We start from the raw sequence: 47,196 nt of genomic DNA, 5'->3' as shown, positions 1-47,196 counted from the left end.
ATGGCATGACCCCGAAAGAATTTCGGAATCATGCCATTCTAAAAACTGCATAGCTATTTTAATTATTTGAACTGTCTACTTGACTCGGAGCAGTCCCGATAATCAGCTTTTTCTGTAACATTATCGCCAAAATATCCCGTTTTATGGGTGGAAAAATTGCCAAGTTTACTTTGTATTTTCCAAAAATAGGTGGTATGATTTCATGTGTGTTTCGAATGCGAAGTAATACGTCACATTCACAACTGACATGAGTTCCTGAACTGTTGTTTAACATGATAACAGTGCGGAATAAACGTCACATCTGCTTGCGAAAAGAGGTGATTTTCTGTGGGTGATCCATCTTCAGTTCCAACCTTTGAATTTTTGGGATTAACGTTTAATGCGACAAACATCATTTCTGGTTTGGTCGCCTTTATTTTGGTCTTCTTATTGGTTTTCGCGCTATCGCGTAAAATCACGATGAAGCCGAGTAAGGGGCAAAACGTTTTGGAATGGATAATCGATTTCACTAACGGCATTTTAAAGGGACAAATTCCTGGTCATGAAGTTTCTGCATTTGGACTTTATGGATTCACGCTATTTTTATTCCTTTTCGTTTCTAATGAGTTAGGTCTGTTTATTCAGATTGCTGTTGGCGGAAAAGATTATGTTCGAAGCCCAACGTCAGACCCGATTGTTACGTTAACGTTCTCGCTTGCGACAGCGCTAATTGCACAATACATGGGGGTTCATAAGTTGGGTTACAAGCAACATTTTAAGAACTATTTATCACCATTTGTTTTTTGGTTGCCAATTAGTATCTTTGAAGAGTTTACGAACTTCCTAACTTTAGGTCTTCGTATCTTCGGTGTTATTTATTCCGGCGAAATGTTGCTGAAGATTATTGGTGAGATGGCATTTTCACATGGAATTGCAACAATCATTGTGTCGGCTCCGATTGCAATGGCTTGGCAAGGATTCTCGTTATTCCTTGGCGCAATTCAAGCTTATGTCTTCTTGACCTTGTCATCGGTTTATATCGCTAAGAAACTTGAAATTGAGTAATATATTTTAAAACTACGAATTTTTTAGGAGGAACATTTATTATGGGAGCTATTGCTGCAGGAATCGCTATGTTTGGTGCCGCTATTGGTGGTGGTATCGGTGATGCTATCGTTATCGCTAAGATGCTAGAAGGTATGACTCGTCAACCAGAACTTTCAGGTGAACTTCGCTCAAACATGTTTATTGGTGTGGGTCTTGTTGAAGCTATGCCTATCATTGCTTTCGTTGTTGCTTTGTTAGTTATGAGCAAGTAATTTCAATTAACTTATGAATCACAAATCGAAAGTAAAGGAGGTGTCAATAGATGCTCGCACATTTAACCATTGTACCCGGAGTGGGTCTAGCACTTGGTGACATGTTGTTCTTTGCAATCTGTTTCATTATCTTAATGTGGGCTATCAAGCTTGTTGCTTGGAAGCCAGTTACGAAAATGATGCAAGATCGAGCAGACAAAATTGCCAATGACATCGACTCCGCTGAACAATCTCGTGCAGAAGCCGCAAAGCTTGCTGAGCAACGTCAAGAAGCTTTAGCTAATTCTCATAAAGAAGCGACCAGCATCGTTAGTGACGCTAAAAAGCAAGGCCAAGAGCAACGTGCCAGTCTTGTTGCTGCTGCTCAATCCGACGTTCAAGTTTTGAAGTCCAATGCACAAAAGGATATCGAACAAGAGCGTCAAGACGCTTTAGCAAATGCGAAGAATGATGTAGCTGATCTATCTATTGAGATTGCTTCCAAGATCATTCAAAAAGAGTTAAAAGCAGATGATCAAAAAGCATTGATCGATTCTTATATCGAAGGGTTGGGGAAGCATAATGAGTCTTGATGAAATGACAGTAGCCAAACGTTATTCTAAAGCACTCTTTGAAGTGCTGACTGAAAACAATGAACTTGATTCTGGTTACGAGGAATTAAAACAAATTCGTCTTGTCTTTCAGGACAACCCACAACTCGGTGCTATCTTATCTGGTGCCGCTTTGTCAGAAACCGATAGAACAAGTTTAGTGACGCCCATCATTGACAACGTCGATTCGAAGTACGTTAAGAACTTCATGAAGATGGCGTTTGATTATGGTCGGATGAATTATCTTGTATCGATCATTGATCAATTTGAAGTACTTTATAACGAAAAAAATCAAACCATCCATGCGGAAGTCATCACAGCTGTTTCACTTGATGAAGCTCAAGAGAAGCGGTTAGCTGATGAATTTGGTAAACGGGTTGGTGCAAAACAAGTTATTCTAAAAAGTAAAGTTGACGAAAACATCTTAGGTGGCGTCGTAATGAAGTCTGCCGGCAAGATTTTTGATGGTAGCTTGCAAACCAAGTTAGCTCAAATTCGCCGTACATTGTTAGGATAAAGATATCTAATAAAGAGGTGAAACTTTTATGAGCATTAAAGCTGAGGAAATCAGTGCTCTAATTAAACAACAATTAGAAAACTACAAAGATGAGCTCTCAGTTGAAGAAACTGGTACGGTTACCTACGTTGGTGATGGTATTGCCAGAGCTCATGGTCTTGAGAACGCATTATCAGGTGAACTTCTTGAATTTAATGACGGAGTTTACGGAATGGCTCAAAACCTTGAAAGCAATGACGTTGGTATCGTTGTGCTGGGTGACTTCACTAAGATCACTGAAGGCGATACAGTTAAGAGAACCGGCCGAATCATGGAAGTTCCAGTTGGAGAAGCTATGATTGGCCGCGTTGTTAACTCTTTGGGACAACCAATCGATGGAAAGGGTGCAATCGCTACTGATCACACTCGTCCTATTGAAAAGAAGGCCCCAGGTGTCATGGAACGTAAATCCGTTTCAGAACCTCTTCAAACGGGTATGAAAGCCATTGATTCACTTGTCCCAATTGGTCGTGGACAACGTGAGTTGATCATTGGTGACCGTAAGACAGGTAAGACAACTGTTGCCATTGACACAATCATTAACCAAAAAGATCAAGACATGATTTGTATCTATGTTGCCATTGGTCAAAAGGATTCAACTGTACGTTCACAAGTTGAGACCCTTCGTAAGTTTGGTGCCATGGATTACACAATCGTTGTGAGTGCCGGGCCATCCGAACCAGCACCATTGCTTTACATCGCACCATATGCTGGTGCAGCGATGGGTGAAGAGTTCATGTACAATGGCAAGCACGTTTTGATCGTGTACGATGATCTTTCAAAGCAAGCTGATGCTTACCGTGAACTTTCATTGATTCTTCGTCGTCCTCCTGGTCGTGAAGCTTATCCTGGTGATATCTTCTACACCCACTCACGTTTACTTGAACGTGCAGCTAAGTTGAGTGACGCCCTCGGTGGTGGTTCAATGACTGCTTTACCAATCATTGAAACCAAGGCCGGAGATGTTTCTGCCTACATTCCAACTAACGTTATTTCGATTACTGATGGTCAAATCTTCTTGGATAGCGATTCATTCTATTCAGGTGTTCGTCCAGCTATTGATGCTGGTACATCTGTTTCTCGTGTTGGTGGGGATGCTCAAGTTAAAGCTATGAAGAAGGTTGCCGGTACATTACGTCTGGACCTTGCTTCATACCATGAACTTGAGTCATTTGCCCAATTCGGTTCAGACTTGGATGCTGCAACGCAAGCTAAGTTGAACCGTGGGGCCCGTACGGTTGAAGTATTGAAGCAACCACTTCATTCACCACTTGCTGTTGAAAAGCAAGTTCTGATCCTCTTCGCATTGACAAACGGTTTCTTGGACAGTATTGAATTAGATGACATTTTGGCATTCCAAGATGGCTTATTCGATTACTTCGATGGCTCTCACAAGGACTTGTTGGATGGCATCGCATCAACTGGTCAACTTCCTGATACTGACAAGTTGAAGGCTGCCGTTAAAGAATTTGCTGATACCTTCCAAGGCTCAGCAAGCGAAGACCAATTAGCTGAATCAAACAAATAAAGTAGTTGGGAAGGATGGTGAATAGTAATGGCTGAATCAATTAGCGATGTCCAACATCGCATTGCCTCAACTAAGAACACAAGACAAATTACGACTGCCATGCAAATGGTTCAGACGTCTAAATTGAATCAGATTCAGAAGTCAGCCATTGGCTACCAGGACTACGTGTCCCGGGTTAAAGCCGTAGTAATGCACCTCGCCAAGTCCCAACTATTGAATGATGCTTCTAGTAACTTACAATCGGATCGAACAGTTAAGAAGACTGCTTATTTAGTCGTTACTTCTGATCGAGGCATGGTGGGAAGCTACAACAGTAACGTTATTCGTGATACGAATACATTCATTAAGGATCGCCAAGCTGGTAATGATGACTATGTCATTTTAGCAGTGGGTGGTACCGGAGCTGATTTTTACAAGAAGCGTGGCGAAAATGTTGCTTATGAATACCGTGGTGTTAGCGATATTCCAACATTTAACGAAGTCCGTGAAATCGTAAAGACAGTTTCAAATATGTATGATAACGGCGAATTTGACGAATTGTTTGTTTGCTACAACCATTTTGTTAACCGATTGACTTCTGACTTCCGTGGTGAAAAGATGCTACCAGTAGACCAAGAAGCTCTTGACTCTGCTAAATCAGAAGAAGTTGAAGAAAAGCAGCTTTCTAAGTCGTACGATGTGGAACCTTCAATCGAGGATGTTCTTCAAGTGGTTTTACCACAGTACGCTGAAAGTTTGATTTTTGGGGCGATTTTAGACGCGAAAACTGCTGAACATGCTGCAAGCTCAACTGCTATGAAGTCTGCTTCAGACAATGCAACAGACTTAATCTCACAGCTTGAATTGAAGTATAACAGAGCGCGTCAAGCCGCTATTACGACTGAAATCACCGAAATTACCGGTGGTCAGGAAGCATTAAATCAATAATGAACGGGAGGAAAATTAAGAAATGAGTACTGGCAAAGTTGTACAAGTTATTGGACCAGTCGTCGACGTTGAATTCCCGTTGAACGAAAAATTACCCGACATTAATACTGCCTTAAACATCAAAAAAGATGATGGTAGCGTCCTTGTAACTGAAGTTATCCTTGAATTGGGTGACGGTGTTATGAGAACAATTGCCATGGATGGTACAGATGGTTTACGTCGTGGAATGGAAGTAGAAAACACAAACGCTTCTATTTCAGTTCCTGTTGGTGACGAAACTTTGGGTCGTGTGTTTAACGTTCTCGGAGATACGATCGATGGTGGCGAAAGCTTTGGACCCGACGCTGAACGTCGGGAAATTCACCGTGATGCACCTGCATACGATGAATTAAGTCCTACATCAGAAATTTTGGAAACTGGAATTAAGGTTATTGACCTGCTTGCCCCATATGTTCGTGGTGGTAAGATTGGATTGTTCGGTGGTGCCGGTGTTGGTAAGACCGTTTTAATTCAAGAATTAATTCATAACATTGCTCAAGGTCACAATGGTATCTCTGTCTTCACTGGTGTCGGCGAACGTACCCGTGAAGGTAACGATATGTACTTTGAAATGAAGGAATCAGGCGTTCTTGAAAAGACTGCCATGGTTTATGGTCAAATGAACGAACCTCCTGGTGCCCGTATGCGGGTTGCCTTGACTGGTTTGACCATCGCTGAATACTTCCGTGATGTCAAGGGACAAGATGTGCTCTTGTTCATCGATAACATTTTCCGGTTTACTCAAGCTGGTATGGAAGTTTCTGCCTTACTTGGTCGTATTCCTTCAGCCGTTGGTTACCAACCAACGTTGGCTACTGAAATGGGTCAATTACAAGAACGAATTACGTCAACGAAGAAGGGTTCAATCACTTCTATCCAAGCCGTTTACGTTCCTGCCGATGATTATACCGACCCTGCGCCAGCAACGACATTTGCTCACTTGGATGCTACCACTAACTTGGAACGTTCATTGACGCAACAAGGTATTTACCCAGCCGTTGATCCTTTGGCTTCTACTTCAACTGCACTTGACCCACAAGTTGTTGGTCAAGAACATTATGAAGTAGCTACTGAAGTTCAACGTGTGCTTCAACGTTACCGTGAATTGCAAGATATCATCTCTATCTTAGGTATGGATGAATTATCTGATGAAGAAAAGACGATTGTTAACCGTGCTCGTCGTATTCAATTCTTCTTATCACAATCATTTAGCGTTGCTGAACAATTTACTGGTTTACCTGGTAAGTATGTGCCTGTTGAAGATACTGTGCGTAGCTTCAAGGAAATCTTGGATGGTAAGCACGATGATCTTCCTGAAGATGCTTTCCGTAACTGTGGTCCAATTGAAGACGTTGTTGCTAACGCCAAGAAAATGACTGCTGACGCAACCAAATAGGGAGGGTTCTAATTGGCTGATAATCAATCAGTATTAACCGTTAGTATCGTAACTCCTGATGGTAAAGTGTATGATGGTCAAACTTCACTACTCGTTGTGAAAACAACGACTGGTGAGTTGGGTATCATGCCAAACCACGTTCCTGTCATTGCTTCATTAGCAGTTGACGAAGCGCGAGTTCTTCGGGACGATGGTAATAAAAACGAAATCGCCGTCAATGGTGGTTTTATCGAATTTTCCGACAATGTTGCAACCATTGTTGCCGATAGTGCTGAAAAGCAAGGCGACATTGATGTGACCCGTGCTGAAGGTGCGCGTAAACGTGCTGAAGAGCGGATCCGTAAAGCAAAAGAAGCCCAAGATTCAGATTCTATGCGCCGTGCAGAGGTTGCCCTCCGCCGTGCCATTAATCGAATCAATGTGGCAAATAAGTAATAATCCCAAAAGAGGTTATCTATCTGATAGCCTCTTTTTTATAGTGCAAATAACTTTTGTAATATTACAAATTGCGCTACTCTAGTGATAGGCAAGACAATCTTACAATTATATGTTATATTGAAATTTAGGTACTGAAAGGAATTATTTGTATGCAATCTATTGGTACACAATCTTTGATTAATTTGATTAGCCATTTGGCTTTTATCTTAATTGCATTTTGGTCTATTCAAGGCTTACATATTGAGCGACGCATGCAATTGTACCCCAGCCAGGCGAAAACCCTGATTGTTATGTTATCAGTGGCTATTGGCTATACGTGTAGCAGCTTCTTCTTAAACTTTATCAATAACGTACAGAATGTAATCTTTTTAGTGAAATAATTCATATGACGGAGGCACTCCCATGGAAAAAATCATTGTGCATGGCGGTAACCCACTTAAGGGTACTGTAAAAATTGAAGGTGCTAAGAATGCGGTTTTGCCAATTCTGGCAGCTTCAATCTTGGCTAGTGATGGCTTAGTGGAACTTACAAACGTTCCAGTTTTATCTGATGTATATACGATGAACAACGTCTTACGGTTTTTGAACGTCAACGTGGACTTCAATGAAGAAAAGCGCCAAATCGTTTTGAACGCCGCTAGAAAGCTTTCAACCGAAGCGCCATTTGAATATGTTTCAAAAATGAGGGCTTCAATCGTGGTCATGGGTCCATTATTGGCTCGTTATGGTCACGCTAAAGTTGCAATGCCAGGTGGCTGTGCTATTGGTAGCCGTCCAGTTGACCTTCATTTGAAGGGCTTTGAAGCTTTGGGCGCTAAGATTGAACAGCACGATGGTTATATTGAAGCTTTTGCAAATGAACTCAAGGGCACTCACATCTATTTAGACTTCCCAAGTGTTGGTGCAACACAAAATATTGTGATGGCTGCTACTCTGGCAAAAGGGACGACCGTGATTGAAAACGTTGCCCGTGAGCCTGAAATTGTTGACCTTGCCAATGCACTGAACAAAATGGGTGCCATTGTCCGCGGTGCCGGAACCGAAACCATTCGGGTTGAAGGTGTTAAAGCCATGCACGGTATGGAACACGGTATCGTGCAGGACCGGATTGAAGCTGGTACCTTCATGGTTGCTGCAGCCTTAACCAAGGGAAATGTCCTTGTTGAAGATGGAATTGTTGAGCATAACAAGCCTTTGATTTTTAAATTAGAGGAAATGGGTGCGACTGTTACCGAAGAGGATCGCGGCGTTCGGGTTGTTGGACCAGAAATATTGAAGCCAACAAACGTTAAGACCTTGCCACATCCTGGTTTCCCAACGGATATGCAGCCGCAAATGACCATTTTACAGTTAGCTGCGCAAGGCACAAGCACGATGACTGAAACGGTTTTTGAAAACCGCTTTATGCACATGGAAGAGTTACGACGGATGAATGCAAACTACAAGATTGAAGGACGGACGGTCATGATGTATGGCCCAACTGATTTCAATGGAGCGGAAGTTGGTGCAACCGACCTTCGTGCAGCTGCCGCACTCATTTTGGCGGGCTTAGTCGCAAATGGCTATACGCAAGTGACTAACTTGAAGTATTTGGATCGTGGTTACTACGAATTCCATTTGAAGCTTAAGGCACTAGGTGCGGAAATCAAACGAGTTGATGTTGAGGATCCGCAAACCGTTACCATCAAAAGTAAAGTAAACGAACAAAAGTAACGTTATGTTGAACATTCCGGCGCAGCGATGTGCCGGTTTTTTTATGAAATCATAAAATTCAAGAACAGCGAAATATGGTATAATTTAGCGGTTGGAATTTGATTAATTCAGGAGGAATAACAAGAATGGCAAAAGATATCGGTATAGATTTAGGGACAGCAAATGTTTTACTGTACGTAGTGGGTAAGGGGATTGTTTTGAATGAACCCTCAGTCGTTGCGATCGATACAAAAACGGATAAGGTGCTCGCAGTGGGATCAGAAGCCTATCGCATGGTTGGCCGTACGCCAAGCAATATCCGTGCCATTCGTCCCTTGAAGGATGGGGTTATTTCGGACTTTGATATTACCGAAGCAATGCTTTCTTACTTCATTAGTAAGTTAAGTGTGAAGGGATTCATGTCGAAGCCAAACATCATGATTTGTGCCCCAACTAACATTACTGAAATTGAACGAAAAGCAATTATTCAAGCTGCCGAAAAATCAGGCGGGGCTAAGGTTTACCTTGAAGCAGAGCCAAAGGTTGCTGCTGTTGGGGCCGGTATGGACATTTTCAAGCCTAGCGGTAACATGGTTATCGATATGGGTGGTGGTACCAGTGATATCGCAGTACTGTCACTGGGCGATATTGTGGCTAGCAACTCAGTTCGAGTAGCTGGTGACGAAATGAATTTGAATATTATGGTGCACATCAAGCGTAAGTACAACATGACGATTGGTGAACGGACTGCTGAAAAGATTAAGATGACGATTGGTTCGGCATATCCTGGTGCCAGTGAGACAACCGAAATGGAGATTCGCGGTCGCGATTCAATTTCTGGGATGCCAAAGTCATTGACGATTACATCTGACGAAGTTGAAGAAGCATTGCATGATACAATTTTACAAATTGTGCAGGCTGCAAAGGATGTTCTCGAAGTCACACCACCAGAACTAGCAGCTGATATCATTGATCGCGGCATTATGCTAACCGGTGGTGGTGCGCTCTTATCAGGCATTGACAAATTGTTTGCTGCCGAACTCAAAGTTCCTGTCATCATTTCAGAAAGTCCATTAGACAACGTTGCCAAGGGTGCTGGTATTTTGTTGGAGCACATGGGAACAACTAAGAAGTAGACTCGATCTGAATAAGAGAGGTCATATGAAAAAACTATTGATTTTGATGGTTAAAGGCTATCAACGATTCATCTCGCCGATGTTTCCACCAAGTTGTCGTTATTCACCGACATGCTCAAGTTATATGATTCAGGCCTTGAGTAAGCACGGTGCATTTAAGGGCCTCTTGATGGGAATTGCGCGAATCTTACGTTGCCATCCGTTTGTGAAGGGTGGGTACGATCCAGTATCCGAACACTTTAGTTTACGGCGCAATACCAAAGCGGCGGAAGCTTACCGCGAAGAAATGCATTTAAACAAATGAGGAGATTAGTATGTCAAAAAAGAACCGACCAATCGAGGTCAACATCGAAGAACATGAAGATGCCGGCGTTACGATTACCGATGTTTTAGTAGGACAAACAAAGATTGGTGAAGTCCGTCCAGTAGAAGATCGTTTCGATGCTAAGCTGGAAGGCGAAAGTACGATGCGTTTCAAGACGCTGGATGAAGCCGTTGAATCTTTATTAATGAAATACAACTTGCACCACGGTTAAAACCCGTTAATTTTTAATTAAACTCAGGTGGTAGGCGTGTTTGATTATCACATGGGTTATTATAATTTGATTGAAAGGAGGCGCTGTGTTGGCAGAAGAAACACGCGAAAACGACGGTGAAATTGAATCACGAATTGATTATGGGATTATTTTTTGTGTGCTAATGCTAGCCATTATAGGGCTGGCTTCAATTTACGTTGCGGCGTCTCATGATACAAGTGGGACAAGCATTACCAAGCAAATCATTTCGCAATTGGTTTGGTACATCATTGGTTCAATTGCTATTGCGGTCATTATGCAATTTGACTCGGAACAATTATGGAAAATTGCACCAATTGCCTACTGGGGTGGGCTGTTACTCCTGGCATTGGTTCTTATTTTTTACAGTCGCGGGTATTATTTACAAACCGGGGCCCGTTCTTGGTTCGCAATTGGACCTCTGACATTTCAACCGTCAGAGGTTATGAAGCCCGCATTTATTTTGATGTTGGCAAGACAAGTATCGGAACACAACCGCGATTATCCAGTTCACAATGCAAGGTCAGGTTGGATTTTAATTGGGAAGTTGATTATGTGGTTAGCGCCAGTTGCTATCCTGTTGAAACTACAAAATGACTTCGGAACGATGCTGGTCTTCTTTGCCATCACTGGAGGAGTGGCCCTAGTGGCGGGAATTACCTGGAAGATTTTAGTACCAGCGTTCTCCGCCATTGCCATTGTGGGTGGTACAGCCTTAGCACTGGTCGTGAGTGATGCAGGTCGTAAAATTCTAGAACATGTGGGTTTCCAATCTTATCAATTTGATCGGGTGGATACCTGGTTGCATCCCGCTGCTGAAGTATCAAATGAAGGTTACCAGTTATGGCAAAGTATGAAGGCAATTGGATCAGGTGGTATTTTCGGGACCGGTTTCAATACCTCACATGTTTACGTACCTGTTCGGGAATCAGATATGGTTTTCTCAGTTGTCGGAGAAAACTTCGGCTTCATTGGTGGTTGTATTTTGATCTTTCTTTATTTCTTGTTGATTTACCAAATGATTCGGGTGACGTTCGATACCAAGAACGTTTTCTACGCTTACATTTCTACCGGTGTCATCATGATGATTCTTTTCCATGTTTTTGAAAATATCGGAATGAGTATCGGTCTGTTACCACTGACTGGGATACCGCTTCCATTCGTAAGTCAAGGGGGTTCTGCGCTTATCGGGAACCTGATAGGTATTGGCTTAATCATGTCGATGCGGTATCATTATAGAAGTTACATGTTTAGTCGTAACGAGAAATTTAAGTAGAGAAGGAGTCTTTCACATGCAGGAACAAGCAAAGTACTTATGGACAAAAGATCTTTCAGGCGTCACTCGAGTGGGATTAACCAAAGCTGGTCAAGACGAGCTAGGAAATGTCACGTTTGCAAAATTACCAAGTGTTGGTGATCAAGTAGAAAAGGGTGCGACGCTGATCAGCTTAGAAGCTGAAAAAGCGGTTTCTGATATTGAAAGTCCAGTTACTGGCAGTGTCACTGCTGTAAATCCTAAGCTCGAAGACGATGTTGAAGCTTTGAACAGTGAGAACGAAGCAGATGCATGGCTTGTTGAAATCAAGTAACACTAAAAAAGTTGCCAATTTATAGTTGGCAACTTTTTTATTTTCTCCAGGCGCATGTGATATGATGACTTTGAGGGGGTGTCCAAATGAAGGAAAAATCAGTATTTCATGTGAATGGTTTTCTGGGATTAATTGTTGCCGTCATCGCGTTCTTAGGTGGCATTTGGTTACTATATATTGGCAGTGTTAATGATAGTCCAAGCGCTGTTGTTTTCGGAACCATTTTGGTGTTGTTAGCGTTATTGGCAGCTTCATCGCTGACAATCATTCAACCCAATGAGGCGAGTGTACTGACGTTCTTTGGTCGTTACTTAGGGACGATTTCGGATTCCGGGTTATTTCTGACAGTTCCGCTCACGCACAAATCTTCTATTTCATTGCGGGTGCGTAACTTTAACAGTCAAATTTTGAAGGTTAACGATTCAAAAGGGAATCCCGTTGAAATTGCTGCAGTAATCGTCTTTAAGGTCGTAGACACAGCAAATGCTTTGTTCTCGGTCGATAACTACGAAGAATTCGTTGAAATTCAGAGTGAGTCTGCTATTCGACATATTGCCACTGAGTATCCATATGATACGTTTGAAAGTGAAAATGAGCTAACATTGCGGGGTAATTCGTCCGAAGTTTCTTCTAAGTTAACGCAAGAGCTTCAAAATCGTCTGGAAGTGGCAGGTGTCGAAATTTTGGAAACCCGATTAACCCATTTGGCTTACGCTACTGAAATTGCGAGTGCAATGCTACAACGTCAGCAATCTACAGCCATCTTGTCGGCACGGAAAATTATCGTCGATGGGGCCGTTTCTATTACGAGAGAAGCGGTTGAACGATTGGCCGAAGAAGCAGAAGTGGAGATTACCGACGAGGAAAAACTTCGCTTAATTAATAACGTAATGGTTTCAATCATTACGGAGCGCGGTGTTCAGCCGGTGATTAATACAGATAGAATTAAATAGGTACGCAAACCGATTTCAAGACGAAATCGGTTTTTTTGTTGACAAATAGGCTAGTTGGTTATATGGTTAGTTATAGAAGTAATTAACCCGTGTTGAATCAATAGTAAGAGGGTGAAACAGATGCAATTCAATTTAGATGATAATAGTCAAGAACCTTTGTACCTACAGGTGGCGAGGCAACTAGAGGATGCAATTTTCCTGAAGGGTTTTGATGAAGGCGAACAAGTACCTTCCACGACGGAGATTTCTAAACAATTCCATATTAATCCAGCAACGGTTTTGAAAGGCATGAATATTCTGGTCAGTGAGGAAATTATCGAAAAGCACCGGGGATTGGGTATGTTTGTCACAAAAAATGCGAGGGAGCGGATCAAAGTGAAACGCCAAAACGAGTTTTACTCGGACTATATTCAAAATATGGTTGAAGAAGCACGAAAACTTAATTTATCGAAACAACAGTTACTAGACATGATAGAACGGGGGTTTGAGGAGAATGAATGAATTAAAATTAACTGAAGTAAAGAAGCACTATGGCAACAAGTCAGTACTTGATGGCGTCACAGTTCAGTTACAACCGAATACGATTTATGGCTTACTTGGTCGTAACGGTGCTGGAAAGAGTACCTTGCTTAATATCGTGACGAATCGGATCCCAGCAACCGCCGGATCTGTGACGATGAATGATCGAGACGTTACGAATAATGACGAAGCCTTACAACAAATGTATTTGATGAGTGAAGCCAATCTTTATAATCCCCGACTCAGAGTTAATGAGATTTTTAAGGAAACAGCGCGAATGTATGGAGGCTTCAATTTTGGCTTGGCTAGTCGGCTAGCTCATGAGTTTGGCTTAAATGTGAATGCCAGAAACGGCAAGTTATCAACAGGTTACCGATCCATCTATAAATTAATCGTAGCGCTCTGTGTTCCAGCTGATTATATTTTTCTTGATGAGCCCACACTGGGATTGGATGCCAACCATCGGGATCTTTTCTACCGGACGTTGATGGATACCTACGCTGAACGGCCACGAACTTTCGTCATTGCCACGCATTTGATTGAAGAAATTGCCCACATCATCGAAAGGCTCGTCATTATTAAGACTGGAAGTGTTCTGGTGGATAGCTCGGTTGAGGAAACCTTGGCACAGTCACATGTTATTTTGGGGCCTCAAGCAGAAGTTGCGGCTTATACAGCTGGCTTAAATGTCATTGGAGAAGAGTCACTAGGACAGCTTAAGGTACGATACGTTTACGGTGCTTTGGATGACAAGATTTTGCCGGACACGGTCAGAATAGACGGAATGGATTTACAGAAATTATTTATCGAATTAACTAACGAGGAGGGCGATGAACATGTCATTTAAACCGACATTTGCTTATTTGTTTAGGAAGAGTCTGAAAACGTTTGGGCTGGCTTTATTATGGGTAATCTTCGTTTTAATTGGTTTACCAGCTCTTATTGCCTTAATTTCAGGTACATTGGGGAGCTTCTCATTAGAGGATGAGTTGTCAGCGCAATTCATTTCCGTTCCGTTAGGCTGTATTTTGTTTATCTATTTCGCAATGAATCAGGAATCATTTAATTTTTTGATTCAAAACGGCGTAGGACGGCGAACTTATTGGTTAGCAAAATCTGCGGTGGCCGGAATTATGGTGATCTTATCTGAAGTTATCAGTTTCGTCTATCTATACGGTGTATATATGCCACTGAAAGTCCATCAACAATTCTTTAATGGCGTCAGAGTGGATGTTAATGGCAATGACGTTGCAAGTTCTCTATTAGCCATGTTGTATGGCAAATTTACTGGAAATGCGGTTTTAGACTTGATACTCACTAGCCTGGTCGTGATTGTGGGTTTTGCAATGTTAACGGCGTTAGGTATGATGATTGGCTCAATCATGTCGCTATTTTCAAAACGAAATCAATGGCTGATTCTGGCAGCAATTGGCATTATCGCTATTTTTCTGATTATTATGCTCGGAAGTGGAAATCTACCAGCCATGCATTTGGCAGGCTTCATGAAGTTTGTTGAATTTGCCCTTGGAGGTGCTGGGGTTAAGTCGATGTATCACTTTAATCCATTTATCGCGATGCTCTCGGGAATTATTTTTACGGCAGTATTGTTGTACATCTCTAAATTCTTTACGTTAAAATTAACGGCTAAGGCATACTAAAAAGAACCAGCACTTTCGCGAAGTGCTGGTTCTTTTGTTACATTATTCAGTTAAATGACGATAGAAATTAGCATTTGTGGCATTGATGTAAGGTGTTAACCACAAGAAGCCAAGGCCTAATGGAATAACGGCTAAGATTGCCCAACCGATAAAGCTAAGTTGTAGCACGAAGTATTCCCATTTATGACCGTTCATGAGTTCCCGGCTTTTGGTAATGGCTGCCAAGTAGCTCATATCGGCATTATCGTGATCCACCGCATCTTTATAAACTAAGAAAGCTTGAGAATAAGAAAAACTCTTAATAATTCCAGGAATAACAAATAGTAATGTCCACAAGAAAGTGAAAATATAAGTCAGTAAGGTAATGGCTAGAGTGGATGTGAAGTATTTGCGGCTAAAGGTTTGAAGACCACTCTTGAATGGATGCTCGAGCGCCTTAGATTGACGTAACCAGTCTAAGAAACCATAACTAATAGCGACACTGAAGAATGATTCAATGATGCTTGTCCCAAATGAGAGGGCGGGATTGTCCTGGGTCGCACTCGATGCTGGATTAGCAGTTGGATCGAAGCCTCCAGAACCAGCGACTGTAGTGACTGCGACAGTTACGATAATAACTGCAATTGCAACAATCAGTGAAAAAATAATCGGAACGAGATTTAAGAGAATCGCTTTACCCCAATTTCCTTTTAAGGCAGTTTTAACCTCAGTTTTTAGTTGACGACGCGTCACGGTGTTTTTCATAAAATCCTCCTTAGTGATGACTACCTATTAGTGTATAACAATCATGTGTGAATGAAAACAAGTGGCGCTTATAAATGTTATGGTCAATTAAATGATGATACTTTAGATGTATTCTACAATAATTCTAAAAAAGATAGCTAAAGCATGATAGAATAAGGAAAAGACTTGATGGGAGAAAGACAGTGGGATATCAAACAATTGAAACAATTCGTAGAAGATTAGCTGAACTGAAAGATCAACTTTACCATGGCGAACTTTATCGTAATTTGGGAACTGAGCTCGATCAGTTGATGACCGATATCGAAGTACAACCACGAACGGCAGTAGAACTACCGGGTGATGAGGGAATTAAGGAACTCCTATTAGCATTGAATACCGAGATTCGCCAAGATGAGCTTGATGCCATTGATGATGATCAGTTGAAGTTGCTTATCTCACACTTGGGTTCCTTAGACCCACAGGTACGTGACAAGGGCGTTTACTACTTTTTGAATGATGCTATTCAAATGCATATTATCACCAAAGAGCAGTTAATCATGATTACTGATTACTTACTTCAGGATGAAATCTTGTTTTCACATATTTTAGAGCCGCAGAATGACGCGGTTTATCAACGCTCATTTGCCGTCTTGTTCTTGTCAGTGATTGCCTTTATTGACCGGAACGGTGGGAATTTCTTAACCCGGGATCGCATAGACCGACTAACCAATCAGTTTGAACTCTACATGACGCTGGAACGTGATACACGGGGCTATATTGGAACACAAGGCTGGGCACATGCGTATACGCATGTGGGAAATCTAATTGATGAGCTGGCCAATCGTGATGAATTACGTCGAGCAGATAAATTGTTTGAGATGGCAATCTTGTTATCAAGATTTAAGCTATTGAAGACACCACTAATTTTTGGTGAGACGAATCGAATCTCTGCCTACCTAGCCAATGTAACCAATAAAAACAAGTTATACGAAGATTATGTTGTTCTCGAAATGAAGAAGTGGAGTCGACGATTTATGTTAATTCGTGACCAAGAGTCTGAGGCAATGTGGACACAAATTTACAATCAAGCCAGACTATTTGGCAATATGCGATTGCGAAATGATTTTAGTACTCAAATTTCGAATTTAATTAGTAACGCACTAGAAGATTAAGTTCATTTTGAGGAGAGTGCAAATGGAAAAAGAACGATGCGACTGGGCCACTGGATCTGAGCGGCTTCTAACCTATCATGATAAGCAGTGGGGTGTTCCTGAACACGATGAGCGCCAGTTATTCAAAATGCTGACGCTTGAGATTTTTCAGGCGGGATTAGCCTGGGATACAGTCCTAAGATTTGAAGCGGGCATCACAGCAGCTTTTCATGATTTTCAGCTTGAAGAAATTAGTCAATTTTCAACTACAGAGCGAGAGATGCTTTATTTAGATAAGCGGCTTATTCGGAACCATGCCAAGATTGATGCAACAATTGAAAATGCTAAAGTGTTAGTACAACTACACCAATCGGGTGAATCACTTGACCATTTAGTTTGGTCGACTTTTTCCGAGGCGCCTATCGATTTGCATGGGACTATGACTGATCCTAAAGAAATTAAACAGTTCACTAAAGCTATTTGCCAACAAATGAAAGGTCTAGGCTTTATGAGAGTGGGGCCGACTACCTGTTACTCGTTTCTACAATCTATTGGCGTTGTGAATGATCATAATCTTTCCTGCTTCCGCTATGCGGAACTAGTGGACAAAAAAAGCTGAGCCCGTAACGGCTCAGCTTTTTTGCGTTATACATTAAACTTCAGGTTTCTTAGCTGGTTTGTTTTCTAGGTCGGTTCTAACCACTAGAACATCGCAAACGGCTGTCCGAGTGACATATTCAGTAACCGAACCAATGAGTAAACGCTCAACTGCGTTTAACCCGGTCGCACCAATCATGATTAAATCGATGTTGAGATCCTTAGGTAGGTCATTGGCAATAATGGACTTTGGTGCACCATATTCAATGGAGTAATCCACGTTGCTAATACCGTTGGATTTTGCTTCTTCAATATACTTATCTAGAGTCTTCTTAGCTGTGTCAGTGACTTGCTCAACCATGGTCGTATCAAAGCTAGAAATGTTCTGGAATGCGCGGGTATCCACGACATGGACCAAATGCAGGCTAGCTTCGTTACGATTGGCAACAGCAACGGCCTTCTTGAAAGCTAATTCTGCTTCGTATGACCCGTCAACTGGAACTAAGATGTTCTTGTACTGTTGTAGCATATCTTTCACCCCTCATCTATTTATACCTTTATCTTACGTTATTTTGGTATAAATAAAAAGGAAAAAGTCGATTTTAGTTAAGCGGTTACTTTTTCGGAAAGTAGTGCATGAGCATCAGTTCAAACGAAACAACAGCGATGACGCCCAAGAGGAGGGCTATGGAAATTAAAACAGTGTTTTGAGATACTATCGCCACAAGTGATAGAATGCTTAAAATTAGCAAGACGTAACTGGTGGTTAAAATGAGTTTGTGTAGATTAGCATCCTTTTCGGGATGAAAAACCATAAATGGTTTGTTGCGGTGACGATAAAGAAAGATTGCCGTCCCCAGCATAATGGCAGTGAATAAGATCATTAAGATTATGATTAACAAGATGATTCCTCCAAAAAAGTAATAAAAAAGACTGGCTCGCAAGTGCTCACCAGTCCCTCAAAGTCAAGCTTTGAAGCTCTAATAGTGCCGTTAGACTATCTGTTAGTTTTGGCCCGCGATAAAGCAGGTGGGAACTAGAAAACCAACTTTAAACTTCCAACTAAAAAGGCATGTTTGCCGCTAGCTTTGAACGTTCCCAATGTAATAAGACTGTTCGGCAACACTTAAGAAGATAACGCGTACACCCTAGAGCCTATGGTAATAGTATCATATCCAATGACAGCCCACAAGAAAAGTGTTACTTATTTTGTGCATCGTTTAGCGCTTGGTAGCGCTCACCGTATGCACGTTCAAACTTGCTGGTTTGTTTTGGTTCGTAATACTTCGTGCCGACTAACCGGTCGGGAAGGTATTGCTGCTTGACCCAGTCATTTGGATAAGCGTGCGGATATTTATAGGTTGTTCCGTGTCCTAGTTTCTTGGCACCCGAGTAGTGGGCATCCTTTAGGTGGTTAGGAATATCGCCACTTAAACCGCTTCGAATATCTGAAAGGGCTGCATCAATCGCCGCCATCCCGGAATTGGATTTTGGTGATAAGCACAACTCGATAACGGCATCGGCCAGTGGAATCCGAGCTTCAGGAAATCCCAGCTTATTCGCCGCTGTAACGGCCTCGACCGTTCTAGAACAAGCTGCTAAGTTGGCCATTCCCACATCTTCATAAGCGATGACCATTAACCGTCTCGAAATGGACTGTAAATCGCCACCTTCGATTAAACGGCCCATGTAATGGAGTGCGGCGTTAACGTCACTACCACGAATTGACTTCTGAAACGCAGAAATAACATCGTAGTGGGCGTCGCCGTCCTTGTCTTGGGTAAGGGCTTTTCGTTGGACACATTCTTCGATGACCGAAAGTGGGATTTCCACGACGCCCTCATCATTTGGTGTCGTGGACCGAACGGCGAGTTCAAGTCCATTTAGCGCGCTTCTTAAATCACCATTGGTGGCTTGAGATAGAAAGTTCAATGCCTCTGATGACAACTCAATTGGGGTGCTACCCAGTCCACGTTCTTTATCGGTTAATGCGCGATGGACAGCTTCCTTTAAATCATCAGGTGAAATGGGATGAACTTCAAAAATTTGAGTTCGACTCCGGATGGCCGGATTGATGCTGATATACGGATTTTCCGTCGTTGCTCCAATCAGGATCACTTGGCCACTTTCTAATAGTGGTAGTAGAAAATCTTGTTTGACCTTATCAAGACGGTGAATTTCATCCAGTAGTAGGATGACGGTACCGCTCATCTTGGCCTCTTCTGCGACGATTTGCAGATCTTTTTTTGAATCGGTAGCAGCGTTGAGTTTACGAAAAGCATATTTGGTTGATCCGGCAATGGCGCTTGCAATGCTGGTTTTGCCGGTTCCTGGTGGACCGTACAAAATCATCGACGATAGCATTTTAGCTTTCACCATGCGGTTAATAATTTTTCCTTCACCAACAAGGTGCTGTTGACCGACAACTTCTTCAATCGAGGTCGGACGCATTCGGTATGCTAATGGCTGTTGCACGTTTTCATCTCCAATCAGGAATTTAAATGGATTCATTCTTCTTTTTGCTAAGTATCTATTATATCATGTATCTGAAGATGTGAAGGGAGGGCGAGTGTGTGTTTACTAAAACTGACTTTGATGTTTTTGACATTCCTGATTTAACAGGACGATTGGCTGCGGTCAAATCAGTACTCGATCCAAAGTTTGAACAATTGGCGCCCGCAATTCAAGCAGCGTTGAGCAGTGATGAAATGCTGGCTTACGCTCATATTGCTCAGCATTTGAGACGACATAAAAATCCACCGCCAAATACTTGGGTGGCGTTTAGCGAAAGCAAGCGTGGTTACAAGATGACGCCGCATATTGAACTAGGTTTTTGGGATGATCGCTTGTTCCTGTGGTTGGCGGGATTGGCAGAGTTAAGCGACCGTCAGGCGTTTATTACCACGATGATGGTCGCGCCCGGGATGGGAAACTTGTTTGATCAGCCTAATTGGCAACTATGTGGCAACCACACAAAAAAAACGGTAATGCCGTTAACTGAAACGAACTATAATCAATTATTAGGTCGCTACAATCAAGTCGCTACAGCTGAATTTCTAGTAGGGCGAATCTGGTTGAAAGGCGACCCGATCTTTGACCAACCAGATCAGTTGCAACAACAGATTATCGAAACGGTTACCAAACTGGCTGAGCCATATCAAAAATTGAATGCAAAATAAAAACCACTTCGAATGAAGTGGTTTTTTTAGAATTATGATAACTTGTTGTAGAATTCAACGATAAGTGATTCGTCGATGTCAGCATCTAATTCTTCACGTTGTGGTAAACGTGTCAATGAGCCTTCAAGCTTGTCAGCATCGAACTCAACGTATTGAGGACGACCAACAACAGCTTCAACGGCATCCTTGATGATTTGTAGGTCTTTTGACTTTTCACGAACGCTGATCACTTGGCCAACTTTAACTTCGTATGAAGGAATGTCAACACGGGCGCCATCAACAGTGATGTGGCCGTGGTTAACAAGTTGACGAGCTTGACGACGAGTAGTTGCTAAACCTAAACGGTAAACAACGTTGTCGAGACGCTTTTCAAGTAATACCATGAAGTTAACACCATGCTTACCTTCACGAACCTTACCAGCTTTAAGGAAAAGGTTGGCAAATTGGCGTTCTGACATACCGTACATGAAACGAAGCTTTTGCTTTTCGCGTAATTGTACACCATATTCTGAAAGCTTTTGACGACGGCCTTGACCGTGATCGCCAGGAGCGTATGGGCGACGTGCTAATTCTTTACCAGTACCTGAAAGTGAAATGCCAAGACGACGTGAAATACGCCAGCTTGGTCCTGTATAACGTGACATAAAGTAATTCCTCCAATATTGTGTTTGGAGTAAAATAATCAATTGTGAGTTTAGTATTCGTGCAGATCGCTTTGCAACTTTCGCCATATGCAGCCGCAGGTTACTAGTTGAACCGCCTATCGGGCAGTGATCTGTTGACGAGCTTACCGCTCACCGCTGCATTATTTTACACAAAGAGCAGTATACCTCGGTTCTTTAGTGCATGTCAAGGTGTGTTGCTAGAGTTGAGGCAAATTGTGAAAGACCGGTTTGATCTGCTTCGGAAAAACGGTCTAATGATTCAGAATCGATGTCTAAGACGCCAACAAGTTGGTTGTTAACTTCTAACGGAATCACGATTTCTGAGTTGCTGGCTGAATCGCAGGCAATGTGGCCAGGGAAGTTGTGCACGTTTTCGACGCGTTGAATGGTTTTGGTACTAAAAGCGGTTCCGCAGACCCCTGAGCCGTTCTTAATGTGCATGCAGGCAACTTTGCCCTGGAAGGGACCTAGGTCAAGAGAATCAGTTTCTTCATTATATAAATAGAAACCGGCCCAATTAATATCTGTTACCGTATCGAATAGTAAAGCAGATGCATTTGATAGGTTTGCGACTGCGTTAGGTTCTTCGAAGAGTAGCGCGTCAATTTGTTCGTTTAAAAGTTCATAATCAGTTTGGCTCAAAATAATTCCTCCAATCATTAGTCATTTTAATATCATAAGGAATGCTAAATTTCCGGTGAAGCAGGGCACTTATGTATGATATAATTTAGGATAGCTTAGATTTTAGTGTGAAAAATCAAAAATAGCAATAGCAACCGTATTTATTTAATGTACATAAATTATTTTGATGTGATAAAGGATGGGGTCCAAATGATTAAGATTCTGGTCGGAATCATTATTTTGGCCATCGTCATCTACCTTGGCGTTTTGGCATATCAACATCACGTAACCACTCAGCTCAAACAGTTACGTGACCGGAAAGAAAATTTAGACAGTGATGCACTTCAAGCAGATTTGACAGCTGCAAATCAGTTGAGCTTAACGGGGAAGTCGCTTCAGTCTTTCAATGAGTTACAAACCAGATTTGAGGACTACCATACAAATAGGGAGCAACAATTTGCTGAGAAACTCGAGAATGCAGAGACGGAAGCTAAAAACTTTCAAATACTAGTTGCGCGTGGTGCAGTTAACAAATTGGCTGAATTAGTGACGGTGATGGAAAATGAATTTGCCGAAATCAAATCTGGCTTAGATGAGTTACAGCAAGCTGACAAGGTTCACCGACAAGCTGTTTCAGATTTAGAAGGCAAGTATCAAGAAATCCGAAAGGTACTACTGGCCAAAAACTTTTCTTATGGGCCAAGTATCGATAAGCTTGAAGATATGTTGAGCGGCCTTGAAGCAGATTTCGATAACTTTGCCAAGTTTACTAGCGATGGGGATCATGAACACGCTCAAGAGATTTTAGATAGTTTGCGTGAGGACACAAGTCGCCTAGAAGAGTTATTAGATACGATTCCTGACCTATACAAGGATATCGCGACCGAGTTTCCAGCTCAGTTAACCGAAATTCAACAGGGTAGCCAGGAAATGGTCGCTAGTCACTTTAACTTTAAAGATGTTGATTTTGCGGCTGAAGTTCGAGACCTTCAACAACAGGTTCAACAGAGTGAAACCGAACTTGCAGAATTACGAACAGAAGACGCCAAAGTTTCTACGACACGAATTGCACAGCGAATTGATCATTTATATTCGGTCATGGAGCAAGAATATAGTGCTAAACAACCAGTAGAAGATAATTTGGATACTTTAGCGAAGTTCATCGCACACGCTCAGAATCAAAACCGAACATTAACGCGTGAACTTGAACGATTGAACCAAAACTACACGTTGGATCATGATGAGATTGCGACGGCTCGGGGTTTGAATGAGCAGTTGAAACAACTTAACGAAGCCTATCAAAATGATATTCAAACGATTTCTAGTCATGCGGCTGTTTATTCTGAAATTTTAGCTCGTCAAGAAAAGCAAAAGAAGGAATTAACTCAGATTGAAAAGCAGCAAACTGAGATTAATGATAGCGTTGCAGGACTTAGCGAAGAAGAGAAGAAGGCCCGTGAGACGTTGCAACGTTTTGATTACGAACTGCACAGCCTTAAGCGTAGTATTGAGAACTTGAACTTACCTGGTTTACCAAAGGACTACTTAGATTATTTCTTTGTCGTAAGTGATGAAGTGGATAAACTGGCAGATGCGATCAACCAAGTCCAAATCAATATGGAAGAAATCACGAAGCAACTGATTATGATTCAGTCTGATTTGGATACACTCAAAGAGAAGTCGAATGACCTTCGCGATAGTGCCAAGCTATCAGAACAATTGATTCAATACGCCAACCGTTACCGAATTAACAATCCGGAGATTGACGAAGCTAGCAAGAAGGCAAAGGATCTCTACGATAAAGAGTTTAAATACACAGAAAGTTTGGAAACCATTGCGACTGCACTAGATAAGGTCGAACCAGGATCATACAAACGACTAGAAGATAATTACTATCAGTCTAAATAGCGTTAAATAACTACAGCTCGGAACAGAGTTGTAGTTTTTTTGTTTTAAAAATACCATTCAATGCACTTTACTTTTAGGTGACGACACTTGTATGCCTTGGCATATCTGTTATAATTGATTGGATTTGTGATTGGAGTCGAACCAATCTGAATAAAGAGGAATTTGTAGAATGATCTATTTTGATAATAGTGCAACAACGATGGCCGATCCTGAGGTCATTTCAACATATGATGCTGTCAGCAAGCAAATCTGGGGAAACCCTTCCAGTTTGCACAATTTTGGTGAGCAGGCTTTTAACTTATTGGAGCAGTCACGTCAACAGATTGCAGACCTTTTAGGGGTTTCTTTAAGTGAAATCCTATTCACCAGTGGTGGAACGGAAGGCGATAACTGGATCCTAAAGGGAACGGCGCTAGAAAAGCGGCAGTTTGGAAATCATTTGATTACGACGGCCGTTGAGCATCCTGCCATTCATAACTCAATGGAGCAATTGAAAGATTTAGGTTTTGAGGTGACTTATCTTCCAGTCGACGAGCACGGTCGAATTAATGTAGCGGATCTCAAGGCAGCATTACGACCAACAACCATTTTGGTATCAGTTATGGCGGTTAATAACGAAATTGGCACGATTCAACCGCTCAAAGAGGTTGGGGATTTACTGAAGGATTATCCCAAGGTCCATTTCCACGTTGATGCAGTTCAAGGGATTGGAAAGGGAATCTCTGACTTGATTTTTAATGATCGGGTCGATTTCATTACCTTCTCAGGTCACAAGTTCCATGCACCAAGAGGAACCGGCTTTATCTATGCCAAACGCGGCAAACGAATTGCACCACTCCTTTCAGGTGGCGGACAAGAACGTAACCTACGAAGTGGGACCGAAAACGTGCCTGCGATTGCGGCTATGGCAAAGGGCTTACGGTTACTGTTAACTGACGAAGATAAGAAAGTTGCTCAACAACGGGCCATTCGGGATCATATTTTGGATCACGTTAAGAATTACCCACTTGTCACGTTATTTTCTGAAGAAAACGAGTCTTTTGCACCCCATATTTTATGTTTTGCAATTCGGGGTGTTCGTGGTGAAACCATTGTTCATGCGTTTGAAGAACAGGGGATTTTTATTTCCACGACGAGTGCTTGCTCATCTAAGAAGCACATGGCCTCAAGCACGCTATCAGCGATGCGCATCCCAGAAGCTATTTCGACAAGTGCGATTCGCGTATCATTAGATGAGCACAACACGATGGCCGAGGCAGACGAGTTTAATGCAGCATTTGATAAGCTATATGATCAATTTAAAAAATTAAGTAACGAAACCGCAAAATAGAGAAAGGAGCCTACGAATGAACTATTCTGAAATTATGGTGCGCTACGGCGAATTATCAACCAAGGGTAAAAACCGGAAAGATTTTATTCGCCAACTTGGTCAAAATGTTCGTCAAAGCCTCCAAGAATTTGAAAATTTAGAAATTAAAGCCCAACACGACCGTCTTCACGTTACCTTGAATGGCGAACCCGATGATGCCGTCATTAAGCGGTTGAGTGGTGTGTTTGGAATTGAAAACGTATCGCCATCAGTTAAGGTCGAAAAAGATGTTGCAGTGATTAAGCAGACGGCTGCCGCAATGATGCAAGAACAATTTGTGCCGGGGATGACGTTTAAAATCAATACTCGTCGTCAAGACCATGACTTTGAATATGATACCAACCAGTTGAATGATATGGTTGGGGGCTATGTGCTCGAAAAGGTTCCCGGCATTAAAGTCCAAATGAAGAAACCAGATGTTATTTTACGAGTTGAAGTTCGTTTAAATGGTGTCTTTCTTTCAAGTGAAATTATTGAAGGGGCCGGGGGCTTACCAGTTGGTACCGGTGGCCGTGCAGTTATGATGCTTTCTGGTGGAATCGATTCACCTGTCGCTTCATATTTAGCCATGAAACGTGGCGTTAAGTTGGATATGGTGCATTTCTTTAGTCCACCTTATACCAGCTACCAAGCGCTTGCTAAAGCCAAAGAGTTAACTGGTAAGGTGGCCAACTTTGGTGGAGACATCCAGTTTATTCAGGTACCTTTCAGAAAGATTCAAGAAGAGATTAAAGAAAAGGTTCCTGAAGGCTACTTGATGACCATTCAACGCCGGATGATGTTACGGATTACGGCGGCAATTGCAGAAGCAAGACACACTAAGGGAATCTTTACTGGTGAATCACTGGGACAAGTTGCCTCACAGACATTGGAAAGTATGATGGCAATCAACGATGTCACCACAATGCCAGTCTTACGACCACTCGTTTCAATGGATAAGGATGAAATTATTAAAATCGCTGAAAAAATCGATACCTATGATCTTTCAATCTTACCATTTGAAGACTGTTGTACGATTTTCACGCCACCAGCACCGAAGACGCGGCCTGATTTAGAGAAGTCGCGGAACTTTGAAAAGTTAATTGATGTTGATGCATTAGTTAAAGAGGCAGTTGATGGAATCGAAATCGTCAATATTAAGCCAAATGAGACTTTCTTGAACAAACAAGAGGATGTCTTTGCGGAACTCCTGTAAAATAGCTGAGTAATTACTTGAATGAGAACGGCAGACGCTGTATCTTAAGACTAAGCTATTTAAAAAGGAGAGGATTTACGTGAAAGTTACTGATAACGGTGAACCAGTTGAATTAAGCGGCACGCCTCCAGAAGTTTCGGAGAAGTTACCTAAGTTTAAAGTTTTCAATGAAAATGGCGAAAAAATCAAAATGGCGTCTTTATTAGGGAAGCCATTAGTGATTAGCGTCGTTCCTGACATTAACACCCGCGTTTGCAGCATTCAAACACGTAAATTCAATCAACAAGCCGATCATTATCCAGATGCCACTTTTGTGACGATTTCTAATAACACCATCAAGGAACAAGAAGCTTGGTGTGCCGTTGAAGGCGTCGATAACATGGCGGTCTTATCAGATGAAGAGTTGTCATTCGGCTATGCAATGGGCCTTTACGTTACAGTAAATGGTACCTTAGCACGTGCAACGTTTGTCACTGATTCTGAAGGCACCATTACGTATCGTGAAATTGTTCCCGAACTTCATCAGGAGCCAGATTATCTAAAGGCGCTTGATGCAGTCGAAAAGTTAACACCTAGAGTTGACGAGGCGTAAAAAAATCGCTAATATAGGTTTCATATAGATTGCGTTGATCAAGAGAGTAGTCTGATTGAGAATGTGAAGAGAGTAAAGCAGTTGATGAAAGCTTTACCATTCTGATGGGACGAAAGTAGCTTGAGAGCAAATTTGCTGAATTTTCAGTAGGCAGATTCGGATTAACATCCGTTAAACTTGTTATTTAAGAGGGGTTAAAACCCAATTTAGGTGGTACCGCGAGCATCTCGTCCTATGTGTCAGCATAGGCGGGGTGCTTTTTTTCTTAAATAATGAAAAAAAGGAGTGACGTCAATGTCAGAGAAAAAAGTCGAAATGTCGACAAAATACGATCCTTCAGCAGTTGAACAGGGTCGCTATCAGGAATGGCTTGATTTGGATGTTTTCAAACCAAGCGGTGACAAAAAAGCTCATCCATATTCAATCGTGATTCCGCCACCAAATGTGACTGGAAAACTTCATTTAGGTCATGCCTGGGACACTACGCTCCAAGATATGATTATCCGTCAAAAGCGGATGCAAGGTTTTGATACACTCTGGTTGCCAGGGATGGATCATGCCGGAATTGCTACTCAAGCCAAGGTTGAAGCTAAGCTACGTGAACAAGGAATCAGCCGTTACGACTTAGGTCGAGAAAAGTTCATTGAAAAGGTTTGGGAATGGAAAGACGAATACGCCGACACCATTCATAAGCAATGGGCGAAGTTAGGTCTTTCTTTGGATTACTCACGCGAACGATTCACTTTAGATGATGGCCTTTCTGACGCTGTTAAGAAGGTTTTTGTGACCCTTTACAACAAGGGCTTAATTTACCGTGGCGAATACATCATTAACTGGGATCCACAAGCTAGAACGGCACTTTCAGATATTGAGGTTATCCATAAAGATGACCAAGGTGCCTTCTATCACGTTAAATATCCATTCGCCGATGACACGACGTTTAACGGAAAGAACTACATTGAAATCGCAACGACCCGTCCTGAAACCATGATGGGTGATACGGCTGTTGCGGTTAACCCTAGTGATGAACGCTATAAGGAATTAGTTGGTAAAGAGGTTATCTTGCCACTTGCCAACCGTAAGATTCCAATTATCGCTGATCAATACGTTGATCCAGAGTTTGGAACTGGAATGGTTAAGATTACGCCTGCTCATGACCCTAACGACTTCAAAGTTGGTAACCGTCATGATTTGGAACGTATTAACACCATGAACGAAGACGCTAGCATGAACGAAAATGCCGGTAAGTACGTTGGAATGGACCGTTTCGAAGCGCGTAAGGCAATGGTCAAGGATCTTGAAGACCAAGACTTGATGCTGAAGATTGATCCAATTGTCCATTCAGTTGGTCACTCTGAAAGAACCGGTGTTCAAGTTGAAGCCCGTTTGTCGACGCAATGGTTCGTTAAAATGAAGCCACTTGCTGAGGCAGCGATTAAGAATCAATCAACGGATCAACGGGTTGATTTTGTACCTGACCGTTTTGAAGATACCTTTACCAAGTGGATGGAAGGTGTCCATGATTGGGTCATTTCTCGTCAATTATGGTGGGGTCACCAAATCCCAGCCTGGTACAACAAGCAGACGGGTGAAACCTATGTTGGTGAAACAGCACCCGAAGATATCGAAAACTGGGAACAAGATAAAGATGTGCTAGATACATGGTTCTCAAGTGCCTTATGGCCATTTTCAACAATGGGTTGGCCTGATGAAAACGCTGAAGACTTTAAGCGCTACTTCCCAACGGATACGCTGGTTACCGGCTATGACATCATTTTCTTCTGGGTTTCACGGATGATTTTCCAAAGTCTAGAATTTACGAAGAAGCGACCATTTAAACACGTGCTCTTACACGGCTTAATTCGTGACGAACAGGGTCGCAAAATGAGTAAGTCGCTTGGAAACGGGATTGACCCAATGGACGTCATCGACAAGTACGGTGCCGACGCATTACGTTGGTTCTTGTCAAATGGTTCCACGCCTGGTCAAGACGTGCGCTTTAGTTACACGAAGATGGATGCAGCATGGAACTTCATTAACAAAATCTGGAACGCCAGTCGCTTTGTTATCATGAACTTGGGCGATCTCGATAAGCCAAGTCTGCCTGCTGAAAGTGAATGGAATCTGACTGACAAGTGGATTTTGAACCAGTTGAACGATACCATCGCTCAGGTGACGGATAAGTTTGAGAAGTTTAACTTTGGTGAGGCCGGTCGAGCCTTGTACGACTTCATTTGGAACGACTTCTGTGACTGGTACATTGAAATGAGTAAGGAAATCCTCAATGGGGATGACGAAGTGGCTAAGCGGAATACCCAAAACGTCTTGGCTTACGTATTGGATCAAACTTTACGTTTACTGCACCCAATCATGCCATTTGTTACTGAACAAATTTGGCAATCAATGCCACATGAGGGGACGTCATTGGTTACAGCTACTTATCCAGTTGTCCATGCTGAATTCGCAAACGAACAAGCAAGTGCCGACATGGGCTCACTAATCGAACTCATTAAAGCCGTTCGGAACATCCGGGCAGAAGCTAATGCACCAATGGCAACGCCAATTGATTTATTAATCAAAACGTCGGATACGAATCTTGAACGGATTTTGAAGGACAATCGTGAATATATTGACCGATTTGCTCATCCAAAGGCGCTTGAAATTAGTGCTGACGTTGAGGCGCCTAAGTTAGCAATGACGGGAATTATCACTAATGCTGAAATTTATGTTCCATTGGCAGAATTAGTTGATCTCGACGAAGAAGCTAGTCGCCTTGAAACAGAAATTAAGAAGTTTGAATCTGAAGTGCAACGAGCAAAAGGCAAGTTATCAAACGAACGTTTCGTTTCTAGTGCACCAGCTGATGTCGTTGAAGCTGAACGGAAGAAACAGGCTGAAAATGAGGCTAAGCTTCAAGCTACTAAGGATCGTTTAGCTGATTTAAAGGATCAAAGTAAGTAGTGTTATGAATTGAAACGGACTGAGGGGGAACCTCAGTCCGTTTTTTGGGAGGCAATGAAATTGGTCGAAGATTATGAAGCGGCACTGGCATTTATTCACGGCAGGACTCAGTTTAAGAAAATTCCAACGCTCCAGCGGATGGCAATTTTCATGGAAAAACTAGGTCACCCTGAACAACAATTGAAGGTGATCCACGTTGCTGGAACGAACGGTAAGGGCTCTACTGTGGCCTTTTTGCTTAGTTTACTGATGGCAACCGGTCAAACGGTTGGAACGTTCACTTCACCGTTTTTGATGCGATTTAATGAACGAATATCAATTGATAACCAACCAATTTCTGATGACGACCTGATTGACCTTGTTAACAAGGTGCAGCCAATTGTTGCTGAGCTAGACCAAACCCTAGCGACTGGTGGACCAACCGAATTTGAAATTATTACTGCCATGATGTTTTGTTATTTTGCACAGCAAAAAGTGGATGTGGCAGTGGTGGAGGTTGGTATCGGAGGGAAGTTTGACTCAACGAATGTTTTGACACCAGTTGTGTCGGTCATCACGACGATTGGCATGGATCACATGAAATTACTGGGAGATACATTACCAAAAATTGCTGCACAAAAAGCGGGTATTATTAAGGCGAAACGGCCAGTAATTATTGGTCGAATTTCGGAAGCACCACTGGCGGAAATAAAGCAAGTGGCTGAGTCACAAGCGGCGCCAATTGATCATTTAGGTGAACAGTACCAAGTTGAGGTCAAACCAACTCAAGACTGGGGAGAAAAATTTGATTACCAATTGGGATCACGGCACCTTAGTAACCTAAAAATTAACTTAATGGGTGCATATCAGGTGGATAACGCTGCTAATGCGCTGAGTGCTTTTATTCGCTACCAGGAACTGACTCAGGGCTTGATCTCGGCAGATATTATTCGAGAAGGCTTACAAGCGACCGTCTGGCCTGGCCGATTTGAGCTGATTAGTGAGCAACCGCGAATTGTACTGGATGGTGCCCATAACACACCAGCAATGCAGGTTGTCACAAAGCTCTTAAAAACTCGGTTTCAGCATCAAGAGCTTTACGTGGTGTTAGCCATTTTAGCGGATAAGGCATTTGAAACAATGGTGAAGGAACTGTTGACGGACTCACACGTTCACATTATTTTAACCACGTTTGTTGGCCACGGAACGCGACATGCTGTTGATCCAGAATCGGTTATCCAGAAATTGGCTAGTCATGAACGAGTCACCGCTGCGGAATCCTGGCAAGAAGCGTTAGCGATGGCGATGCATCAAATGTCGAGCGAAGATACTATTTTAGTAACTGGATCGCTTTATTTCATTTCTGAAGTGCGGCAAACATTATTGTTAGATAAATAATTGGTTTTATTCATCAGCCTCTTTCGTATTTATTAACGAAAGGGGTTTTATTAATGATTGAAATGAATTTGGTAACAGAATTAAAGTATGCGTTACTTACTTTGGGAGTCTCGGCGGATCTAATCGAAGAGGAGGTCGCAGTGTTTCTATTTCATTTTCCAAATTTTCGTAAGTTGAAAGTAGCAACTGAAGATCAATTGATGGATTATTTGGAAGAGTCTGAACTTCGAAAACAGTTGATGCGATTGATTAACTTTGGTCGGAGAATCCAACTCACCCCCCTTAAATTCAAGGAGACGGTGACGAGTAGTCAACAAGTAGGGTTATGGCTTGTGACTGAGATGGGAGATTTAACGCAAGAACAATTACGCATTATGTGTTTGAACACCAAAAACGAAGTGATTGAAGATGAAGTCGTTTTTAAGGGCGACCTCAATAGTTGTATTGCTCATCCACGAGAGATTTTTAGATTGGCAGTTACAACTAGTGCTAACAAGATTTTAATGGTTCATAATCATCCCAGTGGTCAATTGAAACCTTCCCAAAATGACCTGCTGTTTTCGGAACGGCTGGCAGAAGACGGTAAAATGATGGGAATTGAACTTTTGGACAGTCTCATCATTAGTTCTAAGGGCTATTTAAGTTTACGAGAAGAAGGCATCTTGACAGAATAATAACAGAATCAATAAGAATCCGATAAATTCTGGGAATTGCTTGCGTATGCCAATTGTTTTCGCTATTCTTTACATTAGCGGCGTGTTTAATGAAGCTAAATTATGATATAATACCAACATTGAACTTTGTTAAATAAAAATGATTGCTGTTTATGAAGGGATGGAACACAGTGTTCGGATTAGGAACGAAAAATATCGGTATCGATCTCGGTACTGCTAATACCATTGTCTACGTGGAAGGTAAAGGCATAGTTCTACGTGAACCATCAGTGGTAGCTAAAAATACTAAAACGGGTGAAATTGTTTCTGTTGGGGAAGATGCACGGGCTATGATCGGCCGTACACCAGCCAGCATTGTTGCAATTCGTCCAATGAAAGACGGCGTTATTGCAGACTATGATACAACGGTTGCAATGATGAAGTACTTTATTCAAAAGACCTTAGGCCGTTCAAACGGTAAGCCTTACGTTATGGTCTGTGTCCCAAGTGGCGTAACGGAAGTTGAAAAACGTGCCGTTATTGACGCAACACGTGTTGCCGGTGCCCGTGATGCATACGTTATCGAGGAACCATTTGCTGCAGCTATTGGCTCAGGATTACCAGTTATGGATCCAACCGGTAGCATGGTCGTTGATATTGGTGGTGGAACGACAGATGTTGCCACAATTTCACTTGGTGGTATCGTTTCAAGCCGTTCAATTCGAATGGCTGGTGACAAGTTAGATGACTCAATCATCGCTTATATTCGTCAACACTTTAACCTTTTGATTGGTGAAAGAACCGCTGAACAATTGAAGTGGGATATCGCTTCTGCATCTGTTGAAGCTGCAGAAAAAATCGAAGGAACGACGATTCGTGGTCGTGATCTTATTTCTGGATTGCCTAAGACAATTGAAGTTTCTGCTGTAGATATTGCAAATGCAATTCACGAATCAGTTGAAGAAATTATCTCCGCAATTAAAGAGACACTTGAAGAAACGACACCTGAAATTGCTGCTGACGTTATTGATCATGGTATTGTCCTTACCGGTGGTGGGGCCTTATTGAAGAACCTACCTGATGTCATTGCTGAAGCAACGAAGGTTCCTGTATTTATCGCTAACGAACCATTAGATTGTGTTGCGATTGGTACTGGTGAGTCATTGAAGAGTATCGACGTCATGAAGAAACGATAAAGGAATGCGGGAAGAAAGCTTCCCGCTTCTTTTGTTTAGCAGGAAAAATGTTCATTTTAGTTAATGACTAAAGTGTTTAGCATGGAGGACGATAATGCGTAGATTTTTCTCAAATCGACGATTGGTCATCATCATTGTGTGCGTTATTATCTGTATCGCGTTGATGAACCTGTCAGTCGTTATTCGTAATAAGAGGTCAACACCTCCTTTGATTCAACAATTTGGTAATGATATTGTCGGATTTGCAGACCGAGTTGTTGCTTTACCGGTTAATGGCCTTCAAGGAACCGCTGAAGCTATTTCGGGATTGCTAAATACTTATCAAGAAAATGAAAAGCTTAAAAGCCAAGTCGAGAAGTTAACGCAAACTCAAGTACGCGATGAGACGCTTTCTCGTGAAAACAAACAACTCAAAAAAGAACTGAGCCTCAATAGTTCATTAACTGATTACTCCGCAGTGACAGCCGCTGTGATTAGTCGGACACCGTCTTCATGGCAGAGCCAAGTCATTATCAATAAAGGACAAGCTTCTGGTATCAAGAAGAATATGCCTGTCTTATCCGGAGCAGGGTTAGTCGGTCGAATTTCTGAAGTGAACAAGACCAACAGTAAAGTTGAGTTGATTTCAGACAATAATGATTCAGCCAATCGATTTGCGATTCAAATCACCAACGGTTCTGGTCAAACAGTCAATGGTGTGATCAGTGAGTACGATAAGGAAGCTAATCGAATCGTCATGGGTAATGTCACTTCAAAGACCAAACTCAAAAAGGGTGATAAAGTCATTACCAGTGGCCTTGGTGGCGTGACGCCTAAGGGCCTTTATGTGGGGACTGTTGAGACAGCTGGTGATGATGATTACGGTTTGGCTTCTAAGGTTGTCATAAAACCAGCAGGCGACTTAAGTAACTTAAACATCGTTACTGTAGCCGTTGCTAAAGAGTAGGAGGCGGGTAAATGTTACGGTTATCTAAGTTACGCTATGGGTTTCCGATTGGCCTATTCCTATTTTTCTTTCTTGATGGTTCGCTCAGTAAAGTATTTTCGAATCAAATGTTTAGTTACCCATATACAATGGTGAGTTATTTAGTGGTTTTGTGGTTAGTTTGTGCCGCTTTCTTTGAAGGGACTATTGCTATTCCGCTTATTCCTTGGGCTATTGCGATGGGGGTCATTTTTGACTTATACTATACGGGAATCTTTGGGATTTTTATCGCGATTTTTCCGTTAATTATCATGCTGACTAGGACATTGATTCGCGCCTTACCACAGACTTTTTTGATGAATCTGCTAATCTTTTTCATCGATATCACTGTGGTGGCAACATTAAGTTACATTGGTAATAGTATTATTCATCAAGCTTCGCTAACGGCCAGTGAGTTTTTACTTTACTCGTTAGCACCAACCTTGGCATATAATCTTGCCATGTTTGTCATTTTATATTTTCCTATTCAAGCGCTATATGGTCGATTAAGATAGAATAGGCATCGGGGGGCAGTCAGGCTATGCAAGCAGTTTTATTAAAAGGAAATCAAAACGGGTATCAGCTGGTCTTAAATCAGTCAGCTAGCTTCGAGGACATTATGATTGAGCTGGAGGCCTTATTTGAAAAGCTCAAGTCAGATCCAATCTCAATAGAGGCTTCTAAGGTTTCGTTTGATGTTTTAACGGAGGACCGTATTCTTCAGTCTGAAGAAAAAAAGCAGATTGAAGACTTAACTGCCAATTATCCAAAATTCTCGATTCACAAGATTAGTGCGAACGTCATGACTGTGGCGGACGCGTACTTTCTAAAGGAACGAGAAAATGTCCATTTAATCAGTCGAACTATTCGTAACGGACAGGAAATTCAATTAAAAGGCGATATTTTATTTTTAGGAACGATTCACGAAGGTGGTAAGCTTATCACGACTGGGAATATTTTCTCCATCGGAAACGTCGCAGGCATTTTGCATGCGGGCTTTCCGAACTCAGAGGAGAAACTAATTCTCGGTGACCTACATAATGCACAACAGGTTCGCGTTGGCGAGCAGTTTGACGTTATCGATGATGAAAAACTTGAAGAAGATGTTCAGACCATAGCTTACGTTAATGATTTACATGTGCTAACCTATGGAAGTCTGAATGAACTAAAACAAATCAATCCGAAGTTATATAATCGAATCGGGGGACATTGAAATGGGTAAAGCAATTGTCATTACATCTGGTAAGGGTGGCGTCGGAAAAACGACCTCTACCGCAAATATTGGAACTGCACTTGCCTTGATGGGTAAGAAAGTTTGTTTGATGGACTTGGACATTGGTTTAAGAAATCTAGATGTCGTGTTGGGACTTGAAAACCGCATCATTTATGACATTGTTGACGTGGCGGATGGACGAGCAAAGTTGCCTCAAGCGTTGGTTAAAGATAAACGATTTGAAGATCGTTTATACTTATTGCCTGCTGCCCAAACAACGGACAAGAGCGCTTTAACTGAAGATCAAGTGCGAGACATTGTAGACGAATTAAAGCCTGACTTTGATTACGTCTTGATTGATTGTCCAGCCGGTATCGAACAAGGCTTTTTGAATGCCATCGCTGGCGCAGATGCTGCAATTATTATTTCAACGCCAGAAATTTCTGCCGTTCGAGACGCAGATCGAGTTGTTGGAATCCTAGAACAACATCCATTGGAAGAAGAACCACGTTTAATCATTAATCGAATTCGTCGTCACATGATGCAGGAAGGTGACGTGATGGATGTTGATGAATTGACACATCATCTGGGAATTGAATTGCTTGGCATTATTTTTGATGATGATGCGGTGATTGCAACCTCAAATCATGGAGAACCAATTGTTCTAGAAGATAATAATCCTGTTTCAACTGGTTACCGGAATATTGCACGACGTCTTGAAGGTGAGACAGTTCCGTTGATGAAGATTGAAAATCAAGAACCCGGTTTCTGGACGAAAATGAAACAATGGTTGAAGCGAGGCTAATTTTTCTTGACTATCTGTTAAGGAAGCTTTATATTTGTCATATTATAAATTTGTGCGATTGAACAGAAGAGTAAGTTGGTAGAAAGTTAAGAGAGTTAGCGGTAGGTGAGAAGCTAACCTTTCTATGAACCGAACCACATCTGTGAGCTGATTTTCTGAACTTAGAGTAGGGAAATCCGGATAGACTCGTTATGGTCTTCAGGTCTTATGACTTGATGAGGTTTGCTGTGTGAACAGTAAACGAAAACGAGGTGGCACCACGATGTGAAAATCGTCCTCTTGGATAGAGATTATCCAAGAGGACGATTTTTTTGTTTTTGTTAAGGGCACCCAAGGGAGGAAAAGAAATGTTGAATTATATAATGGAAATTTTACCATCGTTACTGTCAGGGGCGGGGATGACGCTCCAAATATTCTTTTGGACGATTATTTTATCAATTCCCTTAGGTGTTATTTTGGGATTAGGCTTAACCTCCAAATTTAAACCTCTAACGGCGTTAATCAAATTTTATGTGTGGTTAATGCGTGGGACACCATTGTTGCTCCAATTGATTTTCGTTTTTTATGGCTTGCCAGTTATCGGCATCGTATTCGATCGTTATGATGCTGCATTGTTTGCCTTCGTGCTGAACTATACAGCCTACTTTGCCGAGATTTTCCGTGGCGGACTACAATCAATTCTCAAGGGCCAGTATGAAAGTGCCAAGGTTCTGCGGTTAACCTATTGGCAAACGCTTCGGAAGATTGTCATTCCTCAAGTTTTTAAGATTGTGATTCCTTCGGTTGGAAATGAAGTCATTAATTTAATCAAAGACTCGTCATTAGTTTACGTCATCGGAATTGGCGACCTGTTACGTGCCGGAAACGTAGCGACTGCTCGTGATGTCACTTTAATTCCATTAGTCTTAGTTGGCGTTATTTATCTCTTGTTAACGGCAGTTGTAACATACATTCTCGGAAAAGTTGAAGCACGCTACAGTACTTGGCGATAGGAGGGGTTAGTCATGTTAACTTTAAAGGATATTTCAAAACAATTTGATAATCGACTTATTTTGGATAACATCAATCTGACTGTTAAAGATGGTGAGATTCTTTGCATCGTTGGACCATCGGGTGCAGGGAAGACAACCCTGCTGCGTTCAATCAGTGGGTTGGAACGAGTTACATCTGGTAAATTTCTCTTGGATGGGCAAGCATTTGATCCCTATGAAAATCGCGAAAATGATTCAGTAATTGGTGTCGTTTTCCAGGATTTTCAGCTATTTCCAAACTTAACGGTGATGGAGAACATTACGTTGGCTCCTCGGTTGGTGCTTAAAAAAACCAATGAAGAAGCGGAACAGGAAGCTCGAGAGAAGATGGCTCAGTTAAATCTTGCTGGTAAAGAATCACTCTTCCCCTACCAATTATCAGGTGGGCAAAAGCAGCGGGTAGCCATTGTTCGCGCTTTAGCGATGAATCCCAAAATTCTATGCTATGATGAACCAACATCTGCTTTGGATCCAGATTTGAGACAGGAAGTTGAGTCTATTATTGTTGGACTTAAGCAACAGGGAATGACCCAAATCGTGGTTACACATGATATGACGTTCGCTGAAAACATTGCAGATGACATTTTCCAAGTTTCGCCTAGAAATGAATAGGGGTGAGCTTTTGAATATAAAACGACTAGTGGTTGGATTCGCCGCATTATTGTTAGTGATTTTGAGTGGCTGTACGTCTTTAAGTCAGCGGGCCAACGAAAAGGATAACTGGAATAAAATTAAGCAAAGTAAAACGGTAGTAGTTGGGTTAGATGACAGCTTTGTTCCGATGGGATTCCGTCAAAAAAACGGTCAGTTGGTAGGCTATGATGTAGACCTGGCGAAAGCGGTCTTCAAGCAATATGGTATCAAAGTTAGTTTTCAAACCATTGATTGGTCGATGAATGCAACAGAACTTCAAAACGGTACGATTGATCTCATCTGGAATGGCTATACAAAGACGCCAGAACGTGAAAAACAGGTAGCCTTCTCAAAGACCTATCTCAGGAATGATCAGACGCTCGTGTCACTACGGAAAAATAACATTACCTCGACAGCGGATATGACTAATAAAGCATTGGGTGTTCAAACAGGTTCATCTGGTGCCAACGATATTTCAACTTATCCTAAAATTTTGAAAAATCGAATTCAAGATCAAAGTCCAGTGCTGTATGATACGTTCACCAATGCGTTTATTGATTTGAATGCTGGACGAATTCAAGGTCTGTTAATTGATAGTACGTATGCAAATTACTACGTTCAACACGACAAAAATCCTAAGAAATATCGTGTCGTCAATACCTTGTTCCCCAAAGAGGAATTTGCGGTAGGCATTCGTAAGAGTGATGATACACTGCGCAGAAAGATTAACGTGGCGCTAGAACGATTAGCTAAAGATGGAACGTTGACTAAAATTAATGAGAAATGGTTTGGACGAAATGTTGATTCGCCGTTACTGACCAAGTAAGGTTGCAAATTCCTTTGAATTGCAACCTTTTTCATTTGGATTGAGCAGCTAAGCTTGTGTTTATCAACTAATTAAATTAAGATAATTAGGATGTGCGAATGGAGGATGAACTTGGGAATAATTACTGAAAATGGTGTTCATTTAACGGTTAAGAGTACCAAAAAATTTAAAACAATTAAGATGTATGTGGATTTGATTGCGCCAGTCGCTGTGGACGAGATTTCACTGCGCGTTTTATTAGCACAATTATTGGAAACCTCAAGTGAAAAATATCCAACTCAAATTGACCTAGCAGAACAATTGTCTTGGATGTACGGGGCGAGTTTTGGGGCCAGCGTTTTTCGTTATGGCACACAGCAGGGCATTCGATTTACCTTTAACTTAGTTAGCGGTAAATATTTAGGCCTAAATCAAGCTGAACAACAACAATTGATGGCTGATGTATTCGATTTTTTGAAAGAGGTCATCTTTAAACCATTGATTGACGATTCAGGATTTGATGGTTCGACTTTTGATCGGCAAAAGGCCAATATTATCGATTATTTAAATTCGATGTTGGATGACAAGCAACAGCTTGCAGGTCAGTCGTTACGCAAATTGTATTACGAAAATGATGAAGCTTACGCACTAGGCGTCCTGGGTGATGCAGACCATATGGCACCGATTAGCAGAACAGATTTATTTGCCTATTACAAAAAGGCTTTAGATCGTGATCAAGTGTTTATTACAGTCCTGGGTGATGTTGCAGAGGAAGAGATTGCGCCATTTGTCACTAAATTACCATTTAAGAAACGCTCAGTAATTGCTATTGATCCGTTCCATCATCGGGAGATAACCGAAAATCGGGAGGAAACATTAGCGCAGCCGGTTTCACAATCCAAATTAAACTTAGCATTTAGTTTTCCAATTTATCGACATGGTGACCAGTATTTTGAAGCACTTGTGTTCAATGAATTACTTGGTGCGTCACCAATATCACTATTATTTTTGAATGTTCGCGAAAAGGAAAGCTTGGCGTATTATGCTTCTAGCCAATACAGTCCATTTACCGGAACGTTAACTGTAGAGTCAGGGATTGAGGCCAAGAATATGGGCCACGTGAGAGAACTAATTTTACAGCAAATTGACGCCATTAAGACCGGCGACTTTAGTGATGAACTATTTGATAAAGTGATTAGTAAGATGCTGACTGACCGCGAAGTTGCGTATGACAATCAGCGTGCATTGATGAATAGTTTGGTGGTTAAATCGGTCATTGGTGAGGGAATTTCAGATGAAGAATGGGTCGAACGTATTAAGCAGGTCACTAAGGAGAACGTTATGGCGGTGGCTGCTAAGGCTCAATTACAAGCCCAATTTTTCTTGAAAGGAACAGAAGATGCAGACTAAAGATTACAAGCAATTACAAGAAAAAATGATGACGCAGACACTTGAAAATGGACTGACGGTTCATTTCTTGCCTAAGCCACTCTTTAATGAGACTTACGCGGTGTTATCAACGAATTATGGTTCAATTGATGACCGAATTATCCCCGCAAACGGCGAAAACCTTGTGAAGTTTCCGGGAGGCTTGGCCCATTTTTTAGAACACAAGCTGTTTGAAAAAGAAGATCACGATGCCTCTGATGTTTTTGCTCAGTACGGTGCCAGCACAAATGCTTATACCAGTTTTACGAAGACAAGTTACCTATTTTCTTCGAGTCGAAACTTAAAGGAGAATCTTGATAACCTCCTAGACTTTGTTCAGATTCCGTATTTCAGCAATCAAACGGTCGAAAAAGAAATTGGCATCATTGGTCAAGAAATCATGATGTATGATGATGATCCTAACTGGCAAGCTTACTTTGGTGCGATTGCTGATTTATATCCTGACACGGCTTTGGCCGTTGATATTGCGGGAACGGTACCGTCAATTAAGCAAATTACGCCTGAGAAGCTTTACTTGGCACATAAGCAATTTTATCAGCCAAGCAATATGAGTTTGTTTGTAGTTGGTAATTTGGATGTTGATCAGGTATTGGAATGGGTTCAAGAAAATCAGGCTAAAAAAGATCTATATACGTTTAATAACCCTAAGCGTGTTCTCGATGATTTTTATTCGTCAAACATTAAGCATGCACAGACGCTGCATATGGCTGTCCAACGGCCAAAGGTAACTATTGGTATTAAGGGCACTCAGCCAATCGCTAACGATTTTTCTGGTTTAGTTTATGAAGAGGCGGTTAACACAATGTTTGACCTGCTTTTTGGCGAAACGTCAGAGAACTACTTACGACTTTATGACCAAGGCGTTATCGATGATAGCTTTGGTTACAGCTTTGAAATGCAGCGGGCTGCCCACTTTGCCATTATCATTGGTGAGACGAATCAACCGGACGCGATGGTTCAAGAAATCCGGTCGATTCTTTTAAATGCCAAGACAGAGTTAGCAAAGGTTGAGGATCGCTTGGAAATGGTCAAACGTGAGGCAATGGGCGCAACAATTATGTCGATGAATTCCATTTCTGCTATTGCTAATGATTATGATGATTATCTTTATGGTGGTACGGGGCTTTTCGATGAAATTGATGCAATTCGGCAATTAACGATGGCGGACATTTATCAAGCGGCGGAGCGATTTATCTCGGAGGATCGATTCAGCATCAGACAAATTTTGCCAGAGTAGAGTTAAATTTTTTTAAAAAGTCGATTGTGAATACATTTACTCGTTAAATCCGTATTGGACCTATGATATACTGGAACAGGATTTTAAAATTGAACATTTGGAGACTAGCATAAATTATGAGTGAAAACGAAGGAACATCTATCGGAAAAACCCTTCGCGATGCAAGAATTGCAAAGGGATTCACGTTAGATGATTTACAACAAACCACAAAAATTCAAAAGCGCTATTTAATTGCGATTGAGGACGAGCGATTTGAGGATCTTCCAGGAGATTTTTATGTTCGAGCGTTTATCAAGCAGTACGCGGACACCGTGGACCTTGATGGATCTGAGTTGCTCAATGAGTTTAGCAATAAATTGCCAAACACGAAGACGCAAGAATACGTTGATAAGGTTAATGAAGATAACCCAACGACGCGTTCAACTCAGCGAAAGGCGGAGGATCGTTACGAAAATATCCGTCGTCGGATTCCGGTGATTGCAGCTATTATCGTTGTTATATTGGTCTTGGGTGGTATTTGGTATGCGAGCTCACTTCACTCAGAGCGTAGCACGCAAGATAATATTGATAGCAGTTCAGTTTCAGTTTCTGGCTCATCAAGTGAAAAATCATCTAGCAAGGCTAAAGAAAGCAGCAGTGAATCAAAAGAGCCAAAGGTTTCGTTCGAGACGACAAGTAACAGCGGCACTGCTGCAACGCTTGAGATGAAGAATGCACCTAAAAATAAAGCTGTGAAGATTACAACGACGGGGAACGCCTGGACGTCAGTTGCAACTACAAGTGCAACTTTATGGTCAGGAACATTAGCTTCTTCAAGCGAAACAGTGAAGGTCCCATCTGCTACTACCCAACTTTCCATTACGTTAGGTAGTGTTGACAACACTGCTATTACAATCGGCGGCCACAAAGTACCACTAACGAAGTTAACTGCTGCAAGTAGCAGTTCTTCAACTTCTGCAACGACGACATCATCTTCGTCACAATATGGCGCAAGCAACACTTACAGTAGTTCAAGCACGAGCGCAAAGTTAAGCTCACTGACTATTGTGTTTAAATAATTTTAACTAAAATATTGGACGGTTTCTGCTTCATGTGGAAGCCGTCCATTTTTATCAAAGGGGTATTGTCATGAATTTACCAAATAAGCTAACAGTTGTTCGAATTTTTCTGATTCCAGTTTTTCTGATCTTATTGGCCGTTCCATTTCAATGGGGCAGCGTCGTTTGGACTGGCACACAAATTCCAGTCGTGCAGCTTTGGGCAACTTTAGTTTTTGCAGTTGCTTCAATTACTGACTTTTTAGATGGTCAAATTGCCCGTCGCCAACACTTGGTTTCTAATTTTGGTAAATTTGCCGATCCACTTGCTGATAAGATGATTGTGATGACAGCGTTTATCTTACTAGTTGCTTTAGGAAAGGCGCCGGCTTGGGTCGTTGCTATTATCGTCTGTCGCGAATTGGCAGTCACTGGATTACGATTGATTATCGTTGAAAATGATGGTCAGGTTTTAGCAGCTGCTTGGCCAGGTAAAATCAAGACAACAACTCAAATGCTCGGCATTATTCTTTTACTTTTGAACAATGTACTTTTCGATGCTATCAATGTGCCAATGGGCTTAATCTTGCTTTACATTTGCCTCTTTTTCACCGTTTATTCCGGAATTGATTACTTTGTTCAAAATCGAAGTGTGTTTTCAGATTCATTTAAGAAATAAGATGGATTTTTAGATGACAATCGTAGTTATTGGTGAGGAGGAAAAGTAATGGAAGCAACGCTACTCTTACAATCAGACAATGTTCCCATCGTCGCACGGATTAGCCAAACCCTATTAGATGATGGGATAGGTGTTGTTGAGCAAAAGGCTGACCAATTTACAACTGCAATCGGTATTTTGATTTATGACGGCTCTGCTCAAACCGAGTTACTCAAAAGTAAGTTAACCACAGATACGGATACTTTTTTGATTAATGATGCAGATGGCCTCCTGGTATATCAAACACATAATCGTTACTTATTTGTCGTGATGAGTGATCGGTTTAATAGTGATGCTTTTAGTGAATTAGTTAATAAAGTGGGAATTAGTTCAAGTTTAAATTCAGAAGTTTCGGCACCTTACCGATTTAGATTTATGTCCATCAAGCAGTCAATCGATGCATTTTCAGTGACAATTAGAAGTGCCTTATTGAAAGAGTCTGGTTTACAGTGGCAATGGCGGTATTTGGTAACTGGCGAAATCCAATTAACTCCCGTAGTCATTGGTATTACACGCTCAGATTTTAAAGCCCTGATTTTAGAGCAAGAAACGGCATTTCAAACACAATTAGGTGCGGATTTTATTGGCTATGGGTCTGAAGAACCGTTGGAAAATTTTGTGGTGAATCGATTAATTGAACAACAAAAAAGTATAACCGCTGCCGAAAGCTTAACTGCCGGTGAATTTCAAAGTACCCTTGGCAATGTTGCGGGGGTTTCCGCTGTTTTTGCTGGAGGATTTGTAACTTACTCTAATCACGTGAAGCACCAACTACTAGCGATTCCAGATGAACAAATTACGCAATTTGGCGTGGTTAGTGAAGAAATTGCAATTCAAATGGCTAATCAGGCAAAACAATTGATGAATACCCATTTTGCAGTTTCCTTTACTGGGGTAGCTGGTCCCGATGCGCTTGAAGGACAACCAAGTGGCACGGTCTGGGTTGGAATAGCTGAAGATGAAAAACCATCTTATGCAATAGAGGCCCATTTTTCAGGGGATCGAGCAGTTGTTAGAGAACGAAGCGTCTATCTTGGATTAGATATCGTTAGACGGGCAATAAACAAATAAGAACTTTTGTTCGGTTTTTACTTGCTTTTTAAATTGTGAGTGGGGTATAGTATTCCTAACAGTTACTGTTTCATATTAAGGAGGATTGAAATGGCTGATGAAAGAAAAGCTGCGTTAGACGCAGCCCTTAAGCGAATTGAGAAAAACTTCGGTAAGGGTGCCATTATGCGAATGGGCGACCAACCGGACACTAAGATTTCAACTATTTCAACTGGTTCTTTAGCATTAGATGATGCTTTGGGAGTTGGCGGATTTCCAAGAGGACGAATTGTTGAAATTTATGGACCTGAAAGTTCAGGTAAAACAACGGTAGCATTGCATGCCGTTGCTGAAGTGCAAAAGCAAGGTGGAACTGCAGCCTATATCGATGCTGAAAACGCATTAGACCCCGTCTACGCCACTAATTTGGGTGTTAATATTGAGGACTTATTGCTTTCACAACCAGATACGGGTGAACAAGGACTTGAAATTGCTGACGCGTTGGTTACAAGTGGCGCTGTTGACTTGGTTGTCGTTGACTCTGTTGCCGCATTGGTTCCCCGTGCAGAAATTGAAGGCGAAATGGGTGATGCTCATGTCGGTTTGCAAGCACGGTTAATGTCACAAGCTTTGCGGAAGCTATCAGGAACTATCAACAAGACGCACACGATTGCATTATTTATTAACCAAATTCGTGAAAAAGTCGGTGTGATGTTTGGTAACCCCGAAACGACACCTGGTGGTCGCGCCCTCAAGTTCTATGCAACGATCCGTTTGGAGATTCGTCGTGCTGAACAAATTAAAGATGGTACGGACATTATCGGTAACCGAACACGAATCAAGGTTGTCAAGAACAAGGTTGCACCGCCATTCAAACGTGCCGAAGTTGATATTATGTATGGTGAAGGTATTTCCCAAACCGGTGAACTTGTTGATATGGCTGCAGAAAAAGACATCGTTGAGAAGTCTGGTTCTTGGTACTCATACGGCAGCGAGCGAATTGGTCAAGGACGTGAAAACGTTAAGAAGTACTTGGCTGAGCATCCGGATGTGATGAATGAAATTCGGACAAAGGTTCGAGTGGCATACGGTATGGATGATCCTGCTCCTGAAACACAGGCTGCCAAGGACTTGAAAGCAGCGGCTGCTGCTGGAGAAGCCACAGCAAAAGAATCAACCGATAAGGAAAAGAAAAAAACAACAAAAAAAGCAAGTAAGGAAGCTGCAGATGATGCTTCTTCCAAAAGCACAGCAGAATAACGCGACTCAAATGGATCTACCGTTGTTCTGATGTCAAGCTCACTCCGTAATATTGGGGTGGGCTTTTCATTTTGAAAAAAATGACTAAATTAGTCTAAATGTAAGATAAAGTCTGAAGTTCCCAAAATGCTTGTATTGACACTGGTTAAGACAAACATTAAAATAAAGGTTGTGCCATTGATATAAAATAACATCTTGAAAATTATGGTTAAGCAATTAATCAATTTTGATGATGCGGAGGTGGAATCATGAGTGTTCCAGCTATAATCCTCGCAATCATCGCTATAATTGTTGGTGTTGGTATTGGTTACTTCATCCGGAAGTCAATTTTTGAAAAGCAACTGGATGCAGCAAAAAATACTGCACAAGGAATCTTGTCGGAAGCAAAAAAAGAAGCAGAGACAGCCACTAAAGAGCGGCTGTTAGAAGCTAAGGACGAAAGTCATCGTTACCGTGCGGAGGTTGAATCTGAACTCAAGAAACGTCGTGCTGAAGTTCAGAAGCAAGAAGATCGTCTTCTTCAAAGAGAAGAGGCCCTCGATCGCAAGGATAACGCTTTCGAAAAACGGGAAAGCTCATTGAGTAAACGCGAAAACAAACTCACGCTTGAACGTCAAGATCTCGAGAAAAAGCACCAGCAAGCAGACTCACTTATTGAAAAGCGTCAAAATGCAGTTGAAGAGGTTGCCGCTTTATCGAAGGACGAAGCACGTGATCTCATCATCAGTGAAACCCAGGAGAATCTCGCTAAAGAACGAGCTCAAATGATTAAGGAAAGTGAAGAAGAAACTAGGAAGACTGTGGATACTAATGCCAAAAACCTTATTGTTGAGGCGATTGAGCGTAGTTCTGCGGATATGGTTTCTGAAACCACTGTTTCCGTGGTAACACTACCTAACGATGATATGAAGGGTAGAATTATTGGTCGTGAAGGGCGCAATATTCGGACTTTAGAGACACTTACCGGTATTGATTTAATTATTGATGATACCCCGGAAGCTGTCGTTCTGAGTGGGTTTGATCCCATTAGAAGAGAAGTTGCTAAGATAGCTCTTGAAAAGCTAATTCAGGATGGGAGAATTCATCCAGCTCGTATTGAAGAGATGGTTGAAAAGGCTCGTCGTGAGTTAGATGAACATATTCAAGATATTGGAGAAGAAACAACATTTGATTTAGGAATTCATTCGATGCACCCAGACCTTATTAAGATGGTCGGTCGTCTGAACTTCAAGATTTCATACGGTCAAAATGTGTTAAGTCATTCGATAGAAGTTGCTAAGTTAGCAGGGGCATTTGCCGCTGAATTAGGTGAGGATGTTACATTAGCAAAGCGCGCTGGATTGTTACATGATATTGGTAAAGCAGTTGATCAAGACACGGAAGGCGCTCATACAACTGTCGGTGCGGACTTAGCTAAGAAGTATAAAGAAAGTCCCGTCGTTGTAAATGCCATTGCATCGCACCATGGAGATGTGCAACCTAAATTCATTATTGCCGAATTAGTTGCAGTAGCCGATAAGATTTCGGCCGCTCGCCCAGGTGCAAGAAGTGATTCTCTAGAAAGTTTCATTCATCGTTTGGAAAAACTTGAAGAAATTGGAAACCAGTTTGACGGTGTTCAAAAGACATTCGCTATTCAGGCTGGCCGAGAAGTTCGTGTCATTGTCAAACCAGATCGAATTTCTGATTTAGATGCTGTTGTCTTAGCACGGGACATCAAAAAGAAAATTGAAAGTGAATTGGATTATCCAGGTCACATCAAGGTATCAGTTATTCGGGAAGTTAGATCAGTTGAATATGCTAAATAAAAAGATCAGGCAACTGATCTTTTTATTTTTTTGGCTCTTTGTCAAATCCTGTTGATGAACAATTTATAGAGTAATTTCAAAGGCTAAACAGCCCTTGAAATTACTCTTTTTTTGGTTCTTGCTTGG

50 protein-coding genes, 1 other RNA gene and 2 other annotated features are annotated in these 47,196 nt (G+C 41.7%); of the genes, 44 read left to right on the top strand and 7 right to left on the bottom strand.

Annotation, left to right across the window (positions count from 1 at the left end; all coding sequences use genetic code 11):
• Positions 1–327: 327 nt before the first annotated feature.
• From atpB to LOSG293_RS05155, 19 genes are all read left to right on the top strand, one after another.
• Entirely contained in the window at positions 328–1,044 is a 717-nt protein-coding gene (gene atpB, locus LOSG293_RS05245; RefSeq protein WP_034527869.1) for a F0F1 ATP synthase subunit A, read from the top strand.
• A 41-nt stretch (positions 1,045–1,085) separates the two neighbouring features.
• Entirely contained in the window at positions 1,086–1,298 is a 213-nt protein-coding gene (gene atpE, locus LOSG293_RS05240) for a F0F1 ATP synthase subunit C (RefSeq protein WP_034527867.1), read from the top strand.
• 50 nt (positions 1,299–1,348) lie between these two features.
• Entirely contained in the window at positions 1,349–1,870 is a 522-nt protein-coding gene (atpF, locus tag LOSG293_RS05235) for a F0F1 ATP synthase subunit B (RefSeq protein WP_034527865.1), read from the top strand.
• Positions 1,860–2,405, top strand: a complete 546-nt coding sequence (gene atpH, locus LOSG293_RS05230) for an ATP synthase F1 subunit delta (protein ID WP_034527864.1) — start codon at positions 1,860–1,862, stop codon at positions 2,403–2,405. Before atpF ends, atpH begins: the two co-directional genes overlap by 11 nt.
• A 28-nt stretch (positions 2,406–2,433) precedes the next feature.
• Positions 2,434–3,972, top strand: a complete 1,539-nt coding sequence (atpA, locus tag LOSG293_RS05225) for a F0F1 ATP synthase subunit alpha (RefSeq protein ID WP_034527862.1) — start codon at positions 2,434–2,436, stop codon at positions 3,970–3,972.
• 27 nt (positions 3,973–3,999) lie between these two features.
• Entirely contained in the window at positions 4,000–4,899 is a 900-nt protein-coding gene (locus tag LOSG293_RS05220) for a F0F1 ATP synthase subunit gamma (protein ID WP_034527859.1), read from the top strand.
• A gap of 22 nt (positions 4,900–4,921) precedes the next feature.
• The gene (atpD, locus tag LOSG293_RS05215; RefSeq protein WP_034527856.1) at positions 4,922–6,334 is read left to right on the top strand and encodes a F0F1 ATP synthase subunit beta; all 1,413 of its coding nucleotides are present in this window, start codon (positions 4,922–4,924) and stop codon (positions 6,332–6,334) included.
• Between the two features lie 12 nt (positions 6,335–6,346).
• Positions 6,347–6,769: a F0F1 ATP synthase subunit epsilon gene (locus LOSG293_RS05210; protein WP_034527853.1), complete on the top strand. Its 423-nt coding sequence runs from the start codon at positions 6,347–6,349 to the stop codon at positions 6,767–6,769.
• A 152-nt stretch (positions 6,770–6,921) separates the two neighbouring features.
• Positions 6,922–7,152, top strand: coding sequence for a DUF1146 family protein (locus tag LOSG293_RS05205; protein WP_034527851.1), 231 nt, complete (start codon positions 6,922–6,924; stop codon positions 7,150–7,152).
• 22 nt (positions 7,153–7,174) lie between these two features.
• Positions 7,175–8,485, top strand: coding sequence for a UDP-N-acetylglucosamine 1-carboxyvinyltransferase (murA, locus tag LOSG293_RS05200; protein ID WP_034527848.1), 1,311 nt, complete (start codon positions 7,175–7,177; stop codon positions 8,483–8,485).
• Positions 8,486–8,610: 125 nt separating this feature from the next.
• Complete coding sequence (locus LOSG293_RS05195) at positions 8,611–9,600, top strand: rod shape-determining protein (RefSeq protein ID WP_034527847.1); 990 nt, start codon at positions 8,611–8,613, stop codon at positions 9,598–9,600.
• A gap of 25 nt (positions 9,601–9,625) precedes the next feature.
• Entirely contained in the window at positions 9,626–9,904 is a 279-nt protein-coding gene (gene yidD, locus LOSG293_RS05190) for a membrane protein insertion efficiency factor YidD (RefSeq protein ID WP_034527845.1), read from the top strand.
• 10 nt (positions 9,905–9,914) lie between these two features.
• A complete protein-coding gene (locus LOSG293_RS05185; RefSeq protein WP_034527844.1) occupies positions 9,915–10,136 on the top strand; it encodes a DUF2969 domain-containing protein in 222 nt (73 codons plus the stop codon).
• Positions 10,137–10,224: 88 nt separating this feature from the next.
• On the top strand, positions 10,225–11,430 hold the full coding sequence (locus tag LOSG293_RS05180) for an FtsW/RodA/SpoVE family cell cycle protein (RefSeq protein WP_034527843.1): 1,206 nt from the start codon (positions 10,225–10,227) through the stop codon (positions 11,428–11,430).
• Between the two features lie 16 nt (positions 11,431–11,446).
• On the top strand, positions 11,447–11,743 hold the full coding sequence (locus LOSG293_RS05175; RefSeq protein WP_034527841.1) for a glycine cleavage system H family protein: 297 nt from the start codon (positions 11,447–11,449) through the stop codon (positions 11,741–11,743).
• 86 nt (positions 11,744–11,829) lie between these two features.
• A complete protein-coding gene (locus LOSG293_RS05170; protein ID WP_034527838.1) occupies positions 11,830–12,696 on the top strand; it encodes an SPFH domain-containing protein in 867 nt (288 codons plus the stop codon).
• Positions 12,697–12,816: 120 nt separating this feature from the next.
• A complete protein-coding gene (locus LOSG293_RS05165; RefSeq protein WP_034527834.1) occupies positions 12,817–13,197 on the top strand; it encodes a GntR family transcriptional regulator in 381 nt (126 codons plus the stop codon).
• Entirely contained in the window at positions 13,190–14,062 is an 873-nt protein-coding gene (locus tag LOSG293_RS05160) for an ATP-binding cassette domain-containing protein (RefSeq protein ID WP_034527831.1), read from the top strand. Before LOSG293_RS05165 ends, LOSG293_RS05160 begins: the two co-directional genes overlap by 8 nt.
• The gene (locus tag LOSG293_RS05155; RefSeq protein ID WP_034527829.1) at positions 14,052–14,873 is read left to right on the top strand and encodes a hypothetical protein; all 822 of its coding nucleotides are present in this window, start codon (positions 14,052–14,054) and stop codon (positions 14,871–14,873) included. The genes LOSG293_RS05160 and LOSG293_RS05155 overlap by 11 nt, the downstream gene beginning before the upstream one ends.
• A gap of 42 nt (positions 14,874–14,915) precedes the next feature.
• On the opposite strand, the gene LOSG293_RS05150 is transcribed toward LOSG293_RS05155, so the two are convergent.
• The gene (locus LOSG293_RS05150; RefSeq protein WP_034527828.1) at positions 14,916–15,617 is read right to left on the bottom strand and encodes a DUF975 family protein; all 702 of its coding nucleotides are present in this window, start codon (positions 15,615–15,617) and stop codon (positions 14,916–14,918) included.
• Between the two features lie 182 nt (positions 15,618–15,799).
• Between LOSG293_RS05150 and LOSG293_RS05145 the strand changes: the two genes are divergently transcribed.
• Both LOSG293_RS05145 and LOSG293_RS05140 read left to right on the top strand, forming a co-directional pair.
• Positions 15,800–16,768 carry a DUF2785 domain-containing protein gene (locus tag LOSG293_RS05145; RefSeq protein ID WP_034527827.1) on the top strand — a complete coding sequence of 323 codons (969 nt, stop codon included), beginning with the start codon at positions 15,800–15,802 and terminating at the stop codon, positions 16,766–16,768.
• Positions 16,769–16,790: 22 nt separating this feature from the next.
• Positions 16,791–17,366: a DNA-3-methyladenine glycosylase I gene (locus LOSG293_RS05140; protein ID WP_034527825.1), complete on the top strand. Its 576-nt coding sequence runs from the start codon at positions 16,791–16,793 to the stop codon at positions 17,364–17,366.
• Positions 17,367–17,399: 33 nt separating this feature from the next.
• Here the strand turns inward: LOSG293_RS05140 and LOSG293_RS05135 are convergent, their stop codons facing one another.
• The 4 genes from LOSG293_RS05135 to LOSG293_RS05120 form a co-directional block, all read right to left on the bottom strand.
• Positions 17,400–17,873, bottom strand: a complete 474-nt coding sequence (locus LOSG293_RS05135; RefSeq protein ID WP_034527822.1) for a universal stress protein — start codon at positions 17,871–17,873, stop codon at positions 17,400–17,402.
• A gap of 85 nt (positions 17,874–17,958) precedes the next feature.
• Positions 17,959–18,246, bottom strand: a complete 288-nt coding sequence (locus LOSG293_RS05130) for a hypothetical protein (RefSeq protein WP_034527819.1) — start codon at positions 18,244–18,246, stop codon at positions 17,959–17,961.
• A 71-nt stretch (positions 18,247–18,317) separates the two neighbouring features.
• A non-coding RNA gene (gene ssrS, locus LOSG293_RS05125) (6S RNA) lies at positions 18,318–18,502 on the bottom strand.
• A 42-nt stretch (positions 18,503–18,544) separates the two neighbouring features.
• Entirely contained in the window at positions 18,545–19,819 is a 1,275-nt protein-coding gene (locus tag LOSG293_RS05120; RefSeq protein WP_034527874.1) for a replication-associated recombination protein A, read from the bottom strand.
• Positions 19,820–19,917: 98 nt separating this feature from the next.
• Between LOSG293_RS05120 and LOSG293_RS05115 the strand changes: the two genes are divergently transcribed.
• A complete protein-coding gene (locus tag LOSG293_RS05115) occupies positions 19,918–20,523 on the top strand; it encodes a DUF1054 family protein (protein WP_034527817.1) in 606 nt (201 codons plus the stop codon).
• 32 nt (positions 20,524–20,555) lie between these two features.
• On the opposite strand, the gene rpsD is transcribed toward LOSG293_RS05115, so the two are convergent.
• Complete coding sequence (gene rpsD / locus LOSG293_RS05110) at positions 20,556–21,167, bottom strand: 30S ribosomal protein S4 (RefSeq protein WP_034527815.1); 612 nt, start codon at positions 21,165–21,167, stop codon at positions 20,556–20,558.
• A gap of 195 nt (positions 21,168–21,362) precedes the next feature.
• The gene (gene msrC, locus LOSG293_RS05105; protein ID WP_034527813.1) at positions 21,363–21,830 is read right to left on the bottom strand and encodes a free L-methionine (R)-S-oxide reductase MsrC; all 468 of its coding nucleotides are present in this window, start codon (positions 21,828–21,830) and stop codon (positions 21,363–21,365) included.
• Between the two features lie 189 nt (positions 21,831–22,019).
• Between msrC and ezrA the strand changes: the two genes are divergently transcribed.
• The 22 genes from ezrA (at position 22,020) to rny (ending at position 47,070) form a co-directional block, all read left to right on the top strand.
• Positions 22,020–23,717: a septation ring formation regulator EzrA gene (gene ezrA, locus LOSG293_RS05100; RefSeq protein WP_034527810.1), complete on the top strand. Its 1,698-nt coding sequence runs from the start codon at positions 22,020–22,022 to the stop codon at positions 23,715–23,717.
• Positions 23,718–23,886: 169 nt separating this feature from the next.
• A complete protein-coding gene (locus LOSG293_RS05095) occupies positions 23,887–25,047 on the top strand; it encodes a cysteine desulfurase family protein (RefSeq protein WP_034527809.1) in 1,161 nt (386 codons plus the stop codon).
• A gap of 16 nt (positions 25,048–25,063) precedes the next feature.
• Entirely contained in the window at positions 25,064–26,281 is a 1,218-nt protein-coding gene (thiI, locus tag LOSG293_RS05090; RefSeq protein WP_034527807.1) for a tRNA uracil 4-sulfurtransferase ThiI, read from the top strand.
• 79 nt (positions 26,282–26,360) lie between these two features.
• Positions 26,361–26,873 carry a thiol peroxidase gene (gene tpx / locus LOSG293_RS05085; protein WP_034527805.1) on the top strand — a complete coding sequence of 171 codons (513 nt, stop codon included), beginning with the start codon at positions 26,361–26,363 and terminating at the stop codon, positions 26,871–26,873.
• Positions 26,874–26,898: 25 nt separating this feature from the next.
• Positions 26,899–27,111, top strand: a binding site (T-box leader).
• A 56-nt stretch (positions 27,112–27,167) separates the two neighbouring features.
• Positions 27,168–29,834, top strand: a complete 2,667-nt coding sequence (locus LOSG293_RS05080; protein ID WP_034527803.1) for a valine--tRNA ligase — start codon at positions 27,168–27,170, stop codon at positions 29,832–29,834.
• Positions 29,835–29,894: 60 nt separating this feature from the next.
• Positions 29,895–31,211, top strand: coding sequence for a bifunctional folylpolyglutamate synthase/dihydrofolate synthase (locus tag LOSG293_RS05075; protein WP_034527802.1), 1,317 nt, complete (start codon positions 29,895–29,897; stop codon positions 31,209–31,211).
• A gap of 53 nt (positions 31,212–31,264) precedes the next feature.
• Positions 31,265–31,885, top strand: a complete 621-nt coding sequence (locus LOSG293_RS05070; protein WP_051907228.1) for a JAB domain-containing protein — start codon at positions 31,265–31,267, stop codon at positions 31,883–31,885.
• Positions 31,886–32,055: 170 nt separating this feature from the next.
• Complete coding sequence (locus LOSG293_RS05065; protein ID WP_034527801.1) at positions 32,056–33,060, top strand: rod shape-determining protein; 1,005 nt, start codon at positions 32,056–32,058, stop codon at positions 33,058–33,060.
• Positions 33,061–33,154: 94 nt separating this feature from the next.
• Positions 33,155–34,006, top strand: coding sequence for a rod shape-determining protein MreC (gene mreC / locus LOSG293_RS05060; RefSeq protein ID WP_034527800.1), 852 nt, complete (start codon positions 33,155–33,157; stop codon positions 34,004–34,006).
• 11 nt (positions 34,007–34,017) lie between these two features.
• Positions 34,018–34,539 carry a rod shape-determining protein MreD gene (gene mreD, locus LOSG293_RS05055; protein ID WP_034527797.1) on the top strand — a complete coding sequence of 174 codons (522 nt, stop codon included), beginning with the start codon at positions 34,018–34,020 and terminating at the stop codon, positions 34,537–34,539.
• Between the two features lie 26 nt (positions 34,540–34,565).
• The gene (locus LOSG293_RS05050; RefSeq protein ID WP_034527795.1) at positions 34,566–35,237 is read left to right on the top strand and encodes a septum site-determining protein MinC; all 672 of its coding nucleotides are present in this window, start codon (positions 34,566–34,568) and stop codon (positions 35,235–35,237) included.
• A gap of 1 nt (position 35,238) precedes the next feature.
• A complete protein-coding gene (gene minD, locus LOSG293_RS05045) occupies positions 35,239–36,042 on the top strand; it encodes a septum site-determining protein MinD (RefSeq protein WP_034527792.1) in 804 nt (267 codons plus the stop codon).
• Between the two features lie 48 nt (positions 36,043–36,090).
• Positions 36,091–36,324, top strand: a binding site (T-box leader).
• Positions 36,325–36,389: 65 nt separating this feature from the next.
• Entirely contained in the window at positions 36,390–37,034 is a 645-nt protein-coding gene (locus tag LOSG293_RS05040; RefSeq protein WP_034527790.1) for an amino acid ABC transporter permease, read from the top strand.
• Positions 37,035–37,046: 12 nt separating this feature from the next.
• Complete coding sequence (locus tag LOSG293_RS05035; protein WP_034527788.1) at positions 37,047–37,685, top strand: amino acid ABC transporter ATP-binding protein; 639 nt, start codon at positions 37,047–37,049, stop codon at positions 37,683–37,685.
• Between the two features lie 16 nt (positions 37,686–37,701).
• Positions 37,702–38,532 (top strand): amino acid ABC transporter substrate-binding protein, encoded by an 831-nt coding sequence (locus LOSG293_RS05030; protein WP_235786821.1) that lies wholly within the window; start codon positions 37,702–37,704, stop codon positions 38,530–38,532.
• A gap of 111 nt (positions 38,533–38,643) precedes the next feature.
• Positions 38,644–39,921 (top strand): EF-P 5-aminopentanol modification-associated protein YfmF, encoded by a 1,278-nt coding sequence (gene yfmF, locus LOSG293_RS05025; RefSeq protein ID WP_051907227.1) that lies wholly within the window; start codon positions 38,644–38,646, stop codon positions 39,919–39,921.
• The gene (yfmH, locus tag LOSG293_RS05020; RefSeq protein WP_034527782.1) at positions 39,911–41,197 is read left to right on the top strand and encodes an EF-P 5-aminopentanol modification-associated protein YfmH; all 1,287 of its coding nucleotides are present in this window, start codon (positions 39,911–39,913) and stop codon (positions 41,195–41,197) included. The genes yfmF and yfmH overlap by 11 nt, the downstream gene beginning before the upstream one ends.
• A gap of 116 nt (positions 41,198–41,313) precedes the next feature.
• Entirely contained in the window at positions 41,314–42,255 is a 942-nt protein-coding gene (locus LOSG293_RS05015) for a helix-turn-helix domain-containing protein (protein WP_034527780.1), read from the top strand.
• A 70-nt stretch (positions 42,256–42,325) separates the two neighbouring features.
• On the top strand, positions 42,326–42,913 hold the full coding sequence (gene pgsA / locus LOSG293_RS05010; protein ID WP_034527778.1) for a CDP-diacylglycerol--glycerol-3-phosphate 3-phosphatidyltransferase: 588 nt from the start codon (positions 42,326–42,328) through the stop codon (positions 42,911–42,913).
• A gap of 48 nt (positions 42,914–42,961) precedes the next feature.
• On the top strand, positions 42,962–44,023 hold the full coding sequence (locus LOSG293_RS05005) for a nicotinamide-nucleotide amidohydrolase family protein (RefSeq protein WP_051907226.1): 1,062 nt from the start codon (positions 42,962–42,964) through the stop codon (positions 44,021–44,023).
• Between the two features lie 90 nt (positions 44,024–44,113).
• On the top strand, positions 44,114–45,262 hold the full coding sequence (gene recA, locus LOSG293_RS05000) for a recombinase RecA (RefSeq protein ID WP_034527776.1): 1,149 nt from the start codon (positions 44,114–44,116) through the stop codon (positions 45,260–45,262).
• A 248-nt stretch (positions 45,263–45,510) separates the two neighbouring features.
• Positions 45,511–47,070 (top strand): ribonuclease Y, encoded by a 1,560-nt coding sequence (rny, locus tag LOSG293_RS04995; protein ID WP_034527774.1) that lies wholly within the window; start codon positions 45,511–45,513, stop codon positions 47,068–47,070.
• Positions 47,071–47,196 lie beyond the last annotated feature (126 nt).

The organism is Secundilactobacillus oryzae JCM 18671 (genome assembly GCF_000740055.1).
GTDB classification, from domain to species: Bacteria; Bacillota; Bacilli; order Lactobacillales; family Lactobacillaceae; genus Secundilactobacillus; species Secundilactobacillus oryzae.
The sequence above is the reverse complement of the archived record's forward strand: the minus strand, read 5'-3'. Positions and strand labels throughout refer to the sequence as shown.

Excerpts from the sequence above, each read along its gene's own strand:
- yidD (WP_034527845.1), top strand. The coding sequence starts at position 9,626 with ATGAAAAAACTATTGATTTTGATGGTTAAAGGCTATCAACGATTCATC.
- LOSG293_RS05195 (WP_034527847.1), top strand. The coding sequence starts at position 8,611 with ATGGCAAAAGATATCGGTATAGATTTAGGGACAGCAAATGTTTTACTG.
- murA (WP_034527848.1), top strand. The coding sequence starts at position 7,175 with ATGGAAAAAATCATTGTGCATGGCGGTAACCCACTTAAGGGTACTGTA.
- pgsA (WP_034527778.1), top strand. The coding sequence starts at position 42,326 with ATGAATTTACCAAATAAGCTAACAGTTGTTCGAATTTTTCTGATTCCA.
- yfmH (WP_034527782.1), top strand. The coding sequence starts at position 39,911 with ATGCAGACTAAAGATTACAAGCAATTACAAGAAAAAATGATGACGCAG.
- ezrA (WP_034527810.1), top strand. The coding sequence starts at position 22,020 with ATGATTAAGATTCTGGTCGGAATCATTATTTTGGCCATCGTCATCTAC.
- LOSG293_RS05135 (WP_034527822.1), bottom strand. The coding sequence starts at position 17,873 with ATGCTACAACAGTACAAGAACATCTTAGTTCCAGTTGACGGGTCATAC.
- LOSG293_RS05155 (WP_034527829.1), top strand. The coding sequence starts at position 14,052 with ATGTCATTTAAACCGACATTTGCTTATTTGTTTAGGAAGAGTCTGAAA.
- LOSG293_RS05150 (WP_034527828.1), bottom strand. The coding sequence starts at position 15,617 with ATGAAAAACACCGTGACGCGTCGTCAACTAAAAACTGAGGTTAAAACT.
- mreD (WP_034527797.1), top strand. The coding sequence starts at position 34,018 with ATGTTACGGTTATCTAAGTTACGCTATGGGTTTCCGATTGGCCTATTC.
- LOSG293_RS05050 (WP_034527795.1), top strand. The coding sequence starts at position 34,566 with ATGCAAGCAGTTTTATTAAAAGGAAATCAAAACGGGTATCAGCTGGTC.
- atpA (WP_034527862.1), top strand. The coding sequence starts at position 2,434 with ATGAGCATTAAAGCTGAGGAAATCAGTGCTCTAATTAAACAACAATTA.
- LOSG293_RS05005 (WP_051907226.1), top strand. The coding sequence starts at position 42,962 with ATGGAAGCAACGCTACTCTTACAATCAGACAATGTTCCCATCGTCGCA.
- LOSG293_RS05170 (WP_034527838.1), top strand. The coding sequence starts at position 11,830 with ATGAAGGAAAAATCAGTATTTCATGTGAATGGTTTTCTGGGATTAATT.
- LOSG293_RS05140 (WP_034527825.1), top strand. The coding sequence starts at position 16,791 with ATGGAAAAAGAACGATGCGACTGGGCCACTGGATCTGAGCGGCTTCTA.
- recA (WP_034527776.1), top strand. The coding sequence starts at position 44,114 with ATGGCTGATGAAAGAAAAGCTGCGTTAGACGCAGCCCTTAAGCGAATT.
- LOSG293_RS05080 (WP_034527803.1), top strand. The coding sequence starts at position 27,168 with ATGTCAGAGAAAAAAGTCGAAATGTCGACAAAATACGATCCTTCAGCA.
- LOSG293_RS05015 (WP_034527780.1), top strand. The coding sequence starts at position 41,314 with ATGAGTGAAAACGAAGGAACATCTATCGGAAAAACCCTTCGCGATGCA.
- atpF (WP_034527865.1), top strand. The coding sequence starts at position 1,349 with ATGCTCGCACATTTAACCATTGTACCCGGAGTGGGTCTAGCACTTGGT.
- minD (WP_034527792.1), top strand. The coding sequence starts at position 35,239 with ATGGGTAAAGCAATTGTCATTACATCTGGTAAGGGTGGCGTCGGAAAA.
- LOSG293_RS05070 (WP_051907228.1), top strand. The coding sequence starts at position 31,265 with ATGATTGAAATGAATTTGGTAACAGAATTAAAGTATGCGTTACTTACT.
- LOSG293_RS05160 (WP_034527831.1), top strand. The coding sequence starts at position 13,190 with ATGAATGAATTAAAATTAACTGAAGTAAAGAAGCACTATGGCAACAAG.
- LOSG293_RS05205 (WP_034527851.1), top strand. The coding sequence starts at position 6,922 with ATGCAATCTATTGGTACACAATCTTTGATTAATTTGATTAGCCATTTG.
- atpD (WP_034527856.1), top strand. The coding sequence starts at position 4,922 with ATGAGTACTGGCAAAGTTGTACAAGTTATTGGACCAGTCGTCGACGTT.
- LOSG293_RS05095 (WP_034527809.1), top strand. The coding sequence starts at position 23,887 with ATGATCTATTTTGATAATAGTGCAACAACGATGGCCGATCCTGAGGTC.
- thiI (WP_034527807.1), top strand. The coding sequence starts at position 25,064 with ATGAACTATTCTGAAATTATGGTGCGCTACGGCGAATTATCAACCAAG.
- atpH (WP_034527864.1), top strand. The coding sequence starts at position 1,860 with ATGAGTCTTGATGAAATGACAGTAGCCAAACGTTATTCTAAAGCACTC.
- mreC (WP_034527800.1), top strand. The coding sequence starts at position 33,155 with ATGCGTAGATTTTTCTCAAATCGACGATTGGTCATCATCATTGTGTGC.
- LOSG293_RS05040 (WP_034527790.1), top strand. The coding sequence starts at position 36,390 with ATGTTGAATTATATAATGGAAATTTTACCATCGTTACTGTCAGGGGCG.
- rpsD (WP_034527815.1), bottom strand. The coding sequence starts at position 21,167 with ATGTCACGTTATACAGGACCAAGCTGGCGTATTTCACGTCGTCTTGGC.
- atpE (WP_034527867.1), top strand. The coding sequence starts at position 1,086 with ATGGGAGCTATTGCTGCAGGAATCGCTATGTTTGGTGCCGCTATTGGT.
- rny (WP_034527774.1), top strand. The coding sequence starts at position 45,511 with ATGAGTGTTCCAGCTATAATCCTCGCAATCATCGCTATAATTGTTGGT.
- LOSG293_RS05220 (WP_034527859.1), top strand. The coding sequence starts at position 4,000 with ATGGCTGAATCAATTAGCGATGTCCAACATCGCATTGCCTCAACTAAG.
- LOSG293_RS05175 (WP_034527841.1), top strand. The coding sequence starts at position 11,447 with ATGCAGGAACAAGCAAAGTACTTATGGACAAAAGATCTTTCAGGCGTC.
- LOSG293_RS05185 (WP_034527844.1), top strand. The coding sequence starts at position 9,915 with ATGTCAAAAAAGAACCGACCAATCGAGGTCAACATCGAAGAACATGAA.
- LOSG293_RS05035 (WP_034527788.1), top strand. The coding sequence starts at position 37,047 with ATGTTAACTTTAAAGGATATTTCAAAACAATTTGATAATCGACTTATT.
- LOSG293_RS05165 (WP_034527834.1), top strand. The coding sequence starts at position 12,817 with ATGCAATTCAATTTAGATGATAATAGTCAAGAACCTTTGTACCTACAG.